53 protein-coding genes, 3 tRNA genes and 1 other RNA gene (1 of these 57 running past the window's edge) are annotated in these 56582 nt (G+C 72.5%); 28 read left to right on the forward strand and 29 right to left on the reverse strand.

Annotated elements, in window-relative coordinates:
• From GPA02_RS12080 to ssd, 4 genes are all read right to left on the reverse strand, one after another.
• Positions 1-263 (reverse strand): hypothetical protein (locus GPA02_RS12080; protein WP_204986601.1); only part of this gene is annotated, 263 nt, incomplete at its 3' end.
• The gene (locus GPA02_RS12085; protein ID WP_156200324.1) at positions 260-1024 is read right to left on the reverse strand and encodes a type II secretion protein F; all 765 of its coding nucleotides are present in this window, start codon (positions 1022-1024) and stop codon (positions 260-262) included. The genes GPA02_RS12080 and GPA02_RS12085, both read right to left, overlap by 4 nt.
• Positions 1024-2151: a TadA family conjugal transfer-associated ATPase gene (locus GPA02_RS12090; RefSeq protein ID WP_156200326.1), complete on the reverse strand. Its 1128-nt coding sequence runs from the start codon at positions 2149-2151 to the stop codon at positions 1024-1026. The genes GPA02_RS12085 and GPA02_RS12090 overlap by 1 nt, the downstream gene beginning before the upstream one ends.
• Positions 2148-3134 (reverse strand): septum site-determining protein Ssd, encoded by a 987-nt coding sequence (ssd, locus tag GPA02_RS12095; RefSeq protein WP_162457767.1) that lies wholly within the window; start codon positions 3132-3134, stop codon positions 2148-2150. The genes GPA02_RS12090 and ssd overlap by 4 nt, the downstream gene beginning before the upstream one ends.
• A gap of 505 nt (positions 3135-3639) precedes the next feature.
• Here ssd and GPA02_RS12100 point away from each other — a divergent pair.
• The 4 genes from GPA02_RS12100 (at position 3640) to GPA02_RS12115 (ending at position 8636) form a co-directional block, all read left to right on the forward strand.
• Positions 3640-4713 carry a hypothetical protein gene (locus tag GPA02_RS12100; protein ID WP_156200329.1) on the forward strand — a complete coding sequence of 358 codons (1074 nt, stop codon included), beginning with the start codon at positions 3640-3642 and terminating at the stop codon, positions 4711-4713.
• 159 nt (positions 4714-4872) lie between these two features.
• Positions 4873-6876 (forward strand): acetate--CoA ligase, encoded by a 2004-nt coding sequence (gene acs, locus GPA02_RS12105; protein WP_156200330.1) that lies wholly within the window; start codon positions 4873-4875, stop codon positions 6874-6876.
• A gap of 77 nt (positions 6877-6953) precedes the next feature.
• Positions 6954-7868, forward strand: a complete 915-nt coding sequence (locus GPA02_RS12110) for an alpha/beta fold hydrolase (protein ID WP_240134020.1) — start codon at positions 6954-6956, stop codon at positions 7866-7868.
• Positions 7869-7958: 90 nt separating this feature from the next.
• Positions 7959-8636 (forward strand): Crp/Fnr family transcriptional regulator, encoded by a 678-nt coding sequence (locus GPA02_RS12115; RefSeq protein ID WP_156200424.1) that lies wholly within the window; start codon positions 7959-7961, stop codon positions 8634-8636.
• A gap of 74 nt (positions 8637-8710) precedes the next feature.
• Here the strand turns inward: GPA02_RS12115 and GPA02_RS12120 are convergent, their stop codons facing one another.
• From GPA02_RS12120 to GPA02_RS12125, 3 genes are read right to left on the reverse strand one after another with little or no spacing between them, the layout of a single operon-like run.
• Positions 8711-9178, reverse strand: coding sequence for a RidA family protein (locus GPA02_RS12120; RefSeq protein ID WP_156200331.1), 468 nt, complete (start codon positions 9176-9178; stop codon positions 8711-8713).
• Between the two features lie 2 nt (positions 9179-9180).
• The gene (locus GPA02_RS18945; RefSeq protein WP_170296843.1) at positions 9181-9336 is read right to left on the reverse strand and encodes a Sp36 family protein; all 156 of its coding nucleotides are present in this window, start codon (positions 9334-9336) and stop codon (positions 9181-9183) included.
• 46 nt (positions 9337-9382) lie between these two features.
• A complete protein-coding gene (locus GPA02_RS12125; protein WP_156200332.1) occupies positions 9383-9736 on the reverse strand; it encodes a WhiB family transcriptional regulator in 354 nt (117 codons plus the stop codon).
• A 182-nt stretch (positions 9737-9918) separates the two neighbouring features.
• Between GPA02_RS12125 and GPA02_RS12130 the strand changes: the two genes are divergently transcribed.
• The 3 genes from GPA02_RS12130 to GPA02_RS12140 all read left to right on the forward strand — a co-directional run bounded on the left by GPA02_RS12130 (position 9919) and on the right by GPA02_RS12140 (position 13599).
• Entirely contained in the window at positions 9919-12444 is a 2526-nt protein-coding gene (locus GPA02_RS12130) for a penicillin-binding protein (protein WP_156200333.1), read from the forward strand.
• A gap of 133 nt (positions 12445-12577) precedes the next feature.
• Positions 12578-13393: a metallophosphoesterase gene (locus GPA02_RS12135; RefSeq protein ID WP_240134021.1), complete on the forward strand. Its 816-nt coding sequence runs from the start codon at positions 12578-12580 to the stop codon at positions 13391-13393.
• A 132-nt stretch (positions 13394-13525) separates the two neighbouring features.
• A tRNA-Pro gene (locus GPA02_RS12140) sits at positions 13526-13599 on the forward strand.
• Positions 13600-13661: 62 nt separating this feature from the next.
• Here the strand turns inward: GPA02_RS12140 and GPA02_RS12145 are convergent.
• A complete protein-coding gene (locus tag GPA02_RS12145; RefSeq protein ID WP_156200335.1) occupies positions 13662-14828 on the reverse strand; it encodes a DDE-type integrase/transposase/recombinase in 1167 nt (388 codons plus the stop codon).
• Positions 14829-15122: 294 nt separating this feature from the next.
• On the opposite strand from GPA02_RS12145, the gene GPA02_RS12150 reads away from it, so the two are divergent.
• Together GPA02_RS12150 and GPA02_RS12155 are read left to right on the forward strand one after the other, a co-directional pair.
• Positions 15123-15611, forward strand: coding sequence for an NUDIX hydrolase (locus GPA02_RS12150; RefSeq protein ID WP_156200336.1), 489 nt, complete (start codon positions 15123-15125; stop codon positions 15609-15611).
• A gap of 133 nt (positions 15612-15744) precedes the next feature.
• Positions 15745-16479 (forward strand): VOC family protein, encoded by a 735-nt coding sequence (locus GPA02_RS12155; RefSeq protein ID WP_156200338.1) that lies wholly within the window; start codon positions 15745-15747, stop codon positions 16477-16479.
• Between the two features lie 43 nt (positions 16480-16522).
• Here the strand turns inward: GPA02_RS12155 and GPA02_RS12160 are convergent, their stop codons facing one another.
• The 3 genes from GPA02_RS12160 to GPA02_RS12170 form a co-directional block, all read right to left on the reverse strand.
• Entirely contained in the window at positions 16523-17638 is a 1116-nt protein-coding gene (locus GPA02_RS12160) for a bifunctional 2-methylcitrate synthase/citrate synthase (protein WP_156200339.1), read from the reverse strand.
• A complete protein-coding gene (prpB, locus tag GPA02_RS12165) occupies positions 17635-18552 on the reverse strand; it encodes a methylisocitrate lyase (protein ID WP_156200341.1) in 918 nt (305 codons plus the stop codon). The genes GPA02_RS12160 and prpB overlap by 4 nt, the downstream gene beginning before the upstream one ends.
• Positions 18553-18661: 109 nt before the next feature.
• A complete protein-coding gene (locus GPA02_RS12170; protein ID WP_156200342.1) occupies positions 18662-20179 on the reverse strand; it encodes an MmgE/PrpD family protein in 1518 nt (505 codons plus the stop codon).
• A gap of 128 nt (positions 20180-20307) precedes the next feature.
• On the opposite strand from GPA02_RS12170, the gene GPA02_RS12175 reads away from it, so the two are divergent.
• From GPA02_RS12175 to GPA02_RS12190, 4 genes are all read left to right on the forward strand, one after another.
• Positions 20308-20922 (forward strand): copper resistance CopC family protein, encoded by a 615-nt coding sequence (locus GPA02_RS12175; protein ID WP_156200344.1) that lies wholly within the window; start codon positions 20308-20310, stop codon positions 20920-20922.
• The gene (locus tag GPA02_RS12180) at positions 20919-22748 is read left to right on the forward strand and encodes a S9 family peptidase (protein WP_156200346.1); all 1830 of its coding nucleotides are present in this window, start codon (positions 20919-20921) and stop codon (positions 22746-22748) included. Before GPA02_RS12175 ends, GPA02_RS12180 begins: the two co-directional genes overlap by 4 nt.
• Positions 22749-22944: 196 nt before the next feature.
• Positions 22945-24648: an ABC transporter transmembrane domain-containing protein gene (locus GPA02_RS19020; RefSeq protein ID WP_156200348.1), complete on the forward strand. Its 1704-nt coding sequence runs from the start codon at positions 22945-22947 to the stop codon at positions 24646-24648.
• Entirely contained in the window at positions 24645-26375 is a 1731-nt protein-coding gene (locus GPA02_RS12190) for an ABC transporter ATP-binding protein (RefSeq protein ID WP_156200350.1), read from the forward strand. Before GPA02_RS19020 ends, GPA02_RS12190 begins: the two co-directional genes overlap by 4 nt.
• Before the next feature lie 288 nt (positions 26376-26663).
• Here GPA02_RS12190 and GPA02_RS12195 read toward each other — a convergent pair whose 3' ends face one another.
• Both GPA02_RS12195 and GPA02_RS12200 read right to left on the reverse strand, forming a co-directional pair.
• Positions 26664-27698, reverse strand: coding sequence for an aspartate-semialdehyde dehydrogenase (locus tag GPA02_RS12195; RefSeq protein WP_156200352.1), 1035 nt, complete (start codon positions 27696-27698; stop codon positions 26664-26666).
• Positions 27699-27708: 10 nt separating this feature from the next.
• Positions 27709-28980 (reverse strand): aspartate kinase, encoded by a 1272-nt coding sequence (locus GPA02_RS12200; RefSeq protein ID WP_156200353.1) that lies wholly within the window; start codon positions 28978-28980, stop codon positions 27709-27711.
• A gap of 304 nt (positions 28981-29284) precedes the next feature.
• Between GPA02_RS12200 and kynA the strand changes: the two genes are divergently transcribed.
• Positions 29285-30142 (forward strand): tryptophan 2,3-dioxygenase, encoded by an 858-nt coding sequence (gene kynA / locus GPA02_RS12205; RefSeq protein WP_275689723.1) that lies wholly within the window; start codon positions 29285-29287, stop codon positions 30140-30142.
• A 48-nt stretch (positions 30143-30190) separates the two neighbouring features.
• Here kynA and GPA02_RS12210 read toward each other — a convergent pair whose 3' ends face one another.
• The 6 genes from GPA02_RS12210 to GPA02_RS12235 all read right to left on the reverse strand — a co-directional run bounded on the left by GPA02_RS12210 (position 30191) and on the right by GPA02_RS12235 (position 36973).
• Positions 30191-31006, reverse strand: coding sequence for a sulfite exporter TauE/SafE family protein (locus GPA02_RS12210; RefSeq protein WP_420809359.1), 816 nt, complete (start codon positions 31004-31006; stop codon positions 30191-30193).
• Between the two features lie 83 nt (positions 31007-31089).
• Positions 31090-32259 (reverse strand): enolase C-terminal domain-like protein, encoded by a 1170-nt coding sequence (locus GPA02_RS12215; protein ID WP_156200354.1) that lies wholly within the window; start codon positions 32257-32259, stop codon positions 31090-31092.
• A 31-nt stretch (positions 32260-32290) separates the two neighbouring features.
• On the reverse strand, positions 32291-33181 hold the full coding sequence (locus GPA02_RS12220) for a carbohydrate ABC transporter permease (RefSeq protein WP_240134022.1): 891 nt from the start codon (positions 33179-33181) through the stop codon (positions 32291-32293).
• Between the two features lie 4 nt (positions 33182-33185).
• On the reverse strand, positions 33186-34151 hold the full coding sequence (locus tag GPA02_RS12225; RefSeq protein ID WP_156200356.1) for a carbohydrate ABC transporter permease: 966 nt from the start codon (positions 34149-34151) through the stop codon (positions 33186-33188).
• A gap of 97 nt (positions 34152-34248) precedes the next feature.
• Positions 34249-35562 carry an alpha-amylase family protein gene (locus GPA02_RS12230; RefSeq protein ID WP_156200357.1) on the reverse strand — a complete coding sequence of 438 codons (1314 nt, stop codon included), beginning with the start codon at positions 35560-35562 and terminating at the stop codon, positions 34249-34251.
• A gap of 64 nt (positions 35563-35626) precedes the next feature.
• Complete coding sequence (locus GPA02_RS12235; protein ID WP_156200358.1) at positions 35627-36973, reverse strand: ABC transporter substrate-binding protein; 1347 nt, start codon at positions 36971-36973, stop codon at positions 35627-35629.
• A gap of 179 nt (positions 36974-37152) precedes the next feature.
• Here GPA02_RS12235 and GPA02_RS12240 point away from each other — a divergent pair, with 179 nt between their 5' ends.
• The 3 genes from GPA02_RS12240 (at position 37153) to GPA02_RS12250 (ending at position 40050) form a co-directional block, all read left to right on the forward strand.
• Positions 37153-38016, forward strand: coding sequence for a hydroxypyruvate isomerase family protein (locus tag GPA02_RS12240; protein WP_240134023.1), 864 nt, complete (start codon positions 37153-37155; stop codon positions 38014-38016).
• Positions 38017-38439: 423 nt separating this feature from the next.
• Positions 38440-39318 carry an NAD(P)-dependent oxidoreductase gene (locus tag GPA02_RS12245; RefSeq protein ID WP_156200359.1) on the forward strand — a complete coding sequence of 293 codons (879 nt, stop codon included), beginning with the start codon at positions 38440-38442 and terminating at the stop codon, positions 39316-39318.
• Positions 39319-39351: 33 nt separating this feature from the next.
• Positions 39352-40050 (forward strand): GntR family transcriptional regulator, encoded by a 699-nt coding sequence (locus tag GPA02_RS12250; RefSeq protein WP_156200360.1) that lies wholly within the window; start codon positions 39352-39354, stop codon positions 40048-40050.
• 41 nt (positions 40051-40091) lie between these two features.
• Here GPA02_RS12250 and GPA02_RS12255 read toward each other — a convergent pair whose 3' ends face one another.
• Entirely contained in the window at positions 40092-41162 is a 1071-nt protein-coding gene (locus GPA02_RS12255; protein WP_156200361.1) for a hypothetical protein, read from the reverse strand.
• Positions 41163-41370: 208 nt separating this feature from the next.
• On the opposite strand from GPA02_RS12255, the gene GPA02_RS12260 reads away from it, so the two are divergent.
• Both GPA02_RS12260 and GPA02_RS12265 read left to right on the forward strand, forming a co-directional pair.
• The gene (locus GPA02_RS12260; RefSeq protein ID WP_156200362.1) at positions 41371-42309 is read left to right on the forward strand and encodes an ABC transporter ATP-binding protein; all 939 of its coding nucleotides are present in this window, start codon (positions 41371-41373) and stop codon (positions 42307-42309) included.
• Entirely contained in the window at positions 42306-43376 is a 1071-nt protein-coding gene (locus GPA02_RS12265; RefSeq protein WP_156200363.1) for an ABC transporter permease, read from the forward strand. Before GPA02_RS12260 ends, GPA02_RS12265 begins: the two co-directional genes overlap by 4 nt.
• A gap of 34 nt (positions 43377-43410) precedes the next feature.
• On the opposite strand, the gene GPA02_RS12270 is transcribed toward GPA02_RS12265, so the two are convergent.
• The 5 genes from GPA02_RS12270 to GPA02_RS12290 all read right to left on the reverse strand — a co-directional run bounded on the left by GPA02_RS12270 (position 43411) and on the right by GPA02_RS12290 (position 47162).
• Positions 43411-43995: a DUF5063 domain-containing protein gene (locus GPA02_RS12270; RefSeq protein WP_156200364.1), complete on the reverse strand. Its 585-nt coding sequence runs from the start codon at positions 43993-43995 to the stop codon at positions 43411-43413.
• A gap of 76 nt (positions 43996-44071) precedes the next feature.
• The gene (gene recR, locus GPA02_RS12275; RefSeq protein ID WP_156200365.1) at positions 44072-44671 is read right to left on the reverse strand and encodes a recombination mediator RecR; all 600 of its coding nucleotides are present in this window, start codon (positions 44669-44671) and stop codon (positions 44072-44074) included.
• A complete protein-coding gene (locus GPA02_RS12280; RefSeq protein WP_156200366.1) occupies positions 44671-46782 on the reverse strand; it encodes a DNA polymerase III subunit gamma and tau in 2112 nt (703 codons plus the stop codon). The genes recR and GPA02_RS12280 overlap by 1 nt, the downstream gene beginning before the upstream one ends.
• Positions 46783-46857: 75 nt before the next feature.
• Positions 46858-46954, reverse strand: an RNA gene (gene ffs / locus GPA02_RS12285) — signal recognition particle sRNA small type.
• A gap of 28 nt (positions 46955-46982) precedes the next feature.
• Complete coding sequence (locus GPA02_RS12290) at positions 46983-47162, reverse strand: hypothetical protein (RefSeq protein ID WP_156200367.1); 180 nt, start codon at positions 47160-47162, stop codon at positions 46983-46985.
• 328 nt (positions 47163-47490) lie between these two features.
• On the opposite strand from GPA02_RS12290, the gene GPA02_RS12295 reads away from it, so the two are divergent.
• From GPA02_RS12295 to GPA02_RS12325, 7 genes are all read left to right on the forward strand, one after another.
• Positions 47491-47578, forward strand: a tRNA-Ser gene (locus GPA02_RS12295).
• 443 nt (positions 47579-48021) lie between these two features.
• The gene (locus GPA02_RS12300) at positions 48022-48786 is read left to right on the forward strand and encodes a hypothetical protein (protein ID WP_156200368.1); all 765 of its coding nucleotides are present in this window, start codon (positions 48022-48024) and stop codon (positions 48784-48786) included.
• 90 nt (positions 48787-48876) lie between these two features.
• Positions 48877-49173 carry a type II toxin-antitoxin system VapB family antitoxin gene (locus tag GPA02_RS12305; RefSeq protein WP_156200369.1) on the forward strand — a complete coding sequence of 99 codons (297 nt, stop codon included), beginning with the start codon at positions 48877-48879 and terminating at the stop codon, positions 49171-49173.
• Between the two features lie 35 nt (positions 49174-49208).
• On the forward strand, positions 49209-49817 hold the full coding sequence (locus GPA02_RS12310) for a LytR C-terminal domain-containing protein (RefSeq protein WP_240134024.1): 609 nt from the start codon (positions 49209-49211) through the stop codon (positions 49815-49817).
• Entirely contained in the window at positions 49814-50245 is a 432-nt protein-coding gene (locus tag GPA02_RS12315) for a DUF4190 domain-containing protein (protein WP_162457770.1), read from the forward strand. Before GPA02_RS12310 ends, GPA02_RS12315 begins: the two co-directional genes overlap by 4 nt.
• Positions 50242-50970 carry a glutamine amidotransferase gene (locus GPA02_RS12320; protein WP_156200370.1) on the forward strand — a complete coding sequence of 243 codons (729 nt, stop codon included), beginning with the start codon at positions 50242-50244 and terminating at the stop codon, positions 50968-50970. The genes GPA02_RS12315 and GPA02_RS12320 overlap by 4 nt, the downstream gene beginning before the upstream one ends.
• A 72-nt stretch (positions 50971-51042) precedes the next feature.
• Positions 51043-51133, forward strand: a tRNA-Ser gene (locus GPA02_RS12325).
• 184 nt (positions 51134-51317) lie between these two features.
• Here the strand turns inward: GPA02_RS12325 and GPA02_RS12330 are convergent.
• The 4 genes from GPA02_RS12330 to GPA02_RS12345 form a co-directional block, all read right to left on the reverse strand.
• Positions 51318-52076, reverse strand: a complete 759-nt coding sequence (locus GPA02_RS12330; RefSeq protein WP_156200371.1) for a nucleotidyltransferase domain-containing protein — start codon at positions 52074-52076, stop codon at positions 51318-51320.
• Positions 52077-52170: 94 nt separating this feature from the next.
• Complete coding sequence (locus tag GPA02_RS12335) at positions 52171-52434, reverse strand: GlsB/YeaQ/YmgE family stress response membrane protein (RefSeq protein ID WP_156200372.1); 264 nt, start codon at positions 52432-52434, stop codon at positions 52171-52173.
• 137 nt (positions 52435-52571) lie between these two features.
• A complete protein-coding gene (locus GPA02_RS12340) occupies positions 52572-53264 on the reverse strand; it encodes a hypothetical protein (RefSeq protein ID WP_156200373.1) in 693 nt (230 codons plus the stop codon).
• A gap of 75 nt (positions 53265-53339) precedes the next feature.
• Positions 53340-54539, reverse strand: coding sequence for an acyltransferase family protein (locus tag GPA02_RS12345; RefSeq protein WP_156200374.1), 1200 nt, complete (start codon positions 54537-54539; stop codon positions 53340-53342).
• A 132-nt stretch (positions 54540-54671) separates the two neighbouring features.
• Between GPA02_RS12345 and GPA02_RS12350 the strand changes: the two genes are divergently transcribed.
• Both GPA02_RS12350 and hutH read left to right on the forward strand, forming a co-directional pair.
• Positions 54672-55514 (forward strand): NAD-dependent protein deacetylase, encoded by an 843-nt coding sequence (locus GPA02_RS12350; RefSeq protein WP_240134025.1) that lies wholly within the window; start codon positions 54672-54674, stop codon positions 55512-55514.
• Positions 55515-55524: 10 nt separating this feature from the next.
• Positions 55525-56582, forward strand: the 5' portion of a protein-coding gene (gene hutH / locus GPA02_RS12355) for a histidine ammonia-lyase (RefSeq protein WP_156200375.1). 496 nt of this gene lie beyond the right edge of the window; only the first 1058 of its 1554 coding nucleotides appear in the window; it begins with the start codon at positions 55525-55527; its stop codon lies beyond the right edge, outside the window.

Genomic DNA, 56582 nt, shown 5'->3' on the forward strand with positions numbered 1-56582 from the left:
CGCGCGCCCTGCGTCGCGGGCAGCGCGGAGCCCACGGCCTCGACCGCGGCGACCACGCCGTGCCCGGCCGCGAGCGTCGCGCGCACGAGGTCGAGCACGACCGCGTCGTCGACCGGTGGGCCGCCGCGACCACGCCCGGCGGTGCGGCGCGGGGCTCGCGCGATCCTGGCCGTCGGCCACCACGGCAGCCACGCGAGCACCGCGAGCGCGAGCAGGGCCACCAGCACGTCCGGCTCGCCGGCGCCGACCGGCACCGGGCTCACCGCCCCGCCCGTTCGGCGTCGCGCAGCAGGAGCCGCACCCAGCGGCGGCCGAGCAGGAAGAGCGCCAGCCCGCCGACGAGGCAGAGACCACCGGGCCCGCCGCCGAGCAGCACCGCGACCGGGTCGGCTCCGAGGACCGCGCCGAGGCCGACGCCGGCGAGCGGCAGCCAGGCCAGCAGCCGCGCCGTGGCGCGCGGACCCGCCAGCGCGGCGCGGCGCAGGTTCTCGGCCTCGACGGTCTCCGCGATGCCGGCGACGACCACGTCGGCCACCTCCGCCAGCGGGGCCCCGGTGCGGGCCGACAGCCGGCAGGCGGCCGTCGCGGCCGCCACGTCCGGCCCGTCGCGGGCGCGCAGCCCACGGATCCGCCGTACCGCCGCGAGACCACCCGGCGGCGGCGACCGGCGTGGGTGGCCGAGCGCCACCGCCCCGCGGTACCCGGGAGCAGCGAGCCCGACGTCGTCGAGCTCGAGCGCCTCGACGAGCGGTGCCGCCCACGCCGGTCGCGGCTCCGGCAGCGCCCGCTGCCAGGCCTGGACCATCGGGCTCCCGGCACGCAGGCGTGCCGCGACCTCGACGAGCACCGCCGCGACGCTCGGCCGTGCGGGGCGGCGTATCCGCGCCACCAGCCCGCGGAGCGTCGCACCGCCCAGGCCTCGTCGCTGCCCACGGGGGCGCGTCGACGCCGCCCACGGCCGCCGACCGGGCACCGACAGCACCACGCCGGCGAGCACGAGCGCCAGCACGGCGGCGCCGCGCATCACCGGCTCCCTCGGTCGAGCACCGCGGCGAGCTGCTCCCACCCCTGCGCCGTCCGCAGCACGCCGGCGGCGTCGCGCTGCAGCGCCGGGACGCAGCGGACCGCGCCGTCGTCGCCGGTCAGCACCCCGACCTGGTCGAGCACGCGCCGGCCCTCGGCGTCGCGGCGCAGGTGCAGCACGGCGTCGATCGCGGCACGCGCCTGCAGCGCGACCACCTCGGGTCCCATCCCCGCGAGCGCGCCGAGCGCCGCCAGCCGTGCCGGCACGTCGTCCGCGGAGTTGGCGTGCACGGTCGCCCAGCCGCCGTCGTGACCGGTGTTGAGTGCTCCCAGCACCTCCCGGACCTCCCCGCCGCGGCACTCCCCCAGCACGAGCCGGTCCGGTCGCATCCGCATCGCCGCGCGGACGAGCACGTCGAGCCCGATGCCGCCGGCGCCCTGCACGTTGGGGCGCCGGACCTGCAGGTGGACGACGTGCGGGTGCGTCGGCACCAGCTCCGCGGCCTCCTCGATGACGACGATGCGCTCGTCGGGCGGCACCAGCGACAGCACCGACGCCAGCAGCGAGGTCTTCCCCGACCCGGTGGCACCGCTGACGAGGACGTTGGCGCGCACCTCGACGAGCCGGTGCAGGACCGCCTCGCCCGTCGCGTCCAGGAAGCCGAGCCCGCGCAGGTCGGCGAGCGTGAACGCGCGGCGCCGCAGCGTGCGCAGGCTGATGTGGGCGCCCTCGGCCGCGACCGGGGCGAGCACCGCGTGCAGCCGGGTGCCGTCGGGGAGCCGGCCGTCCACGACCGGCACCGCGTCGTCGAGACGCTGCGCCGCCAGCGTCGCGAGCCGGGTCGCGAGCGCCCGCGGGTCCGCCACCCGTTCCTCGGCCCGCTCCAGCCCCGCACCGCGATCGACCCAGACGTCGCCCGCGCCGTTGACGAGGACGTCGGTGATCGTCGGGTCGTCCAGCAGCGGCTGCAGCAGGGTCCCCGCGCCGTGCAGCTCGGCCCGGGCGCTGCGTGCGAGGTCGAGACGCGCCGCGTCGCCGGGTCCGCTGGTGCGCACCGCCCGCCCCAGGTCGGGCCCGTCCACCAGCTGCGAGCGCAGCGTCGCCACCGCCGCCTGCGCCGCGCTCATCGCAGGTCCAGCTCGGCCACGAGCCGCCGGGCGCACCGCGCGAGCGGCCCGCGCCTTCGGTCGCCCGGCGCCACACCGCGCTCGAGCGCCGAGGCGAGCCCGCGCTCGGGCACCATCGCGTGCAGCAGCGGCAGCCCGGCCGCCGCCGCGACGTCCTCGGGACCGATGCCACCCGGGGCCGGGCCGCGTGTCACCAGGCGTCGGTCGAGGCCGGTGAGCGCGTGCGCCAGGTGCTGCGCGCCGCCGACCGCGGTCAGGTCGCAGGTCGCGACGACCACCACCGTGTCGCACCACCGCGTGCCGATCTCGCCCGGCCGGGCCGCCGCCCGCGGCAGGTCGAGGACGACGACGTCGAGCGCGTCGGCCAGCGCGGCGAGCGCGTGCTCCACGGGTGGGGCGGTCGTCGTGCGCAGGTCGGCCGACAGCAGCCGCACCCCGCGCCAACGCGGCAGCGCCGCGGCCAGGTCGGCCGGGGTGAAGCCGGACCGTTCCTCGACGAGGTCGGACCAGCGCAGCCCCGCCTCGTGCTCGGCGCCGACGAGCACGTCGATGCCGCCGCCGTCGAGGTCGAGGTCGACGAGACCCGGCGCGAGCCCGGCATCGGCGCAGGCCCGTGCCAGCACCGCCGCCAGCGTCGAGGCGCCAGCGCCGCCCCGCGCCCCGACCACGCCGACGACGCGTGCCCGTCGGGTCGTCGTCACCGCACGGACCCGGGTGAGCAGCTCCTCCGCGGTGTCGGGCAGCACGAGGCACCGTGCGCCGTCGGGCGCCGTCACGGCGTGGTCGACGGCGACCCACGCGAACCGCCTGCCAGGTCGGCGCCAGTCCGGGTCGGCGGGCCCGACCTCCGACGCGCTGTCCAGCACCAGGGCCGCCTCAGGAGGGCGCGCTCCCGCCGGGTGCACGCTCAGCGGCAGGTCCGCGAGCGCGACCACCGATCGCACGGCGTCGACCATCGCAGGGTCCGAGGAACGCAGCGCCACCGCCGCACCTGACATCGCCGACCTCCTGTCCGTCGTGCTGTCCGTCGTGTCCCGGCAGGGTGGCCCGAGCCGTCCACGCCACGCGGCGGGGCGACCCCGCTGCTGTGGACGGGACGGCAGCACGAGGGTCCTGTGGACGGCCTCGTTGTGGACGGCGGTGGACCACGCGGACCCACGGCCCGCTCGTCAGCTCGGACCCCCGATCTGCTTCACAAACCACGCCGGAAGGAGTAGACATGGAGTACAACTTCATTCCGGTCGTGGGAACCCACGCGCGAACGGTCCACGAATAGGACTGGGCGACCGGGCACAGCCCGTAGCGACCCACATCAACGTGTGCACGCTTGCTAACCCACGACCGGCTTGAGGTCGATGACGGCGCCGTGAGGCGCCGTCATTGCGTGCGGGCCGCGGTCGATCTGCCACCGCCGCCGCACGGCGTGCCACCCGGGCTGTCGGGGAGCCGGTCGATACCGTAGAGCGTCCGCTACAGCTGGGAGAACCGATGAGCACCGACGCGCGCCCCAACGGCTCCGACGACGACCGCACCAGCCGCCTCGACGAGGGTGTCGACGACCCCGAGCGCGAGGTGACCTCCGAGGGCGTCGACGAGCCCGGTCCCGCCACGTCCAGCGAGCCGGCTCCTGCTGCCGGTCCCCTCGACGCCGCCGCGGCCCCGGCCGCCGAGCCGGTCGCCGAGAGCACCCCGCCCGCCGCCGACCGCTCGCTCGACGAGACCCACGTCGCCGCGATCCCGGCGCAGCGCCGCGACGGTTTCGAGGAGGTCGACGGCGGCGACACGGTGCCCCCGGAGCGCACCGAGTACGTCCCGACCGAGGACGAGGACGAGGCGCTGCGCGAGGAGCGCGCGCGCCGCTTCGGGCGCCCCCGCCCCGAGCCTGTCGAGACCAGCACCGAGCCCGAGGAGCGCACCACGGCCGCGGTGCCGCTGGCCGCCGCGGGCGCGGGCGCGGTCGCCACCGTCGGCGAGCCCGCCGAGGAGACCGGCACCACCCGCACGATGCCGACCACCACCGGGCGGACCGCGACCGAGGGCGGCGAGGACGACCCGTTCAAGGACTTCGACGACGGCCCGAGCTCGCGCGCCGCCGCGCACTGGTGGAGCCTGCTGATCGCGATCGTGTTCGTGCCTGTCGGCTGGTACCTCGTGACCGACGGCGGCGAGCGCCTCAACTTCAACCTCGTCAACGGCGGCCCGTTCAACATCGCGGCACCGATCGAGCTCGCGGCCGGCGTGCTCTGCCTGTTCTTCGTGCTGCTGGCGACCCGCTGGTCGTCGGTGGGCGCGATCGTCGTCGGCACCGTCGGGGCGCTGGCCGGCATCGCGTTCATCGTCTTCCACGAGCAGGCGATGGAGCTGATCACCGAGTACCAGGGCGTGCTCGTGCAGGGGCTGCGCCAGCTCGGCCAGAACGTCGTCGACCATCTCGTCGCCGATCTGCGGACCGGCCGCACCGCCGTCTACGGGATCGTGCTGATCATGGCCGGCGTCATCTCGCACGGCGCCCGCCGGCAGGGCCGCCGCGAGGAGCGCCGCCGCGCCGCGCTCGGCGCCTGACGTCACCACGAGGGCGACGGCGACCCCCGCCACCGGGGGCGCCGTCGCCCTCGTCCGTCCGTCGGGCCGAGTGGTGAGCGGCTGTCGGACGGGATGCGGCGAAGGTTCTAGGCTGTGCCCGGAGTCCCGGACCCACCGATGTCGCTGGAGGATCGAACGATGACCGACCCGAGCTCGCCGGCCCTGGAGAACCTGCTCCACGAGGAGCGGCGGTTCCCGCCCTCGCCGGAGTTCGCGGCGCAGGCGAACGCCACCGCGGTTATGTACGACGAGGCCGCAGCGGACAGGCTGGAGTTCTGGGCCACGCAGGCGCGGGAGCTGCTGACCTGGTCGACGCCGTTCACCGAGACCCTCGACTGGAGCAACGCGCCGTTCGCGCGCTGGTTCGGCGACGGCCGTCTCAACGCGGCCTACAACGCGGTCGACCGGCACGTCGAGGCCGGCCACGGCGACCGGGTCGCGATCCACTTCGAGGGCGAGCCGGGCGACACCCGCACGATCACCTACGCCGACCTGCAGCGCGAGGTCAGCAAGACCGCCAACGCGCTCGGCGAGCTCGGCGTCAGCACCGGCGACCGGGTCGCGATCTACCTGCCGATGATCCCGGAGGCCGCGATCGCGATGCTCGCGTGCGCGCGCATCGGGGCGACCCACTCGGTCGTGTTCGGCGGGTTCTCGGCCGAGGCGCTGCACAGCCGCATCACCGACGCCGAGGCGACGCTGGTCATCACCGCCGACGGCGGGCACCGCCGCGGCAAGCCGAGCGCGCTCAAGCCCGCCGTCGACGAGGCGCTCAGCAAGGGCGACACCCCGGTGAAGCACGTGCTGGTCGTGCGGCGCACGGGTCAGGACGTCGAGTGGACCGAGGGCCGCGACGTCTGGTGGCACGACGTCGTCGGGGCCGCCTCCGAGGAGCACGAGCCTGTCGCGGTGGAGGCCGAGCACCCGCTGTTCATCCTCTACACCTCCGGCACGACCGGGAAGCCGAAGGGCATCCTGCACACCACCGGCGGCTACCTCACGCAGTCGGCGTTCACGCACAAGTACGTGTTCGACCTCAAGCCCGAGTCCGACGTGTACTGGTGCACCGCCGACGTCGGCTGGGTCACCGGGCACAGCTACATCGTCTACGGGCCGCTCGTGAACGGCGCCACCCAGGTGATGTACGAGGGCACCCCGGACACCCCGGACAAGGGCCGCTGGTGGGACATCGTGCAGAAGTACGGCGTCACGATCCTCTACACCGCGCCCACCGCGATCCGCACGGTCATGAAGTGGGGCGAGGCGATCCCGAACGGCTACGACCTGTCGTCGCTGCGGCTGCTGGGGTCGGTCGGCGAGCCGATCAACCCGGAGGCGTGGGTCTGGTACCGGCGCGTCATCGGCGGCGACCGCACCCCGGTCGTCGACACGTGGTGGCAGACCGAGACCGGCGCGATCATGATCTCGCCGCTGCCGGGCGTCACCGCGGCCAAGCCCGGCTCGGCGCAGACCCCGCTGCCCGGCATCAGCGCCTCGGTGTGGGACGACACCGGAGCACCGGTGGGCCCTGGCGGCGGCGGGTACCTCGTGCTCGACGAGCCGTGGCCGTCGATGCTGCGCGGCATCTGGGGCGACGACGAGCGGTTCAAGGAGACCTACTGGTCGCGGTTCCCGGGCGTGTACTTCGCCGGTGACGGCGCCAAGTACGACGAGGACGGCGACATCTGGCTGCTCGGTCGCGTCGACGACGTCATGAACGTCTCGGGGCACCGGCTGTCGACGACGGAGATCGAGTCGGCGCTCGTGTCGCACCCCTACGTCGCCGAGGCCGCGGTCGTCGGCGCGAGCGACGACACCACCGGCCAGGCGGTCGTCGCGTTCGTCATCCTGCGCGGCGACGTCATCGAGGCGGCCGACGCGACGGCGTCCGAGGAGGACAACGCCGCCATCGCCGCCGAGCTGCGCAACCACGTCGCCAAGGAGATCGGGCCGATCGCCAAGCCGCGCTCGATCCTCGTGGTGAACGAGCTGCCCAAGACCCGCTCGGGCAAGATCATGCGCCGGCTGCTGCGCGACGTCGCCGAGAACCGCCCGGTGGGCGACGTCACCACGCTCGCCGACTCCTCGGTCATGAACCTCATCCAGGCCGGGATGTCCGGGGGCAGCACCTCGGAGGACTGAGCCTCCCGACCCACGCACCGGCCGCCGCGCCGACCGTCCGACGACGGCGGCGCGAGCGGCCGGTAGCGTGGTGCGCCGTGACCGTCGATCCCGCGATCGTGCGCCCCCCGGGGCCGTGGACGCACCGCATGGTGGCCGCCAACGGCGGCCGCTTCCACGTCGCGGTGACCGGGCCCGACGACGCCGACGCGCCGCTGGTCGTGCTGCTGCACGGCTTCCCGCAGCTGTGGTGGGCCTGGCGGCACCAGCTGGTCGCGCTCGGCGAGGCCGGGTTCCGCGCGGCCGCGATGGACCTGCGCGGCTACGGCGCCTCCGACAAGCCGCCGGGCGCCTACGACCTCCCGACGCTGACCGCCGACGTGGCGGGCGTGATCCGCTCGCTCGGGGCGAGCTCCGCCGTCGTCGTCGGTCAGGGTCTCGGCGGGCAGGTGGCCTGGACGCTGCCGTCGCTCGACGCGCGCGCGGTGCGTGCGATCGGGGTGCTGGGCGCCCCGCACCCGCTCCACCTCGTCGCGGCGGGCCGGGCCGCGGCGCCGACGCGCACGCTGCTGCGGCTGGCCCAGTTCCAGGTGCCGTGGTTCCCCGAGCGGGCGATGACCCGAGGCGACCTCGTCGCGCGGCTGCTGGACGCGTGGTCGGCGCCCGGGTGGTCGTGCCCCGACGTCGACCTGTACACGCAGGCGGCGCGGCTGCCGTTCGCCGCGCACAGCCAGATGGAGCAGCTGCGCTGGCTCGTGCGGTCGCGGCCCCGGCCCGACGGTCGCCGCTTCCTCGAGCTGGTCGAGCAGCCCGTGAGCGTGCCGGTGCTGTCGTTGCACGGGCGCCTCGACGGCAACCTGCCGCCCCGCGCGTGCCGCCGCGACGGCGCGATGGTGAGCGCGAGCTACCGTCGCGTCCTGGTCGACGGCGCGGGGCACTTCCTTCCCGAGGAGGCGCCCGAGGAGGTCACCCAGCTGCTGCTGACATGGCTGCGGAGCCTCACGCTCGACTGAGCGTGGCGGGCACGGGGCCCGCCCAGACCTGGCAGACTGTGGCACATCTCACAGGCACATCTGATTCACGACATGGAGGGGACGCCCGGTATGGACGAGGCCGTCATTCGCAGCTCACCACTGTTCTCTGAGCTGAGCGACCAGGGCTACCTGGCGATCCGCGAGCGGATGACGGAGCTGACCTACCGGCGCGGCGAGGAGATCTTCCACGAGGGCTCCCCCGGCGACAAGCTCTTCGTCATCGGCGCCGGCAAGGTCAAGCTCGGCCACATGGCGCCGGACGGCCGCGAGCACCTGCTCGCGATCCTCGGCCCGGGCGAGATCCTCGGCGAGGTGTCGCTGTACGACCCGGGTGCGCGCACCGCGACCGCGACCGCGCTCGCGAAGACGTCGCTGGTCGCGCTGCAGCACTCCGACCTGCTGCGCGTGCTCGACGCCCGCCCGGAGATCTCCCAGCACCTGCTGCGCTCGCTCGCGCAGCGGCTGCGCCGCACCAACGCGGCGATGGCGGACCTCATCTTCTCCGACGTGCCCGGCCGCGTCGCGAAGGCGCTGCTCGACCTGGGCCGCCGGTTCGGTCAGCAGACCGACGCCGGTCTGCGCGTGACGCACGACCTCACGCAGGAGGAGCTCGCCCAGCTGGTCGGTGCCACCCGCGAGACCGTCAACAAGTCGCTGGCGGAGTTCAGCAACCGCGGCTGGCTGCAGCTGGACGGTCGCTCGGTGATCCTGCTCGACATCGAGCGGCTGCGCCGCCGGGCGCGCTGACCCGCACGCACGACGAGGGCCCGCCGTCGGCGCCGTGAGCGGCGCGGACGGCGGGCCCGTTCGTCGTGGGGCGCTCAGGCCAGCTGGAAGGTGACCTCGACCTCGACGGGCGCGTCCAGCGGCAGCGCTGCGACGCCGACGGCGGAGCGGGCGTGCACACCGGCGTCGCCGAAGATCTCCTGCAGCGCGTCGGAGGCGCCGTTGACCACGCCCGGCTGGCCCGTGAACGACGGGTCGGAGGCGACGAACCCGACCACCTTGACGACGCGCGCGAGCCGGTCGACGCCGCCGGCGGCGGACGCGGCGGCCGCGACCGCGTTGAGCGCGCACAGGCGCGCCAGCCCGGCGGCGTCGGCGGCCGGGACGTGCCCGGCCCCGTCGCCGACCTTGCCGGTCGCCGCCAGCGCGCCGTCGACCATCGGCAGCTGACCCGAGGTCATCACCAGGTCACCGATGGTGACCGCCGGGACGTACGACGCGACCGGCGGGACGACGTCGGGCAGCTCGATGCCGAGCTCGGCGAGCCGCTGCGAGACCGCCACGGTCACGCCTTCGGTCGCTTGAGGTAGGCGACGAGCCCCTGCCCGTCGGGGCCCGGCACCACCTGCACGAGCTCCCAGCCGTCGGCGCCCCAGGTGTCGAGGATCGCCTTGGTGTTGTGGATCATCAGGGGGATGGTCGCGTACTCCCAGGTCGTCATGGACCGATCCTAGGCGGGGCGGGAGCGAGCACCGGCGGGGCCGGCCTCAGCTCACCGCCCGCTCGCGCTGCTCGCGGCGCGCGGGCTTGGGCACCGGCCACCGCTGCGAGATCAGCTCGTTGATGTGGTCCCGGTCGAGGTCGGCGAGCGTCGCGCGCCAGGACTCGACCGACGGCGCCCGGCGCAGCAGCGCGCGACGCTCACGCTCGGTCATGCCACCCCAGACACCGAACTGGATCCGGTTGTCCAGGGCGTCGACGAGGCACTCCAGCCGGACGGGGCACCCGAAGCAGATCTCGCGGGCCTGCCGCTGCGCGGCGCCCTGCACGAAGAGGTCGTCCGGCGATCGTCCTGCGCACGCAGCCCTGGCCGTCCAGCTCTCGTCGTACGTCGTTGACATTCCGACCTCCCGAACTGCGGGACCAGCGCCTTCGCTGGTACCTAGGTGACCGCTCTTGGAATGTAGACCGAAGTGCGGTGTTACGCAAAGGTCGGCTCTGGGGTAGGTCACGCCTCCCCCTGCGGAGGGCGGCGCGCGGCACACTCCCTGGCCCTCTCAGCCGCGGAACGTAGGATGCCGACATGACTTCGCCCCCTCGTCGTGCGTCCGGGCGCTCCGTCAACGTCGCACAGCTCATCTCGCTGTTCCTCGCGTTCCTCATGGTCGCGGGGGTCGGTGGCGTGCTCTCGGCAGGGTTCGCGATGCCGCTGGTCGCCGCCGTCGGCGCCACCACGCAGGCCGGCATCGACACCTTCGAGGACCTCGACACCGAGATCGGCGACCTGACGCTGTCGGAGCGCAGCGTGATCCGGTACAGCGACCGCTCGGTGATGGCGACGTTCTACTCCGAGGACCGCATCGTCGTCCCGCTGGAGCAGATCGACGAGGACGTCCGCAACGCGGTGATCGCGACCGAGGACAAGCGCTTCTACGAGCACGGCGCGGTCGACCCCGAGGGCATCTTCCGCGCGCTCATCAACATCCTCTCCGGCGCCAGCTTCGAGGGCGGCTCGACGCTCACCCAGCAGTACGTGAAGAACGTGCTGCTCGAGCAGGCCCGCGTCGCCGAGGACCCCGAGGCGATGGCCGCGGCGACCGCGCCGACGATCGGCCGCAAGCTCCGCGAGGCGAAGCTCGCGATCGCGCTCGAGCAGACCTACACCAAGGACCAGATCCTCGAGGGCTACCTCAACATCGCCCAGTTCGGCCCGTCGCAGTACGGCGTCGAGGCCGCGGCCCGGTACTTCTTCTCGAAGCGCGCGAACAAGCTGAACATCGGCGAGGCCGCGCTGCTGGCGGGCATCACGCAGGCTCCCGCACGGTGGAACCCGATCACGAACCCGGAGAACGCCTTCAACCGGCGCAACACGGTGCTGATGCTCATGGAGCAGCAGGGCTTCATCACGCCGGAGCAGTACGACACCTGGAGCAAGGTCCCGATCGAGGACATGCTCGACGTCCGCAAGATCCCGCCGACGTGCGCGACCGCGAAGGTGTCGGCGTACTTCTGCGAGTACGTGGTCAACACGATCCTGCAGAGCCCCGAGTACGGCGAGACCAAGGCCGAGCGGGTGCAGCTGCTGCTGCGCGGCGGCCTGGACATCACCACGACCATCAACCGCCACCTGCAGTCGGAGGGGTGGCACGCCCTGGTCGACGCCGTCCCGGTCGACGACTCGTCGGGGGTATCCAACGCGATCTCCACGGTCGAACCGGGCACGGGGCGCATCCTCGCGATGGTGCAGAACACGCCGTACGGCAACGGCGACCAAGAGGGCGACCCCAAACGCACGACCAAGCTGAACTTCAACGCCGACGCCGCGTACGGCGGCGCGATCGGCTTCCAGACCGGCTCCACCTTCAAGGCCTTCGTGCTGGCGGCGTGGCTGGAGGCGGGCAACTCGCTGATGGATGTCGTCGACGGCTCCCAGGGTCAGCACTTCCCACGGTCGTCGTGGAACTACGACGGCTGCGACCTCGGCGCGCACGCGGCCGACTACGACCCCAAGAACATCGAGGGCATCGGCACCGGCCCGATGACGGTGCTGAAAGCCACCGAGGACTCGGTGAACACCGCCTTCGTCAACATGGCGAACCAGCTCAACCAGTGCGACCTGTTCGACCTGACGCAGCGGCTCGGCCTGCACGTGGGGTCCGGGGTCGACGCGCAGTACGGGCTGCCGCTCGTGCCGAGCCCGTCGTGGACGCTGGGTGCGAACAACATCGCACCCCTGACGATGGCGGCCGCGTTCGCGGCGTTCGCGGCGAACGGCGTCTTCTGCAAGCCGGTCGCCCTCGAGTCGATCGAGACCAAGGACGGCGAGCAGCTGCCGGTCCCCGACGCCGAGTGCAACCAGGCGCTGAAGCCGGAGATCGCGGCCACCGTGACCTATGCGCTGAGCCGGGTCGTGTCGACCCCGGGCGCCACGGGCAACGCGGCCAGCCTCGGCAACCGCCCGGTCGCCGGCAAGACCGGCACCGCCAACGACGACACCGCGGCCTGGTTCGTCGGCTACACGCCGCAGCTCTCGACGGCGGTGTGGAACGGCTTCTCCGAAGGCCTCAAGCCGATGATGAACATCACCATCAACGGCACGTACTACAGCCTCGTCTACGGCGGGAAGTTCGCGGCGCCGATCTGGCACGACTACATGAGCGGCGCCGTCGAACGCCTCGACCTGCCGCCGACGAAGTTCCCCGACCCGAACGACAAGCTGGTCTACGGCGAGCGCAAGTGGGTGCCGAACGTCAGCAACATGAGCGTCGACCAGGCCACGCAGACGCTGCAGAACGCCGGCTTCCAGACGCGGGAGGGCTCCTCCGAGGAGCACGAGAGCGTCAACGAGGGCAACGTGATCCGCACCCAGCCCGGTGCGGGCTCGCTGCAGACCCAGGGCAGCGTGATCACCCTGATCACGAGCTCCGGCCCGCCACCGGACGACGATGACGACGACCGCGGTGATCGCGACGACCGCGACGACCGCGGTGATCGCGACGACCGGGACGATCGGGGTGACCGAGGCCCCGGTGGCGGCGGTGGTCCTGGCGGCGGTGGGGGCGGCAACGGCCCCGGCGGTGGGAACGGCCCCGGCGGCGGCGACCGGTGACCCCTGACGCCGCGCCGAAGGTGCGCACCTGAACCGGTGGGCGCGCGGCGCCGCTCTCGCGGCCGCCGCGGGTGCCGCAGGGCTGAGCTGGGCGCTGGTCGAGGCGCACGCGTTCGTGCTCCGGCGTGTCACCGTGCCGGTGCTGCCTGCCGGCGCGGACCCGATGCGGGTGCTGCACATCTCCGACCTGCACCTGACCCCGGGTCAGCAGGACAAGGTGGCGTGGGTGCGCTCGCTCGCCGAGACCGAGCCGCACCTGGTCGTCAACACCGGTGACAACCTCGCGCACCCGGCCTCGCTGCCGGTGCTGCTGCGGGCGTTGTCCCCGCTGCTGGACACCCCGGGCGTGTTCACGCTGGGCTCGAACGACTACTTCGCGCCCCAGCTGCGCAACCCGGCCCGGTACCTGCTGCCGGACTCGCGCACCCCGGGCAGCCACGAGGCCGCGCCCGACCTGCCCGGCCGGGAGCTGCGCGCCGCGCTGATCGAGCGCGGCTGGGCGGATCTCGCCAACGCGCGCGCGGTGCTCGACGTCGACGGGCGCCGGGTGAGCGTCGTCGGCGCGGCGGACGCGCACATGGACCTCGACGAGGTGCCCCCGGCCCGCGCGGTGGACCGGCCCGACGACGCCGTGGCGCACCTGGGGGTGACGCACGCCCCCTACCAGCGGGTGCTCGAGGCGTTCCGGGCCGACGGCGTCGACCTCACGCTCGCGGGCCACACGCACGGCGGGCAGCTGTGCCTGCCGGTGTGGGGTGCGCTCACGACGAACTGCGACCTCGACACCCGCCGCGCGAAAGGCCTGCACGGCTGGCCCGGCGCGCGGCCGGACGAGGACCCGGGCTCGATGTGGTTGCACGTGAGCGCCGGCCTGGGCACGAACCCGTACACGCCGGTGCGCTTCTTCTGCCGCCCCGAGGCGACGCTGCTCACGCTCGTCCCCCGCTGAGCTGGCCGATGACGGTCCGCGGGGACGGGCGCGGCGGGGTTGTCCGGAGGTGCGCCTCGGGGTTCGAGTGGTGCCCGTCACACGCCGGTTTCAGGGTGGGGCTCGGACTCCGCTATCCTGTCCAGGCTGCTCCGGGGTGTGGCGCAGCTTGGTAGCGCGCTTCGTTCGGGACGAAGAGGCCGCAGGTTCAAATCCTGTCACCCCGACACTGTGATGTCTCACGACATCCCGGACGCCCGAACCCACGGACTGTGGGTTCGGGTGTTCGTCATTTTCGGGGTTGTGGCTGGTAGTCGCGGTCGGGCTCGATGGTGAGCTCGCGCAGGATCTCGCCGGTGGTGGCGTTGATGACGCGGACGTGGAGGTCTTGGGCCAGGATCAGGACGCGGGTTCGGTTGTGGGTTCGGCCGATGCCGATGTGGTGCAGGCGGCCGGTCACGCGCAGGGTGACGGTGCCGCCGGTGTCGACGACATCTTCGCGGACGCGTTCGTGGCTGGTGGCGGGCTGGCTGGTGTCGGGTGTGCTCTTGGGCAGGGTGTCGTAGAGGGCGGCCGGGACGGCCTGGTTCGGCAGCGAGCGGTGGCCGCGTTCGTGGTTGTAGATCTGGGCGAAGCGATCCAGCAGCGCCTGCAGGTCGGTCAGCGTGGCGGGCTGGTCGGGTTGGGCGCGCAGCCATCGTTTGAGGGTCTGCTGGAAGCGTTCGACCTTGCCCTGGGTCTGCGGGTGGCCGCCGCGGCCGTTGATCTGGGTGATGTGCCAGGTCGCGAGCAGGGCTTCGAAGCCGTTGCGGCCGGGATGGCCGGAGAACCGGGTGGTGAAGACCATGCCGTTGTCGGTCAACGTGCTCGCGGGGCGTCCGTGCTGGTCACAGGCGGCGCGGAAGGCGGCGATCACGGCCGGGGTGGACACCCGGACATGAGCGGTCAGGCTGATGGCGTAGCGGGTGCAGTCATCGATCCAGCACAAGATCTCGACCTCGGTGCCGTCGGCGAGGCGGTAGTGGGTGAAGTCGGCCTGCCAGCACTGGTTGGGCAGCTCGGCGGCGAAGCGGACGTAACTGGACTTGGGGCGCTTCTTGGGTGTCGGGACCACCAGCACTTCCCGGACCAGGATCCGGTGGATAGTGGCGCGGGAGATCTCGATGCGGTGGGTCTGGGACAGGTGCCAGCGGATCGATTCCGCGCCGGCATCCAGGCCCTGCGAGCTCAGCTGGGCGCGGATCGTGGCGATCAGCTGCGCCCGGGCCGGGCTAGTGGCGTTCGGGTTCGACACCGGCCGCTGTGAGCGTGGCTGGAAGGCGGCCTCGCCCTCGGCTCGGTAGCGGGCCAGCAACTCATAGATCCAGGAACGAGCAACCCCATAATCGGCAGCGACCTGGGCGACAGAGCGGTTCTGAACGGTGACAGCGGTAATGACCAGACGCGCCTTCGACATCCCCGAACGCTGACGCCCCACCGTCCACCATGTCCTGAGACATCAGTCCGGGATGACGCGAGACACCTGTCCGGGATGTCCTGAACCAGCACACTGTCACCCCGACACACGAGAAACCGCCCGGCGAAGCCGAGGCGGTTTCTCGTTGTCGGGGCTGCACAGGATGCTGGGAGCCGGAGCGCCCCGCGAGGGACGAGCGGGTCGCGACGGCGGCTCCTGTCACCCCGACAGCCCCCACGGACGCTCCCCGTCCCCAGGTCCCTCACACCACGCCACCCGTGGCAGCATGGCGGGATGCCGATCCCGCCGTTCGTCGCTGCGCTGCGAGAGAAGGTCGGTACCGACCTGCTGTGGCTGCCGGGTGTCACCGCCGTCGTGCTCGACGACGAGGAGCGCGTGCTGCTGACGCAGCGCTCCGACAGCGGCCAGTGGGCGCTGGTGTCGGGGATCCTCGAACCGGGCGAGGAGCCCGCGCACGCGATGGTGCGCGAGATCAAGGAGGAGACCGGCGTCGACGCGGTGGTCGACGGGCTCGCCGCGGTCATGGTGCTCGAGCCCATGCAGTACCCGAACGGCGACCGGTCGCAGTACCTCGACCTCATCTTCGTGTGCCGCGCGACCGGCGGCGAGGCGCACCCGGGCGACGACGAGTCGATCGCGGTGGGCTGGTTCGCCGTCGACGACCTGCCCGAGGGCACCGGCCACCACACCGAGGAGCGCCTCGCCGAGGTCGCCGCGTTCCGCGCGAACCCGGCCGCGGGAGCCCGCTTCGCCCGGCCCTGACGCCCGGCGCGCCCGCCACCCACTCACCCCACGCCGTCGACATCGAGGTTCTGGGTCGAGATCGAGGAAACATCTCCTCGATCTCGACCCAGATCCTCGATCTCGGCGACGGGGCCGCGGGCAGACTGAGCCCGTGACCACCCCCGTCTGGTACGACCTGTTCCTCGACGTGCCCCGCGACGGCTGGCAGGCCTCGGTCGCGTTCTGGTCGGCGGCGGCGCGGCTGACGCCGTCGCCCACGCGCGGCGAGGACGGCCAGTTCCTCACCCTCCTCCCCGCAGCCGGAACCTCCTGCGTGCGCATGCAGGCGATCGACGGCGGCCCGCGCGTCCACCTCGACGTCGCCTCCCACGACCGCGACGCGCTGCTGCGGCGCGCCCTGGACCTCGGCGCCACGGAGGCGTGGCGCTACGAGGACGTGCCGGTGCTGCGCTCCCCCGGCGGGTTGCTCTTCTGCCTCACGCTCGCCGAGCCCGGGCCACGCCTGGAGCGCCCCGCCGACCTCGTCCTCGACCAGGTCTGCCTCGACATCCCACCCCGGCTGTGGGACGCGGAGGTGGCGTTCTGGCAGCGGCTCAGCGGTCGCGGCATCACGACCGGGCGCGCCGACCACTTCGCGCGGCTGGTCGACCCCGACCCCGCCGGCGGGCTCCGGTTCCTGCTGCAGCGGCTCGGCGAGGACCGTCCGACCGTCTCCGCCCACGCCGACCTCGCGGTCACCGACAGGCCCGCGGAGGTCGCGCGCCACCGCGGGCTGGGCGCCGAGCAGGTCGCCGAGCACGAGGCGTGGACGATCATGCGCGCGCCCGATGGGCACGTCTACTGCCTCACCGACCGCGACCCCGCGACCGGTCACCCGCTCCCCTGAGGCCCCGCCGCACCGCACCGGCGGCGGGCGCGGCCTCGGCGGCTCAGCGCTGCGGCACCTCGCGGTAGCCGGGCCCCACGTACTCCGAGAGCGGCCGGATGAGCGCGTTCGCCTCGAGCTGCTCCATGACGTGCGCCGTCCAGCCGGTCACGCGGGAGGCGACGAACAGCGGGGTGAACGTCGGGGTGTCGAAGCCCATGAGGTGGTATGCCGGGCCGGCCGGGTAGTCGAGGTTGGGCTTGATGCCCTTCGCCTCCTCCATCGCCTTCTCGAGCGCTGCGTAGAGCTCGCCGAGGTCGGGCCGCTGGTAGTACGCGACGAGATCGTCGAGCACCGCCTTCATCGTCGGCACCCGGGAGTCGCCGTGCTTGTAGACGCGGTGCCCGAAGCCCATGATCTTGCGCTTGTGGGCGAGCGCGTCCTCGAGCCACGCCTGCGCGGCGTCCGCGCTGCCGATCTCGGCGAACGTGTGCATGACCGCCTCGTTGGCGCCGCCGTGCAGCGGGCCCTTGAGCGCGCCGATCGCGCCGGTGACCGCCGAGTACAGGTCGGCGAGCGTCGAGGTGATGACGCGGGCGGTGAACGTCGAGGCGTTGAACGAGTGCTCGGCGTAGAGCACCATCGACACCTCGAAGGCCTTGACGACCTCCGGCGCAGCCTCCTCGCCGAAGGTCGTCCAGAGGAAGTTCTCGGCGTACCCGAGGTCCTCGCGCGGTGGCACCAGCTCCTGGCCGCGACGGCGGCGCTGGTCGTACGCGACGACCGCGGGCAGCATCGCGAACAGCCGCAGCGACTTCGCGAGGTTCGCCTCGCGCGAGGAGTCGTCGGCGGCCGGGTCGTGAGCCCCGATCACCGAGACGGCGGTGCGGCACACGTCCATCGGGTGGCACGTCGTCGGCAGCGCCGTGATCGCGTCGACGACGATCTGCGGCAGCGCCCGCTGCCCCCGCTCGGCCGCGTTCTGCTCGGCGAGCTGCTCCGGCGTCGGGAGCTCGCCGTGCCACAGGAGGTACGCGACCTCCTCGAACGAGCAGCGCGCGGCGAGGTCCTGCACCGGGTACCCGCGGTACAGCAGCGAGTTGGTCTCGGGGTCGACCTTGCTGATCGAGGTGACGTCGACGACGACGCCCGCCAGGCCCTTCTTGATGTCCGCGCTCATGTCGCTCCTTCCGTCGGCTCCGTCGCCGAGTAGGTGAAGATCTCGCTGTCGAAGGTGTTGTAGCCCGCGTAGTCGATGAGCTCGTACAGCCGGGCCCGGGTCTGCATCCGGTCGACCAGCCCGGCCTGCGTGCCGGCGGCGTGGATGGTGTCGAGTCCGCGCTCGATCTCGCCCATCGCCAGCCGCAGCAGCGTCACCGGGTAGATCACCAGCCGCACCCCGGCGGAGGCCAGCTGGTCGGCGGTGAACAGCTCGGACTTGCCGAACTCGGTCATGTTCGCCAGCACCGGCACGTCGACGGCGGAGGCGACCGCCTCGAACTCGCCGAGGTCCGCCATCGCCTCCGGGAAGATCGCGTCGGCGCCCGCGTCGACGAGCGCCTTCGCGCGGTCGACGGCGGCCCGCAGCCCCTCGACCGCCCGCACGTCGGTGCGGGCCATCACGAGGAAGTCCGGGTCCCGCCGGCCGCCGACGGCGGCCCGCACCCGCTGCTGGGCGGTGCCGAGGTCGACGACGGACTTGCCGTCCAGGTGGCCGCAGCGCTTGGGGTTGACCTGGTCCTCGATGTGGCAGCCGGCCAGCCCGGCGTCCTCGAGGACCTGGATGGTGCGCGCGACGTTCATCGGCTCGCCGAACCCGGTGTCGGCGTCGACGATCGTCGGCAGGTTCGTCACGCGCGCGACCTGGCCCGCGCGGCCGGCGACCTCGGTGAGCGTCGTCAGCCCGATGTCGGGCAGCCCCAGGTCGGCCGAGAGCACGGCCCCGGAGACGTAGACGCCGTCGAAACCCTTCTCCTCGATCAGCTGCGCCGAGAGCGGGTTGATCGCACCCGGCAGCCGCAGCAGGTCGCCCGACGCCAGCCGCTCCCGCAGCAACCGCCGCTTCTGGCTCGCGCTCGCGCTCGCGTGCAGCATCAGTCGCGCTCCTCCCCCGGCGCGAACCGGGCGCTCGATGCGTCCGTGGCGCCGTGACAACCGGTTGCCCGCGCGTCGAGCGCCCGGTTCCCGCCGCCGTGCCGTGCCATCAGAACAGCCCCGCGGGCGAGGGCACGGTGCCGAGCAGCCCGGGCCGTGCCGCGATCGTGAGCCCGCCCAGCTCCTCCGGCCCCAGCTCCGGCAGGCGCTGCGCGACGTCGAGGAACCGCTCGATCTCGGCCGGCTCGAGCACGCCGTCGGCGAGCGTGCGGAACTTCTCCACGTACTGCGGTCGCGCGAACGGCCGGGCGCCCAGCGGGTGCGCGTCGGCCATCGCGATCTCCTCGACGATCGTGCGGCCGTCGGTCGTGGTGATCTCCACGCGGCCGCCGAACGCCTTCTCGGCCGGGTCGCTGCTGTGGTACCTGCGGGTCCACTCCGGGTCCTCGGCGGTGGTGATCCTGTGCCACAGCGCGACCGTGTCCGCCCGGCGTGCGCGCTCGGGCGCGTAGGAGGCCTGGTGGTGCCACGTGCCGTCCTGCAGCGCCACCGCGAAGATGTACGGGATCGAGTGGTCGAGGGTCTCGCGCGTCGCCTCGGGGTCGTACTTCTGCGGGTCGTTGGCCCCGGAGCCGATGACGTAGTGCGTGTGGTGGCTGGTGTGGATGACGATGCTCGCGACCCGCTCGGGGTCGGCGAGGTCCGGCCGGGTGCGGTGCAGCCGGCGGGCGAGGTCGATGAGCGCCTGGCTCTGGTACTCCGCCGAGTGCTCCTTGGTGTAGGTGTCGAGGATCGCCCGCTTGGGCTCTCCCGGCGCCGGCAGCACGACGTCGTAGCTCGCGTCGGGGCCGTCGAGCATCCAGGCGACGACGCCGTCCTCGCCCTCGTAGATCGGCTCGGGCGAGGTCTGGCCGCGCATCGCGCGGTCGACGGCCTCGATCGCGACCTTGCCGGCGAACGCGGGAGCGTAGGCCTTCCACGTGGAGATGCGGCCCTTGCGGGACTGCCGGGTCGCCGTCGTCGTGTGCAGCGCCTGCCCGATGGCCTGGAAGATCGTCTCGGTCGACAGCCCGAGCAGGGTCCCGATGCCGGCGGCGGCGCTCGGGCCGAGGTGGGCGACGTGGTCGATCTTGTGCTTGTGGAGGCTGATCGCGCGGACGAGGTCGACCTGGATCTCGTACCCGGTGGCGATGCCCCGCACGAGGTCGGCGCCGCTGCACGCGCGGTGCTGCGCGACGGCCAGGATCGGCGGGATGTTGTCGCCCGGGTGGGAGTAGTCGGCCGCGAGGAAGGTGTCGTGGAAGTCGAGCTCGCGCACCGCGACGCCGTTCGCCCAGGCCGCCCACTCCGGGCTCACCCGCAGGGTCGCGCTGCGCCCGAAGACCGTGGCGCCCGGCGAGTACGGGTGGGCGAGCGCCTGCGCGCGGGCCGCGACCACCGGTGCCCGCAGCAGCGACGCCGCCGCGACCGCCGCGTTGTCGATCACCCGGTTGATGATCATGTCGACGACGTCGTCGTCGACGGGCACCGGGTCGGTGGCCAGCTCGGCGAGCCGCCAGGCCAGCTGGTCGGCGCGGTCGAGGTTCTCCTCGCTGCGGTGCACCCGCAGCCGATGGGTGATGGGCACGATCCTCCTTCGGGCTGGCCCCACCACCGTAGAGGGGTGGCGGGGCGGTCGCCCTCCGATCGTGCCACCGCCCGCGGCCACGACGCCCGTCGTCGGGGGTCGTCGCGTTCCGACGTAGCCTTGGCCTCGTGGCAACCCATCGTCATCTTCTCACCCCGGTCCTCGCCGCCCTCGCCGCGCTCCTCGCGACGGCGGCACTCACCTTCTCCGCGGCGCCCGCGCTGGCGCACAGCGAGCTCGTCGGCTCGACGCCGGCCGACGGCGACGTCGTCGACGCCGCCCCCACGGAGCTCGTGCTCGAGTTCAACGAGAACATCCAGGAGCTCGGCACCGAGGTCGTCGTGACCGGCCCGGACGGCGCCTCGGCCGCCGACGGCGACCTCGCCGTCGACGGCGAGCTCGTGACGCAGCCGCTGGTCGACGGCGGCGCGGGCACCTACACGGTCGTCTGGCGCGCGGTGTCGGCCGACGGCCACCCGATCTCCGGCGAGCTCGCCTATGAGGTGACCGCCGTGGAGGAGACGACCGAGGAGACCACCGAGGCGGAGGAGACCGCCGAGGAGACCACCGCCGAGGACACCGGCGCGGAGGGCTCCAGCGAGCCGGCCGCGACCACCGCCGACGCCGCCGACGAGGCGGATGAGGGCTCGAGCAGCGTGCTGCCGGTGGTCGCCGGCATCGCCGTGCTGGCCGCCGTCGTCGTGGCGGTGGTGCTGGTGATGCGCCGACGGCAGGCACGATGACCGAGCCCGGGTGGCCGCGCCCGCCGTGGGAGCAGCGCTTCCGCGCCGGCCGGGTGCTGCTGCCCACGTGGGCGCTCGACAACCCCGACCGCGCCGTCGTCGTCATGACCGACGAGGGCAGGCTGCAGGTCCACTCCTGGACGCCGTCGTCGGGCCGCGCGATCGTGGCCACCGACAGGGCCGCGGGCACCACGCTCGCGACGATCGACCCCAGCGGCGACTGGGTCTGGTGGTTCGACGACAGCGACGGCGACGAGCACGGCACGTGGCGGCGGCAGCCGTTCGGGTCGACCCCGGGCCGCCGGGTCGAGACGCCGATCGACCTGCCGCCCGCCTACCCGCGCGGGCTGTTGCTCAACCGCGACGGCACCGCGATCATCGGCCGCGGCGACGCGAGCTACGGCACCCAGATCCACTGGGTGCCCGTGGGCCGCTCCGGGTACGGCAGCGACGGACCGACCCTGCTCTACGCGCACCCCCTGTGGGCCGCCGCGCGTGCGGTCAGCCACGACGGCCGGCTCGTCGCGATCGAGCACAGCGAGCACGGCGACTCCCGGCACCCGTCGATCCGGGTGCTCCGCCGGGACGGCTGGCCGGTCGCCGACCTCGACGACGGCGGCGGCCGCGGCCTGTGGGCGCTCGGTTTCGCGCCCGCGCCCGGCGACCAGCGGCTGCTGGTGCGGCACGAGCGCGGCGGCACGCCGAAGCTGCTGCTGTGGGACGTCGAGCGGCTGATCCAGCGACCCGTCGAGATCGGCGTCGAGGGCGAGATCGGCTCGGCGTGGTGGTACCCCGACGCGCGGCACCTGCTGGTCTCGGTCGATCACCACGCCCGCACGCGGCTGTACCGCGTGGACCTGTTCTCGGGCGCGGTCGTGGGCGTCGGCCCGGTCGAGGGGACCGCGGACGACGCCGTCACCCGACCCGACGGCGACGTGTGGATCCTGCACAGCTCGGCGGCCCGCCCGCCCGCCGTGATCTCCTCGCGCGGCGGGCGTGAGCTGCTCACCGCGCCGGGGCCTGCGGCGCCGCCGTCGGTCCCGGTGCAGGACGTGTGGGTCGACGGGCCCGGCGGGCGGATCCACGCGCTGCTGCGCACACCGCGCACGGGTGCGGCGCCGTACCCGGTCGTCGTCAAGGTGCACGGTGGCCCCACGATCCACGACTCCGACGCCTTCTCGCCCGCGGCCGCCGCCTGGGTGGACCACGGCTGGGCGGTGCTCGAGGTCAACTACCGCGGCTCCACGGGGTACGGCGTGGGCTGGCGGGACGCGCTGGAGCAGAAGGTCGGGTTCACCGAGCTCGCCGACGTCGCGGCGGTGCACGACCACCTGGTCGCCGAGGGCGTCGTCGACGCCGAGCGGTCGGTGCTGGTGGGCCGCTCGTGGGGCGGCTACCTGACGCTGCTGGGGCTCGGCACCCAGCCCGAGCGGTGGGCCGCCGGCGTCGCGGGCGTCCCGATCGCCGACTACGTCGCCGCGTACGAGGACGAGATGGGGTCGCTGCAGGACTTCGACCGGGCCCTCTTCGGGGGCTCGCCGGACGAGGTGCCCGACGCCTACCGCGAGTCCTCGCCGCTCACCTACGTCGACGCCGTCCGGGCGCCGGTCTTCATCAGCGCGGGCGAGAACGACCCGCGCTGCCCGTTCCGGCAGATCCTGAACTACGTCGAGGCGCTGCGGGCGCGCGGCGGCACGGTCGAGACGCACGTCTACGACGCCGGCCACGCCAGCCAGGTCGACGAGGAGCGGGTCACGCAGATGCGGCTCGAGCTCGACTTCGTGCGCCGGCACGTCCCGGTCGCGCCGGCGGAGCCGACCGGTTGACGACACCACCTCGTCCACCCGTCGTCGTCCCGCGCCGCAGGAGCAGCATGCCCGCGCCGGTCCCAAGCGCGTCCGTCGGGGCGGCGTCTCGCAGCGCATGTCGCGCGGACGTCCCCGCCGCGGCGGGCGGGCCGTGGCGCGCCTCGCGTGAGACGGGCGGGTGCGCACCGTTGCCGCAGCACTACGTTCCGCAGGCATGAGCCGCCCGCGCGCCGTCGTCAGCCTGCGGCGAGGTGAGATCACCGAGGAGCCCGTCGGGCTGCCTGACCCGCTGCCGGCGGCGTCGCCGCGCGCGCTGGTCGCACGGACGATGTGGCGCACCCGCCGCTACGCGCTGCCCGCCGCCGGCTCGGCGGTCGTGCACCAGGTGTGCGAGGCGCTCGTGCCGGTCATCATGGGCATGGCGATCGACAGCGCGGTGGTCGATGGCGACGTGCGCGGGCTGCTCGTGTGGCTCGCCCTGCTCGCGCTCAACTTCGTGCTGCTGGCGCAGGTGGTCCGCTTCGGGTCGTGGTACGGCCAGCTCGGTGCCGAGACGATGCAGCACCAGCTCCGCACCCGGGTGACCGACCGGCTGCTGCACCCGCGCGCCCGTGCCGACCGGCTGCCGGGGTCGGCGCTGTCGCTGGCGACCAACGACGTGCGGCAGCTGACGTCGGCCGTCACGCTCATGGTCTACCCGGTCGGCGAGGCCGCCGCGATCGTCGTGGGCGGCGCGCTGCTGCTCCTGCAGTCGGTGCCGCTGGGGCTGGCCGTGCTCGTCGGAGCGCCGCTGCTCCTGCTGCTGCTCGACGTGCTCGGCCGGCCGCTGCGGCGCCGCGCCGAGACGGAGGCCGCCGCGATCGCCGACGCCTCCGGGGCCGCCGCCGACCTGCTGGCGGGGTACCGCGTGCTCGCCGGCGTGCACGCCCAGGAGGAGGCGAGCCGCCGCTACCGCACGACGTCGCGGCAGGCGCTGCGCGCGACGATGCGGGCGCGCGGCAGCGAGGCCGGGCTGCGGGCCGGGCTGGACGCCGTCACGGGGCTGTTCATGGTGGGCGTCGCCGTCGCAGCAGGGCTGCTCGCGGTGCGCGGCGAGCTGACCGTCGGCGGGCTGATCACAGTCGTCGGGCTCACGCAGCTGCTGCTGGTGCCGATCACGGCGTTCGCGCGCAACGTCGCGCCGGTGTGGTCGGCCGCGCAGGCCAGCGCCGCGCGCCTGCTCGCGCTGCTCTCCGACGAGACCACCGGCGCGGAGCCACCCGCGCGATCCGCGAGCGACGGGACGGCGCTACGGCTGCGCGTCGAGGACGTCCCGCTCGGCGACGGCGAGCGCGTCACGTTCGAGGTGGCGCCGGGCGAGACCGTCGGGGTCCAGGTCGACGGCGCCGCGGCCGTCGCGCTCGCGGAGACCCTGGCCGCGCGCCGCCCGGTGCCCGACGGCGCACGGGTGCTGGTCGGCGACTTCGCCGTCGACCCGGCCGAGCCCGAGAGGGCGCGGGCGCTCGTGCTCGTGGCGCCGCACGAGGCGGCGCTGCTCGACGGCACGGTCGAGGACAACATCGCGCTGCCGGGGCACCGGCCGGAGCTGCTCGCCGACGCGCTGCACGCGGCCGCCTGCGACGACGTGCTGGCGGCGCTGCCCGACGGCCTCGCGACCGTCGTCGGCGAGGGCGGGCTGCGGCTCTCCGGTGGACAACGGCAACGGGTGGCGCTGGCCCGTGCGCTGGTGATGGACCCGCCGGTGCTGGTGCTGCACGAGCCGACCACCGCCGTCGACTCGGTCACCGAGAGCCTCGTCGCCGAGCGGCTGCCGGCGCTACGGGCGGGCCGCACGACCGTGCTGCTCACGACCTCGCCGGCGCTGCTCGCGGCGTGCGACCGCGTCGTCTGCACGACCGTCGAGGAGGCGGCGCGATGACCGCGGGACAGGCGGCGCTGCCGGTGGCCGGCACGCGCGAGGTGTGGCGCACCTGCTGGGCGCTGCTGCGCCCGCGCGCCTGGCTGGTGCTGCTGGTGACGCTGGCGTTCGTGCTCGCGGCGGCCGCCGGGCTGGTGCTGCCGACCGCGCTCGGTCGCATCGTCGACCTCGCCGCCAGCCCGACGTCCGACGACGCCGACGTCTGGCGGCTGGGCGCCTGGATGGCCGCGGGAGCGCTCGTGCAGGCGCTCGCGACCGGCGCGGGCGCGCTCGGCGCCGCGGCGCTCGTCGAGCGGCTGCTCGCCCAGCTGCGCGAGCGCATGGTGAGCCGGGCGCTGACGCTGCCGCGCCGCGTCGTCGAGCGCACCGGCACCGGTGACCTCACCTCGCGGGCGAGCGACGACGTCGCCCAGGTGGCGCAGGGCCTGCCGGGCGCGATCCCGACGGTCGCGGCGTCCGGGTTCACCCTGCTGCTGACGATCGGGGCGCTGGCGGCGCTGCAGCCGTGGTTCGCGCTGGTGGTGCTGCCGGTCGTGCCGATCCAGGCTGTCGCGCTGCGCTCCTACCTGCGCACGGCGCCGCCGCTGTACGCCGCCGAGCGCACCGCGCTCGGGGTGCGCGCGCAGCACCTGCTGGCGGCGCTGCGCGGGCTGCCCACCGTGCAGGCGTTCGGGCTGGGCGCGCTGCACGCCGCGCGCATCGGCACGGCGTCCTGGCAGGTGGTGCGGGTGTCGATGCGCGCCCGAGCCGTGCTGAACACGTTCTTCTCCCGGCTCAACACCGCCGAGCTGGCGGGCATGGCGACGATCCTCGTGCTGGCCTTCGTGCTGGTCGGGCGGGGCGACCTGACCGTCGGCGGCGCCACGACGGCGATGCTGCTGTTCCTGCAGCTGTTCGGCCCGATGATGGGGCTGCTGCTGCTCGTCGACGACCTGCAGTCGGCGCTGGCGTCGCTGGGCCGGATCGTCGGCGTCGTCGCGATGCCGGTCGAGGACGACGACCAGCGCCGCCCGCACGGCGCGCACCCCGTCTCGGTCGACGGCGTCCGGTTCGGCTACGAGCCCGGCACCCCGGTGCTGCACGGCGTCGACCTGCTCGTCCGTGCCGGCGAGCGGGTCGCGGTCGTGGGGACCTCCGGTGCGGGCAAGTCGACGCTCGCGGCGCTGGTCGCGGGAGCGCACGCGCCGTGGTCGGGTGTCGTCGAGGTGAGCGACGCCGCGCACGCGCGCACGGTGCTCATCAGCCAGGAGGTCCACGTGTTCGCGGGCACCGTGCGCGACAACATCACGCTCACCCGGCCCGACGCCGACGACGCAACCGTCCGCGCGGCGCTCGACGCCGTCGGGGGCTCGGAGACGGTGGCGGCCCTGCCGCAGGGCCTCGACACCGAGGTCGGGCCGCACGCCCACCAGCTCACGGTCGCGCAGGCACAGCTGGTCGCGCTCGCCCGCGCCCACCTGGCCGACCCCGCCCTCGTGCTGCTCGACGAGGCGACCGCCGAGGCGGGCTCCGCGCACGGGGCGATGCTCGACCGCGCCGCCGACGCCGTCATGCGCGACCGCCCCGCCCTCGTCATCGCCCACCGCCTCGACCAAGCCGTGCACGCCGACCGCGTGGTGGTGATGGCCGAGGGCCGCGTCGTCGAGAGCGGCAGCCACGACGAGCTGGTCGCCGCCGGCGGCACCTACGCCCACCTCTGGGCCGCCTGGCAGCGCCACCGCCCCTGACAACCTTCACCGCACTTTGCAACAGGGCCCAGTTTCACCGCACTTTGCAACACCGCCCGGTTTCACCGGACTGTCTGCCGCGGTGCGGAGGCGCCGAGGGCCGGCGCTGAGGACACGACGGCTGGCCGTCGGACGAGATCGCTGAACGTCGAACGCTGAGCGATGTCGCCGGCGCCGTCGGTCACGCCCACCGTGTTGCAAACAGCGGTGAAAGTCGAGGCTGTTGCAAACAGCGGTGAAAGTGGAGGGTGTTGCAAAGTGCGGTGAAAGTGGGCCGGCGTGGGACGGTCAGGCGCGGACGAGGAGCTCCGCGATCTGGATCGTGTTGAGCGCAGCGCCCTTGCGGAGGTTGTCGTTGGAGACGAACAGCGCGAGGCCGCGGCCGTCGGGGACGCCCGGGTCGGTCCGGATGCGGCCCACGAAGCTCGGGTCGCGACCGGCGGCGAGCAGCGGCGTCGGGACGTCGGCGAGCTCGACACCCGGAGCGTCGGCGAGCAGCTCACGAGCACGCTCGGGCGAGATCGGGCGGGCGAACTCGGCGTTGATCGACAGGCTGTGCCCGGTGAACACCGGCACCCGCACGCACGTGCCGGAGACCAGCAGGTCGGGCAGCCCGAGGATCTTGCGGGACTCGTTGCGGAGCTTGCGGTCCTCGTCGGTCTCGCCGGAGCCGTCGTCGAGCAGGCTGCCCGCGAGCGGCACCACGTTGTAGGCGATCGGCGCGACGTACTTGACCGGGTCCGGGAAGGTGACCGCGCCGCCGTCGTGCGTGAGGGCCTCGATGTCCTGGTCGATCGTGCCGCGCACCTGCCCGGCGAGCTCCTCCACGCCGGCGAGGCCGGAGCCGGAGACCGCCTGGTAGGAGGACACGATCAGCCGCTGGAGACCGGCCTCGTCGTGCAGCACCTTGAGCACCGGCATCGCGGCCATCGTGGTGCAGTTCGGGTTGGCGATGATGCCCTTGCGCGCCTCGTGCACCGCCTCCGGGTTCACCTCGCTGACGACCAGCGGGACGTCCGGGTCCATCCGCCAGGCGGAGGAGTTGTCGACAACGGTCGCGCCGGCCGCCGCGAACCGCGGGGCGTACTCCTTGGACGTCGCGCCGCCCGCGGAGAACAGCGCGATGTCGATGCCGCCGAGGTCGGCGGTGGCGACGTCCTCGACGACGACATCGCCGTCCTTCCACGGCAGCGTCGTGCCCGCCGAGCGGGCCGAGGCGAAGAACCGCACCTGGTCGAGCGGGAAGTCGCGCTCGACGAGGAGCCGGCGCAGCACGGCGCCGACCTGACCGGTGGCGCCGACGACGGCGACGGTCACACCCATGCCTGCTCCCCTATCGTCCGGTGCCGCCGTAGACGACCGCCTCGACCTCGGCGGCGTCCAGCCCGAAGGCGCTGTGGATCGCCCGGACGGCCTCGTCGAGGTCCTCCAGACGCAGTATGACCGAGATGCGGATCTCCGACGTCGAGATCATCTCGATGTTGATGCCGGCGTCGCGCAGCGCGCCGAACAGCCGCGCGGAGACGCCCGGGTGCGACCGCATGCCGGCGCCGACCAGCGAGAGCTTGCCGATCGTGTCGTCGTAGAGGACCTCGGCCCCCTGCAGCTCCCCGCCGAGTGCCGCGAGCGCGGCCTTGGCGGCGTTCGCCTGCTCGAGCGGGAGCGTGAAGGAGATGTCCGTGAGCCCGGTCTTCGCGGCCGAGACGTTCTGCACGATCATGTCGATGTTGCAGCCGGCGGCCGCGACGGCCTCGAAGATCCGCGCCGCGGTGCCCGGCACGTCCGGCACGCCGACGATCGTGATCTTGCCCTGCGAGCGGTCGTGGGCAACACCGGAGATCAGCGGGTCTTCCATGGGGCCATCCTCTGCTAGTTCGTCCGTGACGAGCGTCCCCTGGTGCGAGGAGAAGGACGAGCGGACGTGGATCGGGACGCGGTAGCGGCGCGCGTACTCGACCGCGCGCAGGTGCAGGATCTTCGCGCCGTTCGCCGCGAGCTCGAGCGTCTCCTCGGTGCTGATCCGCGGGATCTTGCGGGCGGCAGGGACGATGCGCGGGTCGGCGGTGAACACGCCGTCGACGTCGGAGTAGATCTCGCACACCGACGCGCCGAGCGCGGCCGCGAGCGCGACGGCGGTGGTGTCGGAGCCGCCGCGGCCGAGCGTGGTCACGTCGTTGGTCTGGGCGGTGACGCCCTGGAAGCCGGCCACGATCGCGACGGCGTCGTCGGACAGCGTCGCCTGGATGCGGCTGGGGGTGACGTCGATGATGCGGGCGTTGCCGTGGGCGGTGTCGGTGATGACGCCAGCCTGCTGTCCGGTGAACGCGCGCGCCTGCACGCCGAGGGAGGTGATCGCGATCGCCAGCAGCGCCATCGAGATCCGCTCGCCGGCGGTCAGCAGGATGTCCAGCTCGCGCTGCGGCGGGTCGTCGGTGATCTGGCCGGCGAGGTCGAGCAGCTCGTCCGTCGTGTCACCCATCGCAGACACCACGACGACGACGTCGTGGCCGGCCGCCTTCGTCTCGACGATCCTGCGGGCCACGCGGCGGATGCTCTCGGCGTCGGCGACGCTCGAGCCGCCGAACTTCTGCACGATGAGGGACACGGGACAATCTCGCACGGTGACGCGGACTACGGACGATCGAGTGTAGGCCGTGACCACGGGTCGGACGCCGTCGCGTCCACATCCCGGGACGCTCGACCGGTCGGTCGAGCCCGACGGCGACCCCACCTCGCGCCGTCCGACCCCCGCGCGACGGCGTCCCTCGTCAGCCTGGCGGCATGAGGTGCACCAGCGGCGAGGGTTGAGCCCCCGCTCCGGCGTCCGCGACCTGGGTCGACGCCACGGACCGGGCGACGCGGAGGGCGAGCGTCCCGCGACGACCGGGGACCCGGCGTAGGTTGCTGCCGTGACCGACGACGGCCGAGCGATCCGGGACCTCGAGGACGGCATCCAGCGCGACTTCACGCGGGAGATGTCCTACGGCGACTACCTGCACCTCGACGAGCTGCTGTCCGCACAGGTGCCGCTGTCGGACCCGCCGCAGCACGACGAGATGCTGTTCATCATCCAGCACCAGACCAGCGAGCTGTGGCTCAAGCTGATGGTGCACGAGCTGCGCTCGGCACGGTCGCTGCTCGCGAGCGACGAGCTCGCGCCCGCGCTCAAGCGGATGGCCCGGATCAAGCACATCCAGCACGTGCTCACCGACCAGTGGTCGGTGCTCGCGACGCTGACGCCCAGCGAGTACGTGCTGATCCGCCCGTACCTGGCGACGTCGTCGGGCTTCCAGTCGGCGCAGTACCGCGAGGTGGAGTTCCTGCTGGGGAACAAGAACCCGGACATGGTCGGCGTGTTCCGGCACGACCCGAAGGCACAGCAGGCGCTCGCGACGCTGCTGCGCGAGCCGTCGCTGTACGACGAGTTCCTGCGGTTCCTGGCGCGCAGCGGCTACCCCGTGCCGCAGCACGTGCTCGACCGCGACGTGACGCAGCCGTACCGGATGGACCCGGGGCTGGTCGACGTGTTCGCGACGGTCTACGACGCGCCCGCGGAGCACTGGGGTGTGTACGAGACGTGCGAGGAGCTCGTCGACATCGAGGACAACTTCCAGCAGTGGCGGTTCCGGCACCTGCAGGTCGTGCAGCGCACGATCGGGCACAAGACCGGCACCGGGGGCTCCTCCGGCGTCGACTTCCTGCGCCGCGCGCTCGACCTCACGTTCTTCCCCGAGCTGTACGAGGTGCGGACCCGGATCGGGTCCTGACACGCGGCTGGACGTCGTCGACCGCAGCAAGAGCTGCGGTGAGACCCGTCAGCCGAGGATGTCCCAGGCGAGTCGGCCGATGAGGGCGGCGACGACGACGAGGAACGCGATCCGCACGAAGCGGTTGCCCTTCGCGACCGCCATGCGGGCGCCGAGGTAGGCGCCGCACAGGTTCGCGGTGCCGACGACCAGCCCCACACCCCAGACGACGTGCCCCGCCGGCACGAAGAACGCGAGCGCACCGAGGTTGGTGGCGAAGTTGACGATCTTCGCGATCGCCGAGGCGGGCAGGAACGCGTACCCGATGACGCCGACGAGGCCCATGACCAGGAACGACCCGGTGCCGGGGCCGAGGAGCCCGTCGTAGAGACCGACCGCCAGCCCGATCCCGGCGGCGGCGCCGTAGTGGCGGTTGCCCTCCCACCGGAGCTCGGTGACGGTACCCACCTGCGGCTTGAGGAGGGTATACACGAGCACCCCGACGAGCACGACGATGATGATCGGCCGCAGCGCCGCCTCGGGGATGTGCGACGCGAGCGCGGCACCGCCGACGGAGGCGAGCAGCGCGCACACCGCCATCGGCGCGGCCGTGCGCATGTCGGGGTGGATGCGCCGGTAGTAGGTGATCGAGCTCGTCGACGTGCCCATGATCGAGCCGACCTTGTTGGTCGCGAGCGCCTGCACCGCGCTCATGTCGGGGAACAGCACGAGCAGCGCGGGCACCTGGATCAGCCCGCCGCCGCCCACGACGGCGTCCACCCAGCCGGCCGAGAACCCCGCCAGCACGAGCAGCAGCAGGACCGCGAGCGTGATCTCGAGCCCGCCGAACCCGGGGACGTCGATCAGCCCATCTGCCAGCACCAGCCTGGTTTACCACGTCGATGCGTGCCGGTGCGGCAGGCCGCCGCAACGCTCTGGCGTGAGACGGGGCGCACCTCGCCACGGCCTCAGGGGGACCCGCGGAAGACCCGGCGATCGGCGTTCTGCGCCCCGATCCGGTCCCAGTCGTAGGAAACACCCAGACCCGGCCCGTCGGGCACCCCGACGCACCCGTCCTGGCCGACCGCGTCCAGGTCCTCGCGGTAGCCGTCCGCGTAGACGTCGGGGAGGAGCGGGTTGCCCGAGAGCGGATCGAGGAGTCCGAGCTCGTAATAGTTGGTGTTTCGGATAGCCGCCATACAGTGACGTTGCGCCGGCCCGGAGGCATGGACCTCCATGTCGATGCCGAGCGCCTCCGCCGCGTGCGCCGTCTTCATTACACCCGTGATGCCCATGTCCAGCTCGGGGTCGGCACGGAGAAAGTCGGTGGCTCCGGACACGGCAAGCTCCACGCGCTGGTCCAGGCCCCGCACCATCTCGGTGATCAGCAGCGGGGTGCGGACGCGCTGCCGCAGGATCTGGTGGCCGAGGCGCGCGTCGTCTCGCATCGGGTCCTCCCACCAGAACGCGCCGACCTCGTCGCAAACCGCGCCGAGACGCAGCGCGTCGGCGAGCGTCGCCAGCGTCTGACCAGGGTCGGTCATGACGTCGATGCGGCCCGCCGCCCCTTCAGCGGCCGCTTGCAGCGCCGCTACCTCGTCGCGGACCTTCCCGGTACCGGGTCCGTGGATCTTGTAGCCGGGCACGCCTCGCTCGACGCACAGCGCCGCATAGTCGCGATAGCTCTCGGGCGTAGCGAGACCACCCAGGCCGTGGCCGCCGCCGACGGTCGAGACGTAGGCGGGCAGGCGGTCGCGGTACTGCCCGAGGAGCGCTGCGATCGGCTGACCAGCGGTCTTCCCGAGGGCGTCCCACAGCGCGATGTCGATAGCCCCGTACCCGATGCGGTCGGTCTTAGTAAGGCTCCGGTTGACGTCGTCCCAGAACCTTTCCCGGTAGGCCAGCGGCTTGCCGACCACAGCGCGGGCACAGGCGGCGATTTGCCCCGTCGCGGTCGGCGGCGCGCTCCAGAGCGTGACGTACTCGCCGACGATGCCGGCCGAGGTATGCACACGGACGCCGAAGCGCCTCGTGGACCTTGTGGGCGCGGTCCCCGGGACCGGAGACCCCGATGCGTCGTAGCCGTAGGAGACGGAGTGGTCGAACTCGATCACCTCGAGCTCGGTGATGACATCCACGTGATGCTTCCCTCCAGGGTCGGTGCGTGGGTCACTTCAGGCCGGTGGTCGCGATGCCTTGCACCAGCGCGCGCTGAGCGAACAAGAAGACGAAGAACACGGGCACGAGCGTCAGCACGGACATGGCGAACAACGCTCCGTAATTGCTGAGCCCCGTGGAGTCCTGGAACGTGCTGAGACCCATGGGGACCGTGTACATCTCAGGCGAGTTCAGGTACAGCAGCGGCGTGAAGAAGTCGTTCCAGGTCCAGATGAAGCTGAAGACGGCTGTGACCCCGACCGCCGGCATGCACAGCGGCAGGATCACGCTCCAGAACGTTCGAAGCGGCCCGCAGCCGTCGAGCGCAGCAGCATCGTCGAGGGTTCGCGGGAGCCCACGCATGAACTGCACCATCAGGAAGACGAAGAATGCCTCGACAGCCAAGAACTTGGGCAGGATCAGAGGTGCGTACGTCCCGACCAGGCCCAGCTGATAGAAGAGGATGTACTGCGGGATGATCGTGACGTGGAACGGCAGCATGATCGTCGACAGCATCAAGGCGAACAATGGTCCGCGCCACCTGAAGCTCAGCCGAGCGAACGCGTAGGCCGCAAGGGTGCAAGAGATCAGGTTGCCCAGGATGCAGGCACCCGCAACCATGACCGAGTTGAGTATGAATCGGCCGAACGGGACGCGGAGAGACCCCCAGCCGTCGATGTAGTTCTCGAGCGTGAACCGGACCTGGGCGCCCGGGTTGAGGATGTCGATGTTGCTCATGAACGACCTGGTCAGCATCCAGACCAGGGGATAGATCATGACGAGACCGAACACGATGAGCAGCGCGTGCTTCCAGCCGGTCTTCCTCACCCAGGCCAACGCCGAGAGAAGGCCGCTGGCTCGTTGGCTCGATGCCCCTCGAAGCGGGAGCGTCACCGCGCTCACTTCTTCAACTCTCATAGTGGACCCAGTGCCTCGCGGCGATGAAGTTGATGCCGGTGAAGATCGCGATGACCACGAACAGGATCCAGGCGAGCGCGCTGGCGTAACCCATCTCGAAGCTCTGGAACCCGACCTGGAACAGGTACAGCGTGTAGAAGAGCGTCGATCCGGCTGGGCCGCCGCTGCCCGACGAGACGATGTAGGCCTGTGTGAAGGCTTGGAACGCCCCGATCAACTGCAGGATGAGGTTGAAGAAGAGCACAGGGGTCAGCAGTGGCATGGTCACCGCCCAGAAGCGTCGCCACCGGCTCGCGCCGTCGACCGCCGCTGCCTCGAGCAGCTCTGCGGGTATCTGCCTCAGCCCTGCGAGGAAGATCACCATCGGCGACCCGAACGTCCAGACGTTCAGGATGATCAGGGTCGTCAGCGCGCGGTCCGGATCGGAGATCCACGACCCCATGTGGATGCCGACTCGCCCCGCCAGCTCAGGGATCAAGCCGTTGCTCGCGAAGAGCTGTCGCCACAGGACCGCCACTGCGACGCTGCCGCCCAGCAGGGACGGCAGGTAGTACACCGAGCGATAGAGCGCCAGCCCCCGCACCCCACGGTTCAGCATGACGGCGATCGCTAGTGCGAACGCCAGCTGCAGCGGCACGGAGATGAACACGTACTTCACCGTCACCAGTGCCGAGGCTTGGAAGTTCGGGTCGGCGAGCATGCGCTGGTAGTTGCCGAGCCCCACCCACACAGGCGTTCCGCCGAGGCGATAGCTCGTAAACGAGAGGTACAACGATGCGAGCATCGGCAGCGCGGTGATACCCACCACTCCCACCAACCAGGGCAGCAGGAAGATGTATGCCACGGCCGATCGGCGTCCGCCCGGATGCGGCTTGGGACCGCCTCCACGCAGTGCGGCGACAGGCACGCTCACGTGGATACCCCCGTCCTGCTCGCCCGGACCTGGCTGCTGCATCGCTTACCCCGCCGAGCGACCAGCGTCGTGCCCTGCTGCGAGGGCTGACCGGTGGGCGGGACGTGCAGCCCGCCGACCGGTCGGTTCGTCGTCATCGTCATCCCGCCGACAGCGGCTGCCAGTCGCGCTCCTGCGCCTCCCACTCGCGCAGGCCCTCACGGACGGCGTCGAGACGTTCCATCGTCGCGCCGTCGTAGTGGCCGAGCGACAGGCCGTCCGCGCCAGCGTCGACGGCCGCCTTGACGCTTCCCCGCAGCGTCTCCGGCGTGGCGTTCGGTCGGACGCCGAGCGCGGCGATCAGCTTCTGATCCTCTCGCAGCGACCGGCGCACCTTCATGAGCTTCGCCCTCTTGGTCGCGACGCCCTCGGGAGTGCCCAACTGGTCGGAGTAGTCCGATTCACGCACCGAGTCGACAAACTGGAATGCCGCCTTGAAGTCCAGGCCGGCGCGCTCCGGCGAGGCCATGTAGGTGTTGTAGCGAAACTCGACATCACGCCCGACGCCACGCAGGGCCTGCTGCACCGCGGCGAACAGCTCGGTGATCGAGCGCTTGCGGAAGTGCAGCCACGCGGCGAAGGCCTCGTTCTCGATCAGCAGCGCGGACTCGCCGTAGTTCGCCTCGTCGAGCAACTGGCGCTCGTGGAGCTCCTCGAGGCCGATGCGCTTCGACAAGTTGGCGAGGTGCCTGACCTCGCGCACGATCTCGTCCCAGTCCAGGCCCTCGGACCGTGCCTTCGCGGCGCACGAGCTGCAGAAGCAGCCACCCGTGGCCACCGCGAGCAGCTGCTGCCACGCAACCGGGCCGTACGCGTGCGTGCCACCGTCGTCGCGACCGGACCCGAACATCACCAGACACGTTTGGACGTAGTCCACGTCATAGTTCGACGCCACGTCGGTGAACAGCGCGAGGAGGTACTCGCGGACATCCGGGTTGTTCAGGCACGGCAGCGCTCGCTGGGCTTCGACGGCTTCGAACGCTCCGACGATATTGCCGAAGACATCGCGCTGCAGCACGTCCTCGTAGTGTTCCCGCGCATAGCTCGCGTCGATGACCGTGTGGGAGATCTCGAGCCCCGTCCTCATGGAGCGGGCGCGCGCTCCGTCTATCAGGGTCCGGAGCCAGTCCTTGCCCTTCAGGAAGTCTCGGTCCGAGGTCAGCGGCGAGATCCGCCCGTACCTGCTGGCGTCGGGGAGCCAGTAGGCGCGGCTGTCCTCCGGTGTGTAGTACCGCCGCACCGGGTTGTGCGGGTAGAAGCGAGCGTGCAGCGGCCGCTTCTCCTTGTGCATGAGACCCACGAGATACGCCGAGTTCACCTCCGCCCTGCTCGCCAGCACGTCGAGCGCATGGTCAACGCCCTCGTCGTGCAGATCCCAGGCGTACAGGCTTGCGGCAATCTCGTTCAGCGGCATGTGTGTCCTCGTCCGTCTCGGTGTCTGTGCTGGTCGTCGTTGTGTCGGATGGGCGGTCGGGCGGTCAGCCGCCCAGCAGATGCTGCTCGCGCGCGGGGCCGAGGATGTGCTCGACGGCTTCTTCGACGGTGGTCCGGCCGAACGCCCAGGCGTCCAAGGTGTCGCGCATCTCGCCGCTGAAGGCACCCGCGGTCGGCGGGCTCGGGGGCATCGGGCGCGGGCCCGCCTCCACCTCGAAACCGATGTAGTCGAGGAACAACCGCTCGGCCGGGTCGAGGTTGGGCGCGATGGCCTGGCGCATCTGCTCGGTGGGCGGGCTCCCGATCGTGGTGCCGATGATGTCGGCCCGCTCCGGGTCGTTCAGGAGGAAGTCGACGAACTGCAGGGCCTCCTCCGGGTACTTGGTGGATGCGGCCACGGCGAGCTGGTTCGGGAACATGAAGATGTTGTCCGTCCCGTCGCCTCCGTTTCCCGGCAGCGGCATGATGACGAGCTCCTCGGGCGAGAGCTTCTGCAGCTCGCCGATCTGGTTGGAGTTGCGCAGGTGGAAGGCGGCGAGGTTGCGGATCATCGGCGCCCCCTGGAAGAAGGGATCGTCGTCGCGGTGGATGTCCGGCGGGACGGCTGCTCCCGAGGCGCGCAACTCGTCCCAGTACTCGAGCCACGCGGTCAGCGTGCCCGCGGTGAACCCGACGTCGCCGCTCGTGTCGTACAGCTCTTCGCCGTGCTGGCGCAACCAGGCCCGGAAGGGGTCGTAGTAGCCGGTCGACGTCGGCTCGTCCGTGCCGTAGAAGTTGGGGCCGAGCTTCTCGTGGACGAGCCTCGCGTGGTCGGCGTACTCGTCCCAGGTGTAGGACTCGGGATAGGTCTTGATCGGGATGCCCAGATCCTCGAGGAGCGGCACCTTCGCGAAGGTGCACGGCGACTGCAGCCCGTGCGGGATCGCGAACTGCCGGCCGTCATAGTTGCCGTCAGCCAGGATCGACTCGGTAAAGCCCTCGTTGCGGATCTCCTGCCCGAGATGGTCTGTCAGGTCCATCACGTGGCCTTCCGCGACCATCTGCGGGAACAAGTTGGCGTGCACCCAGAAGACATCAGGCAGATTTCCGGCCGACATCGCGACACCCATCCGTGTTTCCAGGGCACCGATCTCCCCGAACTCAGGCAGGATCTGGATGTTGTCGTGCTGCTCCATGAAGAGGTCGCACGCACGTTGAAACCTCTCGACACGGTCGTCTGCACCCCAGAAGACGAAACGAAGCGAGGCGTCACCTCCCGATCTGGAGCCGCTCGGGCCGCACCCTGCCAGCGATGTGCCCACGACACCTGCGGCGCCTGCAGCAGCTCCCAGGCGCAGCAGGCCGCGGCGTGAAAGTTCCGATGACCGTCGAGTCACGAGTCCGCCTTTCATGAGTGTGTGTCAACGCCTGGCGGCGCGCTTGTATCTCAGACGGCCGCAACGGCGCCTGCTCGAGGACCCTCTGTGTCCCTGATGGCGGTCGGATCGTCGTTGACCGTGTCGACATCCTGGCCCTGGCAAACTTGTCTGTCAAGATTGCCGACCGGACAATTTTTGGAGACCATGGGTACGTGACAACGGAAGCCCCCTACCCCCGCCCATCTGGCCGCCCCTTGGCCCTGGCAGCCAACCTCTCGCTCCTGTTCACGGAGTTGCCATTTCTCGCCCGACCAGCAGCCGCCAGAGCCGCTGGCTTCGACCGGGTCGAGATGTGGTGGCCCTTCACCGAAGCCATTGCGCCGTCCGGTGCGATAGATGCTCTAGTCGACGCTCTGGCAGCCGCCGGCGTCGATCTTGTCGGGCTCAACTTCTTCGCCGGAGACATGCCCGGCGGCGAGCGCGGCGTCGCCAGCGACCCAGCTCGGCGCGCCGAGCTGGAAGCTAACTGCGCAGATGTGCTCAGGATCGGGCGCGAGACGGGCTGCAGGCACTTCAACCTTCTCTACGGTCAGCGACTTGAGCGCTATAGCGCTGCAGAGCAGGACGCTGCCGCGATCAGCGCCATCGATTGGGTCGCCCGGGCCGTTGCCGTTATCGGCGGCACAGTCCTGATCGAACCCTTGGCGAAGGGCCTGAACGGCACGTACCCGCTCACCGATCCAGATCACGTTGTGGACCTCCTACAGGGCCCACTTGTGGAGCATCCCAACGTGAAACTGCTCTTCGACACGTTCCACCTCGGGAGCAACGGCGTCGACATCGTCACTGCCGCCGGGAAGTATGCCCCCTGGATCGGACATGTCCAGCTCGCCGACGCCCCTGGGCGGGGCGAGCCCGGCTCGGGTCACCTCCCGATCGGCGCCACTCTTGAACGGCTCGTGAACGCCGGCTACCGAGGCACAGTCGCCGCCGAAAACAAGCCCACAGCGTCGACGGAGCAGACTCTCGGCTGGGTCGAGGCGCTTGCGCGAGCCGGTCTCGTCGCTTGGCGCTAAGCGGGCGTCATCGGGTCGACCCTCACGGGCCCGCGACAGCCGCAGACGCGTCGCCGTGCCAACAGGAGAGAGGTCGACTCGCGGCAGCACGAGCCGGGCGGCCTCGCGAGAGGGCGGCTCTACGCGTTCTCCCAGCATTTCCTGGCAGCTAGCACTACGTCACACCCGCGCACACCGGCAGGACTGGGACACGTCGTAGCACCGAGGGAAGAAGTGGTGCGCGTTCCGAAGGCTTGGGCCGACTGCGTAGATCGGCCTCAAGCCCGCCGGAACCAGCCAGCATCAGCACGACAAGTCCTCTAAGGCGTCGCCCAATTGTCATACTAGATTGCTTGCTAGGCTGGTCCTACTGCGCCCGGCTCAAGCGCCGACGCCGGCCACCTGGCGATGCCGCCCCTACCTGCACAAGACGAGGGAGAACGTATGTCGGCTATCGGCTTCATTGGTCCGGGGGTCATGGGCACACCGATGATCGCGAACCTGGTCAAAGCTGGGCACGAGGTCTTCGCGTACGGACGTAGCGACCGGTCGCGTGAACGAGTCGCCAGCACGGGGGCGACGGTGGCCGACTCGATCGGTCGAGCCGCCGAAAGCGCTGATGTGATCATCACGATGCTGCCGGACACGCCGGATGTCGAAGCTGTGGTACTCGGTAAGCATGGGCTGGCTTCATCCCTCAGGCCCGATCAGACATATGTGGACATGAGCACCATCCGTCCGGACGTCTCACGTTCGATCGCGGACCGTCTAGCGAGTCGCGGTGTCGCTGCGCTCGACGCGCCGGTGAGTGGAGGCGAAGCCGCAGCGATCGAGGGGACCCTAAGCGTAATGGTCGGCGGCGATGCCGACCAGCTTCAGCGGGTACGCCCCGCGCTAGAGGCGATGAGCTCGTCGATCACGCACGTTGGACCCGCGGGCGCGGGTCAGCTCGCCAAGGCAGCGAACCAGTTGATCGTTGCCACCAATATCGCTGCTGTTTCGGAGGCGATCGTTCTCCTCGAGTCCTCTGGCGTCAGAGTCGAAGAAGCCTTGTCTGCGATCGCCGGTGGCCTGGGCGGTTCAGCCGTGCTGGATCGCAAGCGTGAGGCGTTCCTGACCGGGTCATTCGCACCTGGATTCCGGATCGCCCTTCACAACAAGGATCTGAGCATTGTGCGGGAGACTGCTGAGCAAGCAGGCGCAGCCCTCCCCGTGATCGCTCTCGTCTCTCAACTGATGGCGGCGGCAGGTGCGCAGGGCCTTTCAGAACTTGACCACTCGGCGATGCTGACCGTCGTACGCTCGCTCAATGCGGGCGACTAATGGGCGAACAGCCGCATGACGGGGTGACAAACTGTGTCTAGAGCGTTCTCGCTGGCACCGTCGACTCTGACCGACGCTCTCTATGACGCCGTCCGCGTGAGGATCATCAATGGTGAGCTGGCTCCGGGAGAGAAGCTCACAGAGGCGCGGCTCTCCTCGGAGTACTCGGTGGCGCGCCCAACGGCAAAGGCCTGCCTCGAGCGGCTGACTGCTGCCGGACTGCTGAGGCGATCAGCTCACAAGTCAGCGGTCGTTCCTGTGCTCACAGTCGACGAGCTTGACGACATATTCATGGCGCGAGCGGCCGTCGAGCGGGCGGCTGTGAGTCACCTTGCACACGCGGCACACGTCCCGGAACCGGCGGTACGCGCGCAGGCCGCCCTCGAGATCGCTGCCGAGCAACTTCAGTTTCCCGATCAGGTCGCTGCGGACATCGCCTTTCACACGGCACTAGTGGATGCCGCCGGCAGCACTCGGCTGCTCAAGATGCACACCCTCATCATGGGCGAGGTCCACCTCACCATGGGTCAGTTTCAAGCGCATCGCGCCACGAATCCCAGCACCGTCTCGAATGAGCACGTCGAGATCCTTCAAGCCATCGAGAGCGGGGACACCGATGGTGCTGTGCACGCCCTCACTGAGCATCTTCAGAACGCGCGTGCACGCCTCGTCGCTCGGGCTCAGGCGACCGGGTCACTGCCACCGCAGCCCATGCCAGCGAAGAACGAATGAGCTACGACGCCGTCCGGTAACCCATCCAGTTCGCGAGCCGGTCACGGCGCCGGCGCGGTCCCGGGGTCGGTCGGGTCGGGCTCGGTGGGCGCCGTCGGGTCGGTGGGGTCCGGCGTGGGGTCGTCGGCGGGCTGCTCGCCGGGGTCGGTCGGCGTCGGGTCCGGCGTGTCGGCCGGGTCCGTGGGGCTGGTCGGCTCCGTGGGCTCCGTCGGCTGGTCGGTCGGGACCGTGGGGTCGCCCGTCGGGGCCGTGGGCGCGGCGGGGTCGTCCTGCTGCGCGGGCGGTTCCTCGAGCTGCTGCGGCGTCTCCGCGGGCCGCTGGGAGCCACCGCCGACCTGCGAGATCGTCGTGCCGGTGCCACCCGAGAGCGGCTGACCGACACCGAGCTCGAGGGCGGTGATGCCGACGGCCGTGAGGGCGAAGGTCGCGGCGGCCGTCACCAGCACCGCCTTCCAGGGACGACGGCGGCCCGCCGGCGCCTCACCCGTCTCGTCACTGGCGGGCTCGTCGCCGGAGCCGTGGGCTCCGGACGCGGCGGCGGGCCGGAGCGCGGGCAGCACGCGTGTGGTCGCGGCAGCACGCGTCGTCGCCGTCCGGGCGGTCGCGATCACCTGCGCGGCGCGGGTGCCGGGCGGCAGCGTCGCGATCGTCTTCAGACGCTCCTGCGTGCGCTGCAGCGACACCGAGTAGAGCGCGCTCGCGACACCGGCGATCACGCTGCCGACCGCGGCGCCCACGACGGTGCCGGCCACGCCCAGCCGCGCGCCCACGACCGCCGCGGTCATCGCGGCGAGCGCACCCGCGGCGAGCTGGAGCGGCTGGATCTGCAGCCGCGGACGCTCCTCGCCGCGCGCGTCGGAGGCCTCGGCCGCGTCGCCCCGATCACGGCCGTCGGCCTGGTCACGACCATCGGCCTGGCCACGCCCGTCGTCGTCACGCCCATCGTCTCGCCCGTCGGCCCTGTCGGCCCCGTCGGGCCCGCTCGGGGCGACGTCGGCCGGTCCAGCGAGATCGGCGTCGTCGGGACGCACCTCGACGCCGTCGCGCGAGGCGAGCCCGCGATCGGCGGTGCGGCGGAGGTTGTCGGTGTCGTGCGAGAGAGTGTGTGACATGCGGTTCTGTGTCCGGTCGGGGTCGTTCGTCGGGCGAGACGCCGCTGTCCTCCCGATCAACGCTATGTCGCGCCCCCTGCTTCCCTGTCAGCGAGCCGGGGTGAGCGCCGCCACACCAGGCCCGACACGCCGCGGATTCACGGGATCTTCGCAGCTCGACCAGAGCGTCGTCGCGACCCCCACGCACACCCAGCCCTAGGTTGTCCGCATGACCGAGGGGAGCAGACCGGCGATCGTGGCCCGAGGCGTGCGCCGTGCCTTCGGCCAGGTGCTCGCCGTCGACCACGTCGACATGGAGGTGCGCACCGGCTCGGTGACCGCCCTCGTCGGACCCAACGGCTCCGGCAAGACGACCCTGCTGCTCATGCTCGCCGGCCTGCTGCGCCCCGACGCCGGCACCGTCGAGGTGGCGGGCGCCGACCCGGCGTCGTCCGCGGTGGCCCGCAGCGCGATCGGCTGGATGCCCGACACCTTCGGCACCTGGGACTCGCTCACCGTCACCGAGGTGCTCACGACCATGGCGGCCGCCTACCGGCTGCCGACCGACCTCGGCCGCGCCCGCACCACCGAGCTGCTCCGGCTCGTCCACCTCGAAGAGTTCGCGGCCACGCCCGCGCACGCGCTCTCGCGCGGGCAGAAGCAGCGGCTCGGGCTCGCCCGCGCGCTCATCAACTACCCGCCGGTGCTGCTGCTCGATGAGCCCGCCTCTGGTCTCGATCCCCGCTCGCGCGTCGACCTGCGGGTGCTGCTGCGGCGGCTCGCCGCGGGCGGCGTCACGGTGCTGGTCTCCTCCCACGTGCTCGCCGAGCTCGACGAGATGGTCGACGACGCGGTGTTCCTCTCCCGCGGCCGCACCGTCTCCTCCGAGGCGCTGCTCGCCACCACCACGCAGCGGCGTCGCTGGCGGCTGCGCTCGCTGGACGCCGAGGCCCTGCAGCACTGGGCGTTCGACCACAGCGTCACGCTCTACCCCGACAACGACGCACCCGTCGGCGGCACCTCGGTGCTCGTAGAGCTGGCCGACGACGCGGCCGCTGCCCGTCTGCTCGCCTCCGCGGTCGCCGCCGGCGTCCCGGTCGCCTCGCTCGCACCGGTGAGCGGGCTGCTCGAGCAGGCGTACATGTCCCTCGACGCGGAGCGGCGATGACCACCGACACCCAGCAGGCACCGGCCACGCCGTCGGAGCGCACCTTCACCTGGCAGGGCGTGCGCACCGTGCTCACGCTCGAGCTGCGGCAGCGGGTGCGCTCGACCCGCTGGAAGGTCGCGCTCGTCGTCTGGTTCGCGATCGTCGGCTTCGTCGCGGCGCTGCTGCCCGGACTGGTCGGCAGCAGCAGCAGTGGCGGCGGTACCTGGGTGTTCGGGCTGATCCTGCTGTTCGTGCTGGGGCTGGGCCTGGTGGTCTCCCCCACCCTGGCGTCGACCGCGATCAACGGCGACCGCGTCGCCGGCACCCTCGCGATCCTCCAGGTGACGCGGCTCGGGCCGGCCGAGATCGCCGTCGGCAAGCTGCTCGCCGGCTGGCTCGCCGCCCTGGCGTTCCTCGTCATCAGCCTGCCGTTCCTCGGCTGGGCGGCGCTGACGGCACGGGTGGCACCGTGGCACTTCCTGTTCGTCGTGCTGGTGCTCGCGCTGCTGCTCGGCGTCGTGTGCGCGATCGGGCTCGGCTGCTCGGCGCTCACCGCCCGGCCTGCTGGCTCGTCGGTGCTCACCTACGTGGCGGTCGCGTCGCTCACGGTGATCTCGCTGATCGTCTTCCTGGTCTCGATCCCCGCCGTGACGACGGAGGAACGCGTCGAGGTGCTCACCGTCCCGCTCGACGCGAACGCCGAGTGCGAGTGGGTCCAGACCACCCGCTCGGTCATACACACCGAGCGCACCTGGTGGCTGCTCGCGATCAACCCGTTCGTGGTCCTCGCCGACGCGGCGCCCGCACGGGGCCCGGAGAGCTGGGACTACGGACCGCTGGACGCCATCAAGGAGGGCGTGCGGCTGGCTCGCACGGGCGACCAGCCGCGCTACGACGAGTGCTGGAGCGAGAACTACCCCGCCGGCGTCACGCCCCAGCGCGAGGACGAGAGCAGCGACACCTCGCCGGTGTGGCCGTGGGGGCTCGGCGCGAACCTCGCCCTCGGCGGTGGGGCGCTGTGGCTGGCGATCCGCAGGCTGCGGGTCCCGTACACGACGCTGGCGCCGGGCACCCGGGTGGCCTGACCGCCGCGGCGTCCCGTCCGGTCGGGCGGCCCGCTCAGCCCTGCTCGGACTCGCGGTGCAGCGCGTCGAACTCGGCGTCGGCGAGGGTCTCGTCGTCGACGTCGAGGCGCAGGTGCGCGATGAGCGAGAGCAGCACCCGGGTGGCGCTCGCGGCCCGCTCGCCCCAGGCGGACAGGTAGGAGAACTGCCACCACCACAGCGCCTCCGACGCGTGCCCGGCGCGGTGGTGCTGCATCCCGACGAGCAGGGCCTGGGCGACGTCGGCGAGGTCGTTCGACAGGGCGCCGGTGGTCACCTCGGCGGACACCAGCGGGTCGGCGACCTCGCTGTACTCGTCGATGCCGTCGAGGACGTTGGCCAGGCAGGTGCGCAGCGGTTCGACGTCGTCGTCCGGGCCGTCGTCGGGCTCGAACCGCTCGGCGGGCACGACGTCGACGATCGCACCCAGCCGCGCACCGGCGGCGGCGAGGTCCGAGACGGCGAGCAGCAGCAGCGGGATCGCGGCGTCGGGCGAGCTGCCCGCGGCGACCTCGCGCACCGTGCTCAGGTACCGCTCGGCGGCGTGCGCGGTGCTGGCGGCCAGCACGGTGAGGTCCGCGTCGAGCTCCGGTGCGGTCATCTCGCCTCCCTCCCCGTGACCTCCACGCTAGCGCGCGAGAGCGCCGGTCGTGCGGTTCCGAAAGGGTCCCGGCGGCTCAGGCCTCGACGGCGCGGCGGCCCTCGAAGGCGCGGCCGAGCGTGACCTCGTCGGCGTACTCCAGGTCGCCGCCGACGGGCAGCCCGGAGGCCAGGCGCGACACGGTGATCCCGATCGGGCGCAGCATCCGGATGAGGTAGGTCGCGGTGGCCTCGCCCTCGACGTTCGGGTCGGTGGCGATGATGACCTCGGTGACCTCGCCGTCGGCGAGGCGGGTCATCAGCTCACGGATGCGCAGGTCGTCGGGTCCGACGCCCTCGATCGGGTTGATGGCGCCGCCGAGCACGTGGTAGCGGCCGCGGAACTCGCGCGTGCGCTCGATCGCGACGACGTCCTTCGCCTCCTCGACGACGCAGAGCACGGCGCCGTTGCGGCGCGGGTCGCGGCAGATGCGGCACTGCGTGTCCTCGGAGATGTTGCCGCAGATCTCGCAGAAGCGGACTTTCTCCTTGACGACCGTCAGGGCGTTGGTGAGCCTGCCGACGTCGGCCGGGTCGGCGGCGAGGATGTGGAAAGCGATCCGTTGCGCGCTCTTGGGCCCGACGCCGGGCAGCCGGCCGAGCTCGTCCACGAGGTCCTGGAGGGCACCGTCGAACATCAGGGTCGCTCCTCCTCGGTGTACTCGTCGATGACGGTGGCGCCCAGCATCCGCGCGACCAGCGGGGCGCCGACCAGGCCGGAGTCCTCGAGGTTCGGGTCGGAGGCGTCGGGCTCGTCGACGACGTGGATCGGGGGCGGCGCCTCGCGCGCCGCGCGCATGGCCTGCTCACGCCGGGACTCCTGCGGCGGTTCCGCAGGGGGCTCGTCAGCCGGCGGAGGTTCCTCGGCCGGCGGCTCGCCGGGGTCGTCCTCCCACGGCGGCCGGCGGTCGGACGGCGGGGCGGGCTGCCGCTCGGCCTGCTGCGGCGCGGGCCGCTCGGCTGCCGGCGGGCGTGCCGGCCGCGCCCAGTCGGCTGCGGCTTCCGCGGCGCGGTCGACCGGTGCCGCGGCCGGTGCGCCGCCGCCTCCTGCCGGGCGGGCCGGTGCCGATCCGTCGGCGACGACGACGTCGATGCGGACCTGCAGACCGAGGGTCTCGACGACGGCCCGCTGCAGCGGCTCGGTGTGCGGGCCGGTGCGGAAGGTGGAGACGAGACCTGACGTCGGGAAGCCGATCGTGAGGACGCCGTTGCCGATCTCGACGACCTGCGCGTTCTGCACCAGCGCCCAGGTGATGCGCTTGAGCTGGGCGAGTGTGGCCAGCACCTCGGGCCAGCGGCGACGCACCTGCTCGGTCGTGAGGCCCTGCTCGCCGCCGTCCGCGGGCGCAGGGGGTGCGGGCGCAGCCGGTTCGGACGCGGCCGGTGCGGGCGCGGCCTCGGCGGGCGGCGCGGAGTCGACGGCCGGGGTCGGCTCGGGAGCGGCCTGCACGGCCGGCTGCGGCGCAGGTGTCGGCTGCGGCGCGGGCGCGGCGGGCGCGGGCGCCGCCGGAGCGCTCTCGACCGGGACGGTGCGGACGGGGATCGGTTCGGCGGCGACGGTGGGCCGCTCCGCCGTCGGACGGGTCGGGATCGCCGCACCGGACTCCAGACGCTCGAGGCGAGCGTTGACGCCGTCGACACCGTCGTCGGCAGCGGGCAGCAGCAGCCGCGCGCAGAGCAGCTCCAGCTGCAGCCGCGGCGAGGTGGCGCCGACCATCTCGGTGAGGGCGAGGTTGGTGAGGTCGGCGGCGCGGGAGGCGTTGGCGAGCCCGAGGTTCTGCGCCTGGGTGCGCATGCGCTCGAGCTGGTCGTCGGGCACGGTGCGCAGCACCGAGCCGGCCTGGTCGCCCGCGGCGAGGACGACGATGAGGTCGCGGAGCCGCTCCAGCAGGTCCTCGACGAACCGGCGCGGGGCGTGGCCGGAGGAGATCACGTGGTCGACGACGCGGAACAGGCTGGCGCCGTCGCGCGCGGCGAGCGCCTCGACGGCGTCGTCGAGCAGCGTGGCGTGGGTGAAGCCGAGCAGCGAGACCGCGCGCTCGTAGGTGAGGCCGCCCTCGTCGGCGCCGGCGATCAGCTGGTCGAGGACCGACAGCGAGTCACGCACGGACCCGCCGCCGGCGCGCACGACCAGCGGCAGCACCCCGGACTCGACCGAGACCCCCTCGGCGTCGGCGAGCTTGCCGAGGTAGTCGAGCAGCTGGTCGGGCGGGACCAGCCGGAACGGGTAGTGGTGGGTGCGGGACCGGATCGTCCCGATGACCTTCTCGGGCTCGGTCGTGGCGAACACGAACTTGACGTGCTCGGGCGGCTCCTCGACGAGCTTGAGCAGGGCGTTGAAGCCCTGCGTGGTGACCATGTGGGCCTCGTCGATGATGAAGACCTTGTAGCGGTCGCGCGCGGGCGCGAAGGCGGCGCGCTCGCGCAGCTCGCGGGCGTCGTCGACACCGCCGTGCGAGGCGGCGTCGAGCTCGACGACGTCGAGCGAGCCGGGACCGCCGGTGGCGAGCTCGACGCAGGAGTCGCAGGTGCCGCACGGGGTGTCGGTGGGGCCCTGCGCGCAGTTGAGGCAGCGCGCGAAGATGCGCGCCGAGGTGGTCTTGCCGCAGCCGCGGGGGCCGGAGAACAGGTAGGCGTGCGTGACGCGCCCGCCCCGCAGGGCCGCCATCAACGGCTCGGTGACGTGCTCCTGGCCGATGACGTCGGCGAAGGAGTCCGGCCGGTAGCGGCGGTACAGCGCGGTGCTCACGCGCCTCACTCTAGGCGGCGCCGCCGACACCCGGGAGCCGGGTGCATCGCGCCCGACCGACGCGGGCCGGCGGACATGAGAGACCCCTCGCGCACCCGTCAGAGCTCACCTGCCCTTGCTGCCTTCCGGCCCTGGGGGAGTTCAGCGAGATGACGCCGCGCGAGGGGCTGCCACCAGTCTAGGCGAAGTCCGCCGCGGTCTCACACGAGCGGCGGTCGCGCCTGCGCAGGCCGCCGCGGCGGCGCGGTGAAGTCGTGGCCGCAGGCCCTGCAGGAGCGGTCTGGCGCGACCAGCCGACCGTGCTCGTCGACCATGAGGCAGCAACCGCCCAGCTCGACGTCGCCACGGCCGGCCTGCTCGACGAGCTCCGGTGCCGGCATGCCGTAGACGATCGGGACCACGCGCCCGCTCCCGCACTCCGGGCAGGTGACCATGCACTCCTCTCCGCCGCCGGACCGCCCGACGTCCTCCGAAGTCCACCACCGACCACCGACATCCGGCGGGCGGGTGCCGCGTACGCGCGACCGCTCTCGGTGGTGGCGGGAACCCGTCGCTCGATCGCGATGTGAACGCTTACCCGCGCGGTCCCGGCCACCCAGCGACGAGTTTCCGCCGTCGCGCGGGCTCACGACCTGTGGCGCGGGGTGAGCGAGGCCATAGCCCGGGTTCGTCCCGGCGAGTCGAAGTCGGCTATCCTCGACTGGCCCAGGAGGATTCGCCTAGTGGCCTATGGCGCACGCTTGGAAAGCGTGTTGGGTGCAAGCCCTCGGGGGTTCGAATCCCCCATCCTCCGCCAGTAGTCCCCTGCACGACGGTGACCGCGCGCCGAGCGTGGATCACCGCGCCGAGCGCGTCGGCTCGGTCGGGTGCGCTCGCGCCCGCCCGGTGGTCGCGGCACGCGCACACCCCGACACCCTCTGTGCCGCCGCAGAACCGCCCACGATCCACCGATCGGCTGACACCGCCGGCGCGCGGATCGCTCTACCGTCGATCCGCCGACGAAGTAGCGAGTCGTGGAGGAGGTCCGACATGCAGGAGCACGAGCCGGCGCACGCCGGAAACCGCCCTGGCACGGACGACCCGATCGAGCGGCTCGGGGCGCTCGTGGGTCGGTGGCGCACCGACGGCCACCTCGTCGACCAGCCCTAGATCCGCATCGAGGGCACCGACTCCTACGCGTGGCTGCCGGGCGGCCGGTGGCTGGTTCACCTCATCGACATCCACGGCGGCGACCAGGCGGTGCAGTCCCTGGAGCTGATCGGTGAGCACGCCCCCCTCACCGACCGCTTCACCGCACGCGCCTTCGAGCGCGACGGCGTCGCCGTCATGCACGTCGCCGTCGACCAGGACGGCGTGTGGAGGTTCTCCGGCGGTGGTGACGTCGCGCCGGCGGCCCCGCCGGTGGACCGGGCCAGCACGGCGGCGGTGCGCGCGACGTTCACCGTGGACACGGACCGCATGCACGCTTTTTGGGAGCGCACGGAGGACGGCACCGACTGGCTGTCGTGGATGGACGTGCTGCTGCTGCGCGACGAGAACCCGCCGGACTGGCAGGAGATGCCACCCGTCGACGGCCCCGCCGCCGACGCTCCGGAGCCGCTGCGCGCGCTCGACGTGGTGGCAGGCGCGTGGTCGCTGCACAGGTCGCCGGGTGCCGTGCCGCGCGGTGCAGCTGCGTCACCTGGCTCCTGGGCGGCCGGGTGCTCGTCGGGCGCGTCGAGGTGCGCGACGACGCGACCACGCCGCCGCAGCACGCCCTCGTGCTGTGCCGCTGGGACGAGCCGTCACGGACCTGCGTCGCGCACGTCTTTCGACGCCGGCGGCGGCCACTCCACCTACCGGGTGAGCACGGACGGCAACGAGGTCCGGCTCGAGGGCGGCGGCGGGGTCGTGACCGGCTGGCTGGACCCCAGCACCGGGGAGCTGGGCTACGCCTGGACGGTCACCGACGACGGCGACGCGACGCCGTCGCAGCCGGGCCCGCCCGGCACCGCACCCTCGTAATCGGGCACGCGACGAAGGCGGGCCGATCCACCCCACGGGATCCGACCCTCGGGGGAGGCCGGCCGGAGGCGCCGACCTTAGGATCGCTGGGTGATCTTCAAGGCTGTCGGCGACGAACGCCCCTACCCCGACCACGGGCGGGTGACCCCCAAGGACTGGGCCGAGGTGCCGCCGCGCCAGGTGCGCCTCGACGAGCTGGTCACCACGAAGTCGACGCTGGACCTGCGCAGCCTGCTCTCGGAGGACTCCACCTTCTACGGGGACCTGTTCGCCCACGTGGTGCGGTGGAAGGGGACGCTGTACCTCGAGGACGGGCTGCACCGCGCGCTGCGTGCGGCCCTCGGTCAGCGCAACGTGCTGCACGCCCGCGTGCTCGAGCTGTCGTGACCGCCGCCGCTCCCGCCGTCGGCTAGGTTGCTGCCGTGACTCAGAGCCCGGAGGCCGTGCGCGCCCGCGTCGCCCGCCGTCGGCACATGCAGCAGCGCCAGACGGTGATCTTCGGGACGCTCGTCACGGTGCTCCTGGTGGCGGGTCTGCTCGGCGGCGCGGTGTGGTCGGGCGTGCTGCCCTCCCCCATCGACATCGAGATCAACTCCGGTGCGCCGGAGGCGACCCCGGCGCCGGTGGCACCGCCGTGCCCGCCCGAGGGTGCGCTGCCCGTGCCGTACAGCGAGATCAGCGCGAACGTGCTGAACGGCACCGAGACGCAGGGTCTCGCGGCCGGCACGGCGGCGACGCTGCGCAGCTACGGCATCCAGACCGGCCGCGAGCAGAACGGTCAGCGCTACGAGGGTGTGGCGCGGCTGACCGCCGGGCCGCTGGGGGTCGCCTCGGCCTACACGCTGGCGGCGCTGTTCAGCTCGGCGGAGATCGTCCTCGACGCGCGCGAGGACGCGACGGTCGACGTGCTGCTCGGCATGGCGTTCGAGGACGTGCTCCCGCTGGAGCAGGTGGAGCTCGACCCCGAGGCGCCGATCCCGCCGCCGGCCGACTGCCGTCCGGTGGAGACGCCGGCCGAGGACGAGGGGTGACGACCCCGGGCTTCACACCCCTGTCGGGCACGCCGACGGCGTACCGACCGACGACGCCCGCGCCGCACCCGGGCGACAGCGCCCACGAGGTGGTCGACCTGAAGCGGCCGGTGGACCCGCAGGTGTACGTCACGCCGTACTCGCGGCCGCTGCCGTCGTACGAGGAGACGTTCGCCGGCCCGGGGTACGAGTCCCGGCCGCTGCCGGCGAGCCCGTTCGCGGTCGCGGCGCTGGTGTGCGGGATCGTGGGGGTGTTCCTGCTGATCCCGGCCCTCGGCGCGATCGTGCTGGGGCACCTGGGCCTGCGGCAGACGTCGCGCAACACCCACACCGGGCGCGGCCTCGCGACCGGTGGGCTGGTGCTGGGCTACGCGGTGGCGACCGTCGTCGCGCTGGTGGTGCTCGCCGTCTGGATCTCGGAGCTGTGAAGCCGTTCCTGCTGCTCGCCACCCGGCCGGAGGACGACGCCGCCGACGCCGAGTACGCGTCGTTCCTGCGGTTCACCAGGCTGCGGCCGGACCAGCTGGTGCGGGTGCGGCTCGAGCGCGCACCGCTGCCCGCCGTCGACCTCGACGACGTGTCCGGCGTCTTCCTCGGCGGCAGCCCGTTCAACTCCGGCGAGCCGCGCAAGTCCGAGCTGCAGCTGCGGGTGGAGGCGGACCTGACGCGGCTGCTGGACGAGGTGGTGGCGCGGGACTTCCCGTTCTTCGGTGCCTGCTACGGCGTCGGCACCCTCGGGGTGCACGCGGGCGGGGTGGTGGACACCAGCTACGCGGAGCCGGTCTCCGCGGTGGAGGTCACGGTCACCGCGGAGGGGCGCGAGGACCCGCTGCTGGCGGGCGTGCCGGACCGGTTCGCGGCCTACGTGGGGCACAAGGAGGCGCTGTCGACGCTGCCGCCGGGCGCGGTGCTGCTGGCGACCGCGCCGTCGTGCCCGATCCAGATGTTCCGGCTGGGCGAGAACATGTACGCGACGCAGTTCCACCCGGAACTCGACGAGGAGGCGCTGGTGCAGCGCATCCGGGTGTACGCCAACCACGGCTACTTCCCGCCGGAGACCCGCGACGCGGTGATCGGGAGCGTGCGCGGCGCCGACGTCGGTGCGGCGCACAGGCTGCTGCGCGCGTTCGTGGAGCGCTACGCCCGGGAGTGAGGCAGCCCACCGGCCGCACGGACGTCTCGGTTTGGGGCGGGCCCGGGCGTTGGGTACCCTGTCCTGCGGCTAGGTAGCGTGTCCGAGCGGCCGAAGGTGCAGCACTCGAAATGCTGTGTGGGTTAACAGCCCACCGTGGGTTCAAATCCCACCGCTACCGCCACATGGCAAGAGGGCCACGTCCACGGTTTTGGGACGGGGCCCTCTTGTCATGAGACAGATGGCGGGATGTGGGAGGAGCGGGAGCTCGCGACGAAGGAGCGCGCTCCCGCGGCGGAGTCCCACCGCTACCGCCCGGCGACGAAGAACGGGTACCCCGTCCCGCCGCCGGCAGCGACGCACACCCCTCAGTCCCCGACCACCCTCCGCACGAGCTCACGGAACGGAACGGCCAGCCGCCCAGCGCGTTCGGCGTCGTGGCGGCCGACCTCGTCGAGGAAGCTGGTGGTGAGATACCTCCGGCAGGTGTCGAGCGCGGCGACCGTGATGTGCGCGGGGTGGCTGCGGTGCAGCTCGTCGAGGTCGGACGCGGGGAGCAGGTCGACCCCCTTGCCGTGCCAGGAGCTGAGGCCGAGCCGTTCGCACTTGAGCGTGACGAGCGCACCACGCAGCTCCTCGAGCATCCCGGCGGCCTGCCACACCCGGCCGCGGGCGACCGCCGAGCGGGCGTGGATGGCGTACAGCCAGCCGGTGCCGATGACGCGGCCGGTGTCGACGGGTCGAGATGTCGAGGGTTCGGCGGGTGCGCCGAACAGGAGCCGGAACGGCTCCCCGGTGCCCCGGAACCGCTCGTGCGGCCAGAACGAGAGGTCGACCTGCAGGGACGACCGCAGGAAGAACACGCGGTAGCGCACCCCGTCGGCGTCGACGTCGAGAAGGTCCGCCGTCCCGCCCCCGATCCTCGAGACCGCCGCCGACCAGGCATCCACGACCGCGGGCTCGTCGGCCCCGGGTGCCAGCTGCAGCATCAGGTCGATGTCCGACCAGTCGTCCTCCTCGTCGCGCGCTGCTGAGCCGACCAGCGCCGCTCCCGCCACGGCGGGGTCCGCTCGCGCCAGCTCGACGAGCTGTGACCGGATCGACGAGCGCTCGGAGCTGGTGAACATGTGTCGACCGTAGGAGACCGCGGGTTCGGCGTGGCCCCGGATACGCGAAAGACCCCGCCATTTCCGTGGCGGGGTCTCTCGGGAGCGGGTCGGGTCAGCGTCGACCGCGGCCGGTGATCGCCCCGTAGATGAGGAGCACCAGGAGCGAGCCACCGAGGGCGAGCAGCCAGGTACGGATCTCGAAGAAGCCGCCCAGGCCGGTGTCGAAGATGACCGAGCCGAGGAAGCCGCCGAGGAGGGCGCCGAGGACGCCGATGACGAGGCTCGCCAGCCAGCCGCCGACCGCACGGTCGGACAGGATCGCCTTGGCGAGCGCACCGCAGATGAGACCAACGATGAGGAATCCGAGAAGGCCCACGAGGGTTGTCTCCTTGTCCGGTCGGACGGGTGCCGACCTTCGTTCTCACCCCGGACCGGGCGGCCCGGAAGCGTTCACAACCGTAGCGGCGCGCCCGCCGCGGACCCGGGAGGCGGGCGGGGGTCGGCGCAGATTGCTCACCAGCCCCGCAGCTCCCGCACCAGCCAGACGCAGTCCCCGGTGGCGACCTCGAGCACGCCGGTCCGCAGCCAGACCCGCGGCCGGGGCGCGCCCGCGGCCCTGAGCACGACGATGTTCGTGTGCTCGACCTTCAGGTCGGGGACGTCGAGCCAGCGGTAGCTGCGGCGGGGACCCATACGGGTCTCGACGCCGTCCGCCGTGAGCGTGATGCGGGTCCCGGTGACCCACCAGGCGATGACGCCCAGGTAGCCGGCGAGCCCCAGCAGCACCGCACCGACGGCGAGCGCGGCGGGCTCGCCCGCCAGCACCACCATGATCGCGAGCGCCAGCATCACCGCGGTGACCAGCCACATCGCGACCGTCACGCTGGTCTTGGTGGGCAGCAGCAGCGCCCCGTCCTCGTCGCGCACGACGCCGTAGGGCAGCGAGCGCTCCTCGACCGTCAGCCCTTCCCAGTCCCGGGCGAGCGCTCGCAGCCGCCGCTCGTCGATCGCGCGTGCAGCCCGGCCGGCGAGCGCGACGAGCCCGGCCCCGACCGCGACCAGCACGAGCAGCGCCACGAACCAGGCGCGCCCGGCGGCGACCACCACGACCTGGCCACCGGCGACGACCCCGAGCACCACCGGCGGGATCGCGCCCCGGAGCGCCCGCAGGGCGCGGGTCCGCGGCATCCGCCGTGCACGGGGCATGTCCGCATCCCACGCCACCGGCCGGACGCCGTCAATCGGCTGATCTCCCCGGCCGACGGCGCCCGGTCACGGTGGTCAGGGCGAGGCGGGCTCCGCCGTCCGCCGGCGGGCGAGCAGCACGCGCGGGTGACGACGGCCGTTCAGCCACCGCCCGACCCACGTGCTGCGCACCAGGAGGTCGTAGCTGAGCAGCAGCACCGCAGCGGTCACGGCCCAGGTGACGGCGAGCTTGACCGGGATCGGCCAGGCGAGGTCGGCCATCGCGAGACCGACCGCCACGACCACGGGCAGGTGCAGCAGGTAGCTCCAGTAGGAGGAGTCCGCCAGGTAGCGCACCACCGGGTTCTCACGGTGCAGGAACCGCATGAACAGCCCCACCAGCCCGAACGTCCACGCCCAGCCGGCCGCCGCGACCGCGAGCGCGCGCAGCACCAGCGGCGCGTCGGAGACCTCGACGAGGTTGGCGACCACCGCGAGCACGACGGCGGCGCCCAGCTGCGCGGGCCACGCCGTCGCGAGCCTGTCGAGCGAGCCGGGCGCGGCGTGCAGGCACCACCCGACGGCGAACGCGCCCAGGTACGCGATCGACGCCGGGGTCGGCAGGATCGTGGGCGGCGTGTGCAGACCGCCGAGCGCCGTGCCCTGCAGCAGCAGCGCGACGGCGTACGGCACGACGGCGAGCAGCAGCCCGGCGGGCGCGACCAGCAGCTCACCCGCCCGCCGGCTGAGCCGGCCGCTGCGCTCCGCGCCCAGCACGGCACGCCCGACGGCCCGCACCGCGAGCGCCACGAGCACGCACTGCACGAGCACCACGAGGAACCAGAGCTGGCCCGGGCTGGCGAGCAGCAGCACCTCGTCGACGCCGCTCGTCTCCGGCGGCGTCATCTCGGGCACCTCCTGGCCGCGCGCCTGCGCGCCGACGACCGCCAGCACACCCAGCGGCATCACCGCGACCGGCCAGAACGCGACCACGGGCAGGGCGATCCGCAGCGCCCGGTCGCGCAGGTAGGACCGTGGGCCGCGGCGGTGCACCACCATGCGCCCGAAGTAGCCCGCGAGCAGCATGAACAGCACCATCCGGAACAGGTGGATCCAGAAGCTCGTCACGCCTGCGAGCGGCGTCGTGCGGCTGTCCAGGAACAGCCAGGGCAGGTCGGGCACGAACGGGGCGAGGGAGTGCAGCACGATCCCGAGCCCGAGCGCGGTCGCGCGCAGGCTGTCGAGGCCGTGCAGCCGGATGGCCGGTGGGGCGGCAGCAGCGGTGGTCGTCGTCATGCTCTCGACGCTAGGAACGACCGCGGTCGCCTCGCGTCGCGCATCCGGGCGACCCGCCGTCCTCCGATCGGGTGACGTCGCCCTCCCCCACCCGGTCGGCCCTCGGCGGCGCGGAGCGCCTACGGTAAAGAGGTGACGCGTGCAGGATCGGTGACGGACGCCGTCGAGCTCCTCGCGGGAGCGAGGTTCACCGTGCTGACCGGGGCCGGGATCTCCACCGACTCCGGCATCCCGGACTACCGCGGGCCGGACTCCCCGCCCCGCAACCCGATGACCTACCAGCAGTTCGTCGGCGACGAGGCGTTCCGACGCCACTACTGGGCGCGCAACCACATCGGCTGGCGGCACGTCAGCGGCACCCGGCCCAACGCCGGGCACCGCGCGCTCGTCGGGCTGGAGCGACGCGGCCTGGTCACCGGTGTGATCACCCAGAACGTCGACCTGCTCCACGAGCGGGCCGGGTCGCAGCGGGTGATCGATCTGCACGGCCGCTACGACGAGGTCGTCTGCCTGAGCTGCGGCACCGTGTTCAGCCGGCGGCACGTGCACGAGCGGCTCGACGCCGCCAACCCGGACTTCGCGGTCGAGGTGGGCGACGTCGAGATCGCGCCCGACGCCGACGCCGTGCTCGCCGACACCGCCTCCTTCGTGGTGCCGCCGTGCGAGGTGTGCGGCGGCATGCTCAAGCCGAACATCGTCTACTTCGGCGAGAACGTCCCCAAGGATCGGGTGGCCGCCGCCTACGACATGGTCGCCGAGGGCGACGCGCTGCTCGTGGCCGGCAGCTCGCTCGCGGTGATGTCGGGGCTGCGGTTCGTGCGCCGCGCGCACGCCGACGGCCGCCGCGTCGTCATCATCAACCGCGGCGAGACCCGGGGCGACGGCGTCGCGGACCTCACCGTGCACGACGGCACGTCGGAGGCGCTCGCCGAGCTCGCCGCCTCCTTGCCCGACCTCGCGCCGCCGTCTGCGTGAGGATGGGCCGATGAGCACCACCGCAGCCGACGTCGTGGTCGGCACCGGTCCGCTGTCGCCCGCGCAGGTCGTCGCCGTCGCCCGTGACGGTGCCCCGGTCGTGCTGGGCGACGACGCGCTGGCGGCGATCGAGCGTTCCCGCGCCGTCGTCGACGCCCTCGCCGACGACGTCCAGCCCCACTACGGCATCTCGACCGGCTTCGGCGCGCTCGCGACCCGGCACATCCCGCCGGACCGGCGCGCGCAGCTGCAGCGCTCGCTCGTGCGCTCGCACGCCGCGAGCTCGGGCCTGCCCGTCGAGCGGGAGGTGGTGCGGGCGATGATGCTGCTGCGGCTGTCGACGCTCGCGACCGGCCACACCGGCGTCCGGCCCGCGACCGCGCGGCTGCTCGCCGACCTGCTCACCCACGGCATCACACCGGTCGTCCGCGAGCACGGCTCCCTCGGCTGCTCGGGCGACCTGGCGCCGCTGTCGCACTGCGCGCTCGCCCTCATGGGCGAGGGTGAGGTCGAGACCGCCGACGGCGTCGTCCGCCCCGCCGCCGAGGCGCTCGCCGCCGCGGGGCTCACCCCGGTCGAGCTCGGTGCCAAGGAGGGGCTGGCGCTCATCAACGGCACCGACGGCATGCTCGGGATGCTCGTCATGGCGCTCGCCGACCTCACCGCGCTGCTGCGGGTGGCCGACGTCGCGGCGGCGATGTCGGTCGAGGCGCTGCTGGGGACCGACCGGGTGTTCGCACCGGAGCTGCAGGCGCTGCGGCCGCACCCCGGTCAGGCGACGAGCGCGACGAACCTTGCGGCGCTGCTCGCCGGCTCCGGCGTCGTGGCGTCCCACCGCGGGCCGGACTGCAACCGGGTGCAGGACGCGTACTCGCTGCGGTGCGCGCCGCAGGTTCACGGAGCCGCGCGCGACACCCTCGCCCACGCGAGCACGGTCGCCGAGCGGGAGCTGGCCGCCGCGATCGACAACCCGGTGGTGCTGCCCGAGGACGGCCGGGTGGAGTCCAACGGCAACTTCCACGGCGCCCCGGTGGCGTACGTGCTGGACTTCTTGGCCATCCCGGTCGC

The sequence above is a fragment of the Actinotalea caeni genome, assembly GCF_009733795.1.
Classification (GTDB): Bacteria; Actinomycetota; Actinomycetes; order Actinomycetales; family Beutenbergiaceae; genus Pseudactinotalea; species Pseudactinotalea caeni.

Coding starts and splice junctions, on each gene's coding strand:
- GPA02_RS12090 (WP_156200326.1), bottom strand. CDS start 2,151: ATGAGCGCGGCGCAGGCGGCGGTGGCGACGCTGCGCTCGCAGCTGGTG.
- GPA02_RS12260 (WP_156200362.1), top strand. CDS start 41,371: ATGACCGAGGGGAGCAGACCGGCGATCGTGGCCCGAGGCGTGCGCCGT.
- GPA02_RS12230 (WP_156200357.1), bottom strand. CDS start 35,562: ATGCCGCTGAACGAGATTGCCGCAAGCCTGTACGCCTGGGATCTGCAC.
- GPA02_RS18945 (WP_170296843.1), bottom strand. CDS start 9,336: ATGACGACCTGGGAGTACGCGACCATCCCCCTGATGATCCACAACACC.
- GPA02_RS12085 (WP_156200324.1), bottom strand. CDS start 1,024: ATGCGCGGCGCCGCCGTGCTGGCGCTCGTGCTCGCCGGCGTGGTGCTG.
- GPA02_RS12190 (WP_156200350.1), top strand. CDS start 24,645: ATGACCGCGGGACAGGCGGCGCTGCCGGTGGCCGGCACGCGCGAGGTG.
- GPA02_RS12265 (WP_156200363.1), top strand. CDS start 42,306: ATGACCACCGACACCCAGCAGGCACCGGCCACGCCGTCGGAGCGCACC.
- GPA02_RS12145 (WP_156200335.1), bottom strand. CDS start 14,828: ATGTCGAAGGCGCGTCTGGTCATTACCGCTGTCACCGTTCAGAACCGC.
- GPA02_RS12255 (WP_156200361.1), bottom strand. CDS start 41,162: ATGTCACACACTCTCTCGCACGACACCGACAACCTCCGCCGCACCGCC.
- GPA02_RS12115 (WP_156200424.1), top strand. CDS start 7,959: ATGGACGAGGCCGTCATTCGCAGCTCACCACTGTTCTCTGAGCTGAGC.
- GPA02_RS12180 (WP_156200346.1), top strand. CDS start 20,919: ATGACCGAGCCCGGGTGGCCGCGCCCGCCGTGGGAGCAGCGCTTCCGC.
- GPA02_RS12195 (WP_156200352.1), bottom strand. CDS start 27,698: ATGGGTGTGACCGTCGCCGTCGTCGGCGCCACCGGTCAGGTCGGCGCC.
- recR (WP_156200365.1), bottom strand. CDS start 44,671: ATGTTCGACGGTGCCCTCCAGGACCTCGTGGACGAGCTCGGCCGGCTG.
- GPA02_RS12290 (WP_156200367.1), bottom strand. CDS start 47,162: ATGCCGGCACCGGAGCTCGTCGAGCAGGCCGGCCGTGGCGACGTCGAG.
- GPA02_RS12225 (WP_156200356.1), bottom strand. CDS start 34,151: ATGCAGCAGCCAGGTCCGGGCGAGCAGGACGGGGGTATCCACGTGAGC.
- GPA02_RS12100 (WP_156200329.1), top strand. CDS start 3,640: ATGAGCACCGACGCGCGCCCCAACGGCTCCGACGACGACCGCACCAGC.
- GPA02_RS12125 (WP_156200332.1), bottom strand. CDS start 9,736: ATGTCAACGACGTACGACGAGAGCTGGACGGCCAGGGCTGCGTGCGCA.
- GPA02_RS19020 (WP_156200348.1), top strand. CDS start 22,945: ATGAGCCGCCCGCGCGCCGTCGTCAGCCTGCGGCGAGGTGAGATCACC.
- GPA02_RS12150 (WP_156200336.1), top strand. CDS start 15,123: ATGCCGATCCCGCCGTTCGTCGCTGCGCTGCGAGAGAAGGTCGGTACC.
- acs (WP_156200330.1), top strand. CDS start 4,873: ATGACCGACCCGAGCTCGCCGGCCCTGGAGAACCTGCTCCACGAGGAG.
- GPA02_RS12160 (WP_156200339.1), bottom strand. CDS start 17,638: ATGAGCGCGGACATCAAGAAGGGCCTGGCGGGCGTCGTCGTCGACGTC.
- GPA02_RS12130 (WP_156200333.1), top strand. CDS start 9,919: ATGACTTCGCCCCCTCGTCGTGCGTCCGGGCGCTCCGTCAACGTCGCA.
- GPA02_RS12330 (WP_156200371.1), bottom strand. CDS start 52,076: ATGTTCACCAGCTCCGAGCGCTCGTCGATCCGGTCACAGCTCGTCGAG.
- prpB (WP_156200341.1), bottom strand. CDS start 18,552: ATGCTGCACGCGAGCGCGAGCGCGAGCCAGAAGCGGCGGTTGCTGCGG.
- GPA02_RS12245 (WP_156200359.1), top strand. CDS start 38,440: ATGTCGGCTATCGGCTTCATTGGTCCGGGGGTCATGGGCACACCGATG.
- GPA02_RS12235 (WP_156200358.1), bottom strand. CDS start 36,973: ATGAAAGGCGGACTCGTGACTCGACGGTCATCGGAACTTTCACGCCGC.
- GPA02_RS12340 (WP_156200373.1), bottom strand. CDS start 53,264: ATGCCCCGTGCACGGCGGATGCCGCGGACCCGCGCCCTGCGGGCGCTC.
- GPA02_RS12345 (WP_156200374.1), bottom strand. CDS start 54,539: ATGACGACGACCACCGCTGCTGCCGCCCCACCGGCCATCCGGCTGCAC.
- GPA02_RS12270 (WP_156200364.1), bottom strand. CDS start 43,995: ATGACCGCACCGGAGCTCGACGCGGACCTCACCGTGCTGGCCGCCAGC.